The sequence below is a fragment of the Bizionia gelidisalsuginis genome (assembly GCF_008086185.1).
Taxonomy (GTDB): Bacteria; Bacteroidota; Bacteroidia; order Flavobacteriales; family Flavobacteriaceae; genus Bizionia; species Bizionia saleffrena.
The window spans coordinates 57,672-108,856 of record NZ_VSKN01000012.1 but is presented as its reverse complement, the minus strand read 5'-3'; the positions used below and the strand labels follow the sequence as shown (position 1 = coordinate 108,856).

The window sequence follows — 51,185 nt, the reverse complement described above, 5'->3', positions numbered from 1 at the left end:
GGGAAGTGTTTAAATACGTGTCTAAATAATGAATAACCCTTACGCTACCTAGTACTTTTTATAGTGCTTTAATTTAAAAAGGCGCCTTTTTAAGACTTTGGATTTGGTGAGCAGTGTGGTTTAAATCGTCGCTCACTTTATGTTGGCTACTGAATTTTGCCATGGATACTGCGATCTCTGCGTGAAGAGGTACTCCTTCCTTTCTGTTTTTTGAAGAGCGTTCGTCGCGATCTCAGCGGTCTGGATTACTCACTCCTTGTCTCATTCTAAATATAGGTCGTCGCGATCTCTGCGTTAAGGATTGAGGCTTTGTTGGAGCTCTCCCGATTTTTTATCGGGAAGCGACTGCCGAAAGCCTGACTGCATTGCAAAACAAAACAGTGTTTTGCAATGCGGTAACGCCCAAAATATAATATAAGTGGTAAATAAGCGTATTTCTGATTCGGTTATAGTAATCCTTTAATATGTTCCTAGAGTATATTGAGTATATTATTGAAATTTTTAAAATCGATAATCTCACTGCACTCCATTTTATCGGCTTTATTTATCCATCCCCCTAACCCTTGTATTGCATCGTCGTACAGTCCTAAATAATTTTGAGCCACAGTCTCTTTTTTCTAATCCCAGCTGGTTTGATATAAAATAATATCTCTTTTACTAAATTTGTTGTTTATAGCTTCAAAAAAAACAGCAACTATTTTGCATCTTATAACCCTATCGTTTAGTAAACCGCCCTATCTATATTATTACAGTTTAAGCGACCATTTTTTCTTTTGTAATTTTATTCACTACTATGGAAATAGCGCCATCTCCTGTAACGTTACAAGCGGTACCAAAACTATCCATAGCAATATATAAGGCAATCATTAAGCCTAGCATTTCTTCAGTAAAACCTAACATTGATTGTAAGATCCCGACCGCGGCCATAATAGCGCCTCCCGGAACCCCCGGTGCTGCAATCATAGCAATTCCTAACATAAAAATAAAACCTGCGAAGAGCGCAAAGCTAAACGGCATTCCTTCTAATATCATTAACGCCATAGCGCATGCTGTAATTTTCATAATACTACCAGACAAGTGAATGGTAGCACATAACGGAATAACAAACCCGGCAATTTTCTCTGAAACACCATTTTTCATAGACTGCTCTAAAGTAACTGGTATTGTTGCTGCCGAAGATTGTGTGCCCAGAGCCGTAAAATACGCAGGCATCATTGTTGCTAATAATTTTAAAGGATTCTTTTTTGTCAACACGCCCGCAATAGTATATTGAAGCAATAATAATAGAATATGTAAGGCAAAAATCACTCCTATAATACTAACAAACACAGATAATATAGAGAACACTTTTCCACTAAAAGACATACTTGCAAATATTCCTAAAATAAATAAGGGTAATAAAGGAACAATCACGTTTTCTATAAGTTGCATTATTATTTTCTGAAAGTCTTTAACCACGGATTTCAAACTTGATTTTTCTTGATACGACAACCCTAAACCAATAACAAACGCTAATACTAAAGACGTCATAACATCTAATGCCGGCGGGATGGTAATACTAAAATAGGGTGTTAATTCCCGGCCTGAATCTGCAATAAGCGATGCATCGTTAACGTGAGATTCTAAAAGTTGAGGAAATATGTTAGAGGTCGCAAAATACGTCATAAACCCCGAAAACAAAGTAGAACCATAAGCAATAGCTGCTGTAAGCAATAATAATTTACCCGCTCCTTTTCCCAAATCGGAAATGGCTGGCATTATTAATCCCATTATAATTAAAGGAATTGCAAAATTTAAAAACTGCCCGAAAAAGGAATTAAAGGTTGTAAAAATTCTATTGACAGACTCCGGTAAATACAGTCCGAAAACGATTCCTAAAACTATGGCAAGAAAAACCTTGAAGAGTAAGTTTGAAAATAAACGTTTCATAATATATGCTAATTAGTAAAAGACATTAAGCGTCTTGTATAAGATTATTTTTAAGTCCGCTAATATACAGCCATTGTTATGAAGGACTCTGTTATGTGTCTGGTATTTTTTCCTTATTTACACACTTTAGAGGACTCCTTATTGGCCGTTTACCAAACGAATGTTTATATTTAAGATCGCATTTTAGAAATGGTCGCCTCTTTTTTTAGTAATTTTGATGTTCCATAAACTTTAAAACATATCCTAAAACACAACTCTATGCCTATAGAAAATATCCCTGAGATATATTTTGATAACAAACACCAGCCACAAGACATATTTGTTTATGATTTTAAGATGTCTAGCGATGTGGTAAAAAGTAAGGTTAATTTAAGTATGAATATGTTCAGTTTTCTTCAAGTGGGAAAAAAGCAAGTCCATTTTGCGAACACTTCAATGGCGGTGAACAACAAACAATCGCTATTACTGAAGAAAGGAAATTGGTTATGGACAGAGTTATTAGATATAGATGCGACTTATTATTGTAAGCTTTTCTTTTTTTCGGAAAAGAAACTTATCGATTTTTTAAGTAAATACACCAATGATGTAAAACCTTATAGAGAGGATGTTCCTTATTTTGTGATAGAAAACGACGACTATCTCGCTGCGTTCATTACCTCTCTATCCTCTAACACCTTTACAAATCATAGTTTTAGCGACGCTTTATTAGTTTTAAAGTTTGAAGAAATTATGTTGTATTTACTCAATAAATACGGTTCTAGTTTCGAATATTACTTACATTCTTTAATATCTAAAGAGGTCTCTCCTTTTAAGAGTATTGTAGAAAGCAATGTGCACTCTAATTTAAAACTGGAGGAAATTGCCTTTTTATGTAATATGAGTTTATCAACATTTAAACGTCATTTTACTAACGAATATAACGAACCACCGGGAAAATGGCTTCAAGATAAGCGCTTACAAAAAGCGAAAGACTTATTACTAGGAGGTGACTTAAAAGCGTCTGATATTTACTTAGATATTGGCTATAACAACCTGTCTAACTTTAGTGTCGCCTTTAAAAACAAGTTCGGAATTAGTCCAACAGATATATAAAATTAAAATACAAACTACTTAAGTCGCTGTATTTAAGCTGTTTATTTAAACACTAGAAACTGATTTTTATACAAACCAACACATTGAACCAATTTCATAAGTTATTGAACCGTATCCATAAATAAGAAGGTAACAATCCATCGTACATTTGTACCATAATTAAAACGCTTGTTATAGCAAGCAGTATTTAAGAATCTAAATTTAAATTATATAATTATGGCAAATGTAACTAAACCTGTATTCAAAGAAAGATATGGGAATTTTATTGGCGGTAAATTCGTAGCCCCTGTTAAAGGTGAGTATTTCGATAACGTATCTCCAGTAGATGGTAAAGTATTTACTCAAGCGGCGCGTTCAACACAAGAAGATGTTGATCTTGCTCTTGATGCAGCACACGAAGCGTTTCCATCTTGGAGTACGTCTTCAGCAACAGATCGTAGCAATATGCTATTAAAGATTGCTCAAGTAATGGAGGATAACCTTGAATACTTAGCAACTTTAGAAACTATCGATAATGGGAAACCAATTCGTGAAGCTCGTGCAGCAGATATCCCTTACTGTATTGATCACTTTCGTTATTTCGCAGGTGTTATTCGTGCAGACGAAGGAAGCATCTCTGAACATGATAAAAATACATTAAGCATCGTTTTAAACGAACCTGTTGGTGTTGTTGGGGAAATCATTCCTTGGAACTTCCCTATGTTAATGTTAGCTTGGAAAATTGCTCCAGCTTTAGCAGCAGGGTGTACAGCGGTTGTAAAACCAGCAGAACAAACGCCGACTAGTGTTATTGCTTTAATGGAACTTATTGGTGACATTTTACCAGCAGGTGTATTAAACATCGTAACTGGTTTTGGTGCCGAAGCTGGTGCAGCTTTAGCAACGTCTAAACGTATTGCAAAACTTTCATTTACTGGTTCTACTGAAACAGGCCGTAAAGTTTTACACAATGCAGCCGAAAACATTATTCCTGTAACTATGGAATTAGGTGGGAAATCTCCCAACATCTTCTTCCCTTCAGTAGCAGATCAAGACGACGAATTCTTTAGTAAAGCTATTGAAGGCGCGTTAATGTTCGCACTTAATCAAGGGGAAATTTGTACCACTCCTTCACGTATTTTAGTTCACGAAGATATTGCTGATCTTTTTATAGAAAGAATGCAAGCACGACTAAAATTAGTTCAAAAAGGAAATCCGCTTGATCCAGAAACTATGATTGGTTCTCAAGTGTCTAAAGCACAATACGACAAAATCTTAGGTTATATTAACATCGGTAAAGAAGAAGGTGCAGAAGTATTAGCTGGTGGAGACGCTGGAAATTACGACGGTGAAATTTCTAACGGATACTACATACAACCTACAGTTTTAAAAGGTACGAACGATATGCGTGTCTTCCAAGAAGAAATTTTTGGTCCAGTTGTCGCTTTAACAACTTTCAGTTCTACTGAAGAAGCTATCGCTATCGCAAACGATACGCCTTACGGTTTAGGTGCCGGTGTCTGGTCTCGTGATGCACACGAATTATTCCAAGTTCCTCGTGCTATTAAAGCGGGTAGAGTTTGGGTAAACCAATACAATACGTACCCTGCTCACGCTCCGTTTGGTGGTGTTAAAGAATCAGGATTCGGTCGTGAAAACCATAAAATGGCTTTAGATCATTACCGTGTTGTAAAAAACATGTTAATCTCTTACGACAAGAAACCAGTTGGATTCTTTTAATTAAGACTTTTTACTAAAAGTTTATAATAAAAACCCCGGCCCTGCCGGGGTTTTTTGCTTTAAAAAACTAGAGAACAAAAGAATTATTTTTTAAAATTTAGCTATAGTAGTTAGTCGTATTAGGAATTTATTATATTTGTTATTCCAGCCTTAAAACAATTTATGAAATTAAAAAAAAGAACATTCGATTTACTTTTTATTATTATTTCAACCTCTCTTTTAATTACTTTTAACGCGTATAACGTGTTAGAGAACTACATCGCGTTTGCACTAATCCCTATATTAATGGCGTACTTCTTGGGCCAATACTCCGAGAAAACTTTTAAAAACAAATAGTAAATCGCCTGTTTTATTCTGTTTTTAATCTTCTGTTTCTCTTTTTGTAACTGGAAAAGCGTTTTCAACAATTACCAATCCTTTTCGTGTTAGCAATAAAATCCACATTGTAGCTACAAACGGAAACGTATAAGGTGGCACTCCTATTTTTATTAGATAGTCATCTATAATCACCGTAACTACAGTACTTAAAACTACCCAAAACCCATCTCTATGCCGGGTTCCAGCAAAGGCGAGAGCACAGAGCACCGCATTAAAACTAAACATCCCTGTATCTATTGACGATTCGGGACTATTAAGTAAATGGGATACTGAAATAGCCAAAATAGAAGCAAAAATGCCATACAATGCGGCAATAGGTTTGTTAACGTAAACTCCGAATAGAAATAACAATCCCGCGATTAAACTTCCTTGAAACATTACTTGTCCGAAACCGTGCGTGGAAAAAATAAGATCATCATCTATTCTATCATCGTCGTACTCGATTCCGACTTGCTCTAGCGCGTCTTCAAACATCTCAGCCGTAGGTTCTTGTAAAAAATCCTCTTCGGCAGTGGGATGTTGTACTAAAGGCATAAAATTTGTTGTATTCACAAGCGAGACAACCACCCACCCCATCACAACAAAAGGAAATGTAAAGACCTGAAGGTTTTTAATAATAGCGAAATGCATTATTAATGTCGCAATCACTGAAGCCACAATAATACTAAAAACAGACTCCCAGGATAAACCGTATTTATAGACAATAATTATTCCTATTAAAGCCGCATTAAAACCATAAAGCCCTTGATTAAGAGCTTTATAATTTTTTTTACTAAGTAAATAACCTGAAACGCTGCCGGTTATTGTTGCTATCACTAAACCAATTGCCATTAACCAAGAGTTGTATAATACACCCAAAAGAAAAAGTAATCCTGTAATAGCATTCTCTTGTAGCATTATTTGAGCAATACCTTTAAGATTAATTACACTAAATTGTTTAATTTTTTTAACCATCTGTTTATTTTAATATTATTACCAGCCCAAGAAAATCATTCCTACACCACATATTGCAATAGTTCCTCCCGCTATAGCTGTCATGTATTTCTCGAAGAAATCTGTTTTTATTAATTTAAAGCCATAGTGCCCCAGGACAACCATTATCACCATCATTACTAAGGTGAAAAACAAAAATACGCCGGTAATAAGGTAAATACCATAAGTAGAATTCATGATCGCCGGATAGGTTAACAACGGAATCATTGGTTCGCAAGGCCCTAATAAAAAGATAATAAACATTACCCAAGGCGTTACCTTCTTTCTTTCTGAAGGCATAACAGGACCTTGCTTATGCTGGTGTTGGTAAACATAAACATCGCCACTATCATACACATCAAAATGTTTATGCTTTTTATTACGATAGGCTTGATATAAGCCTACTAACATAAACACCACACCAAAAACAAATAAAGCCCAAGCCGCCAAACCGCCTCTTAAACCCTCAAACCACGATAATTTATTTAAAGAAAACCCAATAGCAACACCACCTAAGGCTAATACTACAGAACTCATTACGTGACCAATACCACAAACAATAGTCCAAAAAACGGTGCGTTTAAGGGTCCAACTTTTAGCTTTTCCTATTGCTATAAACGGGATGTAATGATCTGGCCCAGTTAGAGTATGAAGCACACTAATTGAGACTGCCGCTATTAACAATACATTTAACTCTGATTCCATATCTCTATTAACTTAATCTCTATTTCTTTTTTGCGAAGTGCATTCGCTTGATTATCTAATTGTATTCGTATTTTCTTTAAGGCTATAAAAAGCTGCTCTCCAGAATTACCCAAGACTCTTATAGCACAAGCATCTTCCGAAAGTTTTGAAACTCCAAAAATCATATCTTCTTCCTCTGCAAGCACTGTAGTCATTAATTCTATATGTTCTTTTACAGAATGAAAAGGATCGATAGATACAAAGTTTGCTTGATAAGTAAATTCCTCATATTGCCCAATCGATTTAAAATCTATCGCTGAAGGTTTCAGATATAAATTGTCTTTATAAAACAATTTACCTTCGCGATAAATTTCAGTAAGACTGTTGTATTTAATAAAGGCAAACGATTCACCATTCAACTTACGACCACAAGCCAAAATTTCACCCCAAACAAGAACACTATTTGCCGCGAGGTTTATGGTGTTTTTACTATTAAAAATAGCGCCTTTATGCGGCACGGAAGGATGTGGTAAATGACTAAAGTATGCGTTTTCCTCAATATTTACATTCATCTCCTGCCTAGCGCCATCAGGCGTGTCGTATACCCGTTGATACGATTGTGTTTGTATATTAAGCAAGGTTTCTTTTTTAACGTTTACATCTATTTTATAATGATCATGATTAAAAAAACCTGGGGAAGAACTCATAATCATAACTTCAAGTAACGGGTTACTTTTATCTTCTCGCACCTCAACCACATTAAATGGCGGGGTAAAAAAAGTATCTTTTAAAATAGTAACCTCTCTATACAGACTAGTTTCAACACTATATTGTCCCATATTTTAGTATTCTAGTGCTGGTTCAGATGCTTTCTCTTCTATTAAAGCATATTTTTTAATCCAATTGATAACATCTTCTAAACCGTCTCCTCTCATTAAATCGGTAAACACAAAAGGCGTTCCTTGGCGCATTTTACTGGAATCTGCACGCATCACCTCAAGATCGGCATTAACGTAAGGTGCTAGATCGATCTTATTAATAACTAAAAGGTCTGAACGCGTAATTCCGGGTCCCCCTTTGCGCGGTATTTTTTCGCCTTCAGCCACCGAAATCACAAAAATGGTTACATCGGCTAAATCTGGACTAAACGTTGCCGAAAGATTATCTCCGCCGCTTTCGATAAATACTATTTCAATTTCTGGATGACGGTCAACCATTTCGTCGATAGCCTCCAAATTCATACTAGCATCTTCACGAATGGCAGTATGCGGACAGCCCCCTGTTTCTACGCCAATAATGCGATCGGCTGGTAATAATGAGTTTTTTGTTAAGTACTCGGCATCTTCTTTCGTGTAGATATCGTTGGTGATAACACCAATACTGTACTCTTTTGCTATTTTATGTGAAAGCTTTTCAATTAAAGCTGTTTTTCCTGAACCTACTGGCCCCGCAACTCCTATTTTAATATAATTTCTCTCTTCCATTTTATATGTGATATTTTTTGATTGTTAATTATTTTTTAAGACATATATAGTCTTGAATACAAGGTTTCGTGTTGCATACATCTAATATCGAATGCGGGATTACAAAGTCCGCGCATATCTTCATCTAGTATTAATGTTTCGTCCACAACCTGCGCTATTAAATCGTGCATTTTATATAAAATATCCTGTCCGTCCATTTGCCCAAGCGGCACCAATTTAACACTGTTAGTCACCATATTTACAGCAGCGTTGTAATAAAAAGCGCTTAGCACAGGTTTGATTTCTGCCCCTAAAAGAGCCGTAATCATTCCAAATACAACGGCAAAATGACCTGGGGTTTCTTTATTTTTCACCTTATTGAAAAACACGTGCATCACTTCATAATCGTGTAATCTAACATAGATTTTAAGTAATCGTGTTCCTAATTTTAAACTACCGTCACGTACTTCCATTGGGGCTTTTAAAGCGTGCGCTTCGTTATCTAATTCTAAAAGAGCCTCTAAATTGTTTTCTAACCCATATCTAAAAGCGTCACGAACAAAAACACCGTCGTTATATTTAAAGTTATAAAGAAGCATATTTTGCACAAATTCGCGCGTACTTTCCACATCTCTAACCACGTTTTGCTGTATGTAGGTTTCCAATCCGTTGGAATGAGAATACCCTCCTATCGGCAAGGTGGGGTCTGAAATATGCAGTAACTCTAATAGTATTTTTTGTTTATTATTTGCCATACTATTTACTGTTTTGTTGTGAGGTCTAAAATTCTTGAGAATAGCGACGGACTATCATTTCCATTTCCGTGTGCATGCCCGATGTTTGCTTTTAGCATATTAAGTAACTGGCAATGTTTTTTTTCTACGATATATCCTGTAACTTCTAATAGACGTTCTAGCGGCTTTTCGTAAGGCACTAGAACTTTCTCGTCTTGAATGAAAATAGGCAAATGTTTATTACCAATTTCGTAGCAAACAGTCCCCATTTCTACGATATTTCTTGGGGTAACTTGTATACTATCACAGGGCAATACATCGACTATAACCAAAGTATTATCATCTTCTAACACAATGTCTCCTTGATGCAAGCGCTGACCTTCTTTTAAGAACTTAATAGCCACTTCACGACCTCCTTCTGTCTTTTTACGCATAATGCGCTTGGTCATTTCAAACCATTCCAAAGACAGTGTATCTATTGTTTTATTTCCTACAGAATAGGTTTTTATATTTCCTATAACTTCTTTACAAAGCATATTATCATTTCATTTTTAAAAAACGACTCGACAGTAATATAGGTGCCGAATCGTTTTAAATTAATACTAAAATAAAAAGTAACGTTGTGCTAATGGCACTGTGTCAATAGCCTCACAGGTTACTTTTACACCATCTACTTTTACTTCATAAGTTTCTGGATTAACATCTATAACTGGTGTTTTGTCGTTATGAATTAAATCTTTCTTAGAAATATTTCTACAGTTTGATACCGCAAATAATTGCTTTTTCAATCCGTATTTTTCTTTTACATTATTAGTCATTGCCGCTTTAGAAACGAAAGTTGCACAAGTTTTATGTACCGCTGAACCTAGACCTCCAAACATTGGACGCATCATAACGGGTTGTGGTGTTGGAATAGACCCGTTTGGATCTCCCATTTTACTTGCAATACACATACCTCCTTTAACAATCATCTCTGGTTTTGCACCAAATAAAGCCGGTTTCCAAAGTACAAGATCTGCCATTTTACCTGGTTCGATAGAACCTACATGATGAGAAACACCGTGAGCAATCGCAGGATTAATCGTGTATTTAGCTACATAACGTTTTGCACGGAAGTTATCAGCTTCCATTTCTTTATCTTCTTCTAAAAACCCTTGTTGAATCTTATTCTTATGCGCTGTTTGCCATGTTCTTGAGATGGTTTCTCCAACACGTCCCATAGCTTGCGAATCGGAACTCATAATACTAAAAACGCCCATATCTTGAAGAATATCTTCGGCTGCGATGGTTTCTGGTCTAATTCTAGAATCGGCAAAAGCAACATCTTCCGGGATGCTTTTACTTAAATGGTGACACACCATTAGCATATCTAAATGCTCATCGATGGTATTTTTAGTAAATGGACGCGTTGGGTTTGTAGAGGCTGGCAATACGTTTGGATACATTGCTGCTTTAATAATATCTGGCGCGTGTCCGCCTCCTGCACCTTCGGTATGGAAGGTGTGGATGGTTCTTCCGTTTATAGCATCGATAGTATCTTCTAAAAAACCAGCCTCATTTAAGGTGTCAGAGTGCAGGGCTACTTGAATATCATATTCATCGGCAACTGTTAATGACGCATCTATAACAGATGCGGTTGCTCCCCAATCTTCGTGTATTTTTAAACCTAATGCTCCAGCTTCAATTTGTTCTTTTAAAGGCGCTAAATGAGAGCAATTTCCTTTTCCGAAGAAGCCTATATTCATAGGAAGATTATCTGTTGCTTGCAGCATACGTTCAATATTCCAAGCTCCTGGCGTTACGGTTGTGGCATTGGTACCGTCGAAAGGTCCTGTTCCACCACCAATCATAGTCGTAATACCACTATAAAGAGCGTGCTCTATTTGTTGTGGTGATATAAAGTGAATATGTGAATCTATTCCTCCTGGCGTTGCGATAAGGTTTTCACCACTATGTACCTCGGTAGACGCACCTATAATCATATTTAGATCAACGTTCTCCATTGTATCAGGATTCCCGGCTTTTCCAACACCAACAATTTTACCGTCTTTGATACCGATATCCCCTTTTACAATACCCCAATGATCTAAAACAGTAGCGTTTAAGATTACTAAATCTAAAACACCACTATCGCGGGTTGCTGTACTAGATTGTGCCATTCCATCACGAACGGTTTTACCACCACCAAATTTATTTTCTTCACCATAATACGTGAAATCCTTTTCAATTTCAATAAATAGTTCAGTGTCTCCTAATCTTATTTTATCGCCAACTGTAGGACCGTACATATTGGCATACTTAATTCTATCTATTTTTAAACTCATGATTTTTTATTTTTAAAGGATTCGTGTTCTACATTTAACATGGCTCTTTTTAAATTTTGAGGATTCATCGTATCACCTACAGACAGATTGTTTAATCCGAATGAGTTGCGTTTACCTCCCAATCTTACGAGTTCAATTTTTGTAGATTCTCCGGGTTCAAAGCGAACAGCAGTTCCTGAAGGGATATTTAAACGGTGTCCATATGCCTTTTCGCGGTCGAACTCCATTTCTCTATTCACCTCAAAAAAGTGATAATGAGACCCTATTTGTACTGGTCTGTCTCCTTTATTAATAACTTTTAATTTTAGCACTTTTCGCCCCGAGTTGCACTCGATGGCTTCTTTTTTTAATAGGTATTCTCCTGGTATCATTGTATTATTATTAAAGGTTAGCGTATAGGATTGTGTACGGTAACCAATTTGGTTCCGTCTGGAAAAGTGGCTTCTATTTGCACATCGTGAATCATTTCTGGAATTCCTTCCATAACATCGTCTCTGGTTAAATAGGTAGCCCCTTCTTGCATTAAAGACGCAACTGTTTTACCATCTCGCGCAGCTTCTTGCAACCGGTTACCAATTAGTGCTATAGATTCTGGATAGTTTAATTTTAGGCCTCGAGCCTTTCGTTTTTCGGCGAGTTCACCTGCCATAAATATGAGAAGCTTCTCTGTCTCTCTAGCTGTTAAATGCATAAGTATTGTATTAAAGGTTAATATTGAATATGGAGAAAAGAGAAAGAAGTCTCTTTTAGAGCCGATAAAAACTAAAATTAAGGGTTTTAACGGTACTCTAAGAAACACCTCTTTTCTATTATCTTAAATTATAAACAGCACGATGTAAGTGATTTAATTACTGTATATTGAAGAATGTTCTTTATAAACTATTACACAAGTCGTCTCGAGACGAAAGTTCACTAAGGTGAAGATTTTCGTGCTGGATATTTAAGACAAAGGCGTGCCATTACTAGAATAGCAAGTAGGTTTAAAAACTTGGCTATTAGTTTAGAAAGTGTCTGAACACGTTACGAATTGAGTGTAAAGTGCTGCTACTGTATTAAAAGTAAACTATGAAATGTTGAAACAACATATATAGTTGGTGTTCTGATTGTAAATTAATTTAACTTCTAAGACCTGTTTTGTTTGAGGAACAAAATCCTTGTATAGGTAGTCTTGAAAAGTTGGGTAGTTCTTGTTGAGCTATCAATACGTGAAAATCGCATACCGATGTCTGTTGATAGTTAATGCCTTCTGCTTTTCGGCTTTTCTTACTTACGTAAGCAATTTTCCTGTCAATTTCTGACGAACCAAGATATGCAATTTCTTCAGCTCCAAAACCGAATGCACAAAATAATAATAGAAGTATTTTAATAAGCTTTTTCATAAACTCTCAACCGAAATCATTTAAAGTATCTAAAATGAATTCTCCGCAAATGTACAATTAAAATGAGGTGTTACGTTTTTTTACTGTTCTTTTTAACACTTTAAAAGGAATTTAAACACGCCGCTTAATCTGTTTTAAATACTATGACCCCGTTGTTTTAAATGCAAAATAAAGCCTATCTCTTTGTTAATAAGTGTTATAACTAGCTAAAGAACTCAAAACTAACCTACTAAATTAGGTTAGCCAGAGTTTTATGGCTATGTTTACCTTTTAGCACTAATAAATCCTTTTTATAACACTAAGATGTATCACTTAAAAACAATTCACTCACATAGCTTTTACGAGCCGCTAATCTTTAGAGTGTTTTGTTCTTTTTATTATTTTGCTTGGTCTAAAAAACGCAAACTTATCTTCCTGCATTAATCAGGCATAACGAGTGTGCCTGAAAAACTCTTTTACACTATTTATTTCAGAAGCTATTCAATTTAAAACATATTGAAGACCTTCACTCGCATTTAAAATTGTGTATTTAATTGTAGTTTAAGCGATGTTCTTTTTATAATAAATTTAAAATAATTATAGTATGGCTGTCTTAAGAAAAAAGCTAACAAAAGCAGAATTAAACGCGAAGAAACAAGAAAAAATTCTAAAAAAATTGGAAGACAAAAAGATGAAAAAACGCAATTCTAGAGTGTGATCTCATTAAAAAAGTAACTTTAACACCCAAAAAAGGCTGCAAATTAGTATTTACGGCCTTTTTTTTATTTACAAAATCGCCGTCTAATTACTGTATTTATAACAATTATTTTCCTTTTTAAAGAAAGGTGAACATAAAATAAGGTTAAACAAAGGATTTAGTATAATAGCTATTCAGAAAAAAAGTTATAACACCACATGCAAATTTACCAGAGGCGCCTAAGCATTAATACCGGCGTGAACAAACTTTTAGTATAAACTCCAAAATTTGTTATTAAAAAACGTTAAACGGCAGCGGCTGATTAGTACTTTTTAAAATTTTAAAATTAATATAACCTTATGCTTTTAAGGTTTAGAACAACAGTCACTTCTAGAGTAACTTATAAAACAGTTCTTTTATTTTGAGGACAGATTATTGCTTTTAAGTAATATAAAAATTATCTTCGAACGATTAGCTAAAACACCGTGGATAAAAAACTAATCTCGAAAAAAAAACCTGCTTTCCCTATCACGCCTTTATTGTCGGAGTACCTAACTGCGCAAGGTAGAAACATCAAAATCCCTATCTTTTATGATGATTTACTGCGCTTTCAAGGCGCTATTGACATTATGGATAAAAATGATAAAGATACACTTTGGATACGCACGTATTTTGCAGAGCATGAGCGAGACGAAATAGAATACAGTCTTAAACAAATGTATTCCATTTTACATTCCGATGGAAGCGATCGTATTATACCTTATTTAAGCATTGACAGTATTGATTTTTGCACCTTTGGAAACACTAAGCCGTTTCGAATTAAGGTAAGAAATGTATTAAACGACAATTATTTATATCTGTATGTAAAAAAAGCAGATGCCTCTAGAATTTACGGATTAGAATTGGAACACTTGCTATCGCCAAATCATATTACTTTTTTGGTTCATGAAGATACGTTAATAGAAGAACACATCTCTGGCATTGCTGGTGACACTTTTATTAGTGAGCATTTAGAAAAACTCCCTGACCAAGATAAACGAGCTCTTGCTAAGGAATTTGTTAAATTTAACGAGCGTTGTTTTGTGCGTCTTTTGGCCGATATGCGTTCTTATAATTATGTTATCGTTATTACGCAAGATTTCGATCGCGTTCAATACCGACTTCGTGCTGTAGATTTCGATCAGCAAAGCTATGAAGGCAACCCTAAAGTTTACAAACCACAATTTTTAAAAGAAAACAATGCACTTGTAAAATTAAGCTTGGAGGTTTTAGCGCCCGAATCTATAGATCAATACGAAATAGAAGAACGCTCTTTACTCGCCAAACGTGCTACTGTTGAGCATGAACGTTTGGAACATCTTTTAAGATGTATGAAACAAGATAATATATCGACACCTGCTAAAATAAAACAACTAAAAGCAGGATTATTTGATCTTGTTGGTGATGTTAACTTTAAAAAATCTAAAAATATGGGTGAATTGTTAGAAAATGCAATCGATTTTATTGTTAGAAATTACAAAAATGAAAACCCATATATCATTAAATAAAACTAATAAAAATGAAAATTAAAAAGGTATTAATTGCCAACCGAGGAGAAATTGCTATACGTATTTTACGCGCCTGCACCGAATTAAACCTAGATACGGTTGCAATTTACACCTATGAGGACCGGTATTCTCAACACCGAAATAAAGCGGACGAATCCTACCAAATAGGTGAAAACAACGACCCTTTAAAGCCCTATTTAGACAGCGACGAAATAATTGAACTTGCAAAATCTAAAAACGTTGATGCTATTCACCCAGGCTATGGCTTTCTTTCAGAGAATTCAGAGTTTGCTAGAAAATGTGCTCAAAACGGCATTATTTTTATTGGACCTACCCCTGAAGTTATGGACGCTTTGGGTGATAAAATTACCGCAAAAAAAATAGCTGTAAAGTGTAATGTTCCAGTTATAGAAAGTAATAAAAAGAAACTAACCTCCTTAAAAACAGCCCTCTCTGAAGCCAAAGAGATCGGGTTTCCCTTAATGCTAAAAGCGGCTTCTGGTGGCGGTGGTCGCGGTATGCGAATTATACATAAAACCGAAGATTTAGAACAACATTTCGAGTCTGCAAAAAACGAGGCTTTAAATGCTTTTGGTGATGACACTATGTTTCTTGAGAAATATGTAGAAGATCCAAAACACATCGAAGTGCAAATAGTTGCTGATAATCATGGAAATATTCGCCATTTGTTTGAGCGTGATTGCTCTGTACAACGACGTCATCAAAAGGTTGTTGAAATAGCGCCATCATTTAATGTTTCAGAAAAAGTAAAGCAATCGTTATACAAATATGCTATTAAAATTGCCGAAGAAGTAAACTATAACAATATTGGAACCGTCGAATTTTTAGTCGATAGAGAGGATAACGTTTATTTTATTGAAGTTAATCCAAGGATTCAAGTAGAACATACGGTTACTGAAATGGTAACGGGAATTGACTTGGTGAAAACTCAAATATTTGTTGCTGGTGGTTACAAGCTATCGGATCAACAAATTAAAATTTACGAACAAGACAAGCTTGCCACTTATGGTTTTGCTTTACAATGTCGATTAACAACAGAAGATCCATCAAATAATTTTACCCCAGATTACGGTACAATAACCACCTACAGGAGTGCTGCAGGAATGGGTATTAGGCTGGATGCCGGAAGTATTTACCAAGGCTATAGTGTGAGTCCGTTTTTCGATTCTATGCTAGTAAAAGTATCTGCTCAAGGTAGAACCTTAGATGGTGCTATCCGAAAAATGGTTCGTGCCTTAAAAGAATTCCGTGTTCGCGGCGTAAATACCAACATTCACTTTTTACAGAATGTTATACAACATGACACCTTTAAAGCGGGTGGTGTAACCGTTAATTTTATTCAGAATACACCTTCCCTATTCAAAATTAAATTACCACAAGATCGTACATCGAAAGTAACACAATTTTTAGGCGAAGTAATTGTTAACGGTAATTCTGATGTTAAATTTAAAGATGATAATAAAGTTTTTAGAAACCCAAAAGTTCCGCAATTCAATGTCAAAGATCCGTATCCAAAAGGTACAAAGGATCTACTAACGGAATTAGGACCAGAGAAATTCTGTGAATGGCTTAAAAACGATACTAAAATCCACTATACAGATACTACGATGCGCGATGCGCACCAATCGTTATTGGCTACCCGTATGCGAACCTTTGACATGATGAAAGTAGCAGAGAGTTATGCAAAAAACCATCCTAACACTTTTAGTATGGAAGTTTGGGGAGGTGCAACCTTCGATGTCTGTTTACGTTTTTTACATGAAAGTCCTTGGACGCGTTTACGCGAATTGCGAAAAGCGATGCCAAATATTCTATTCCAAATGCTACTTCGTGGTAGTAATGCGGTTGGATATAAAGCTTATCCAGATAATTTAATAGAGAAATTTGTAGAAAAATCGTGGGAAAATGGCGTCGATGTATTCCGAATTTTCGATTCTTTAAATTGGGTTAAGGCTATGGAACCAAGTATCAACTATGTTCGCGATAGAACGGGTGGTATTGCCCAAGCCGCTATTAGTTATACGGGTGATATTCTTGATGTAAAGCAAACTAAATACAACTTAAAATATTACACCCAATTAGCGAAAGATCTTGAAAATGCGGGCGCCCATATGATTGCTATTAAGGATATGGCAGGATTATTAAAACCGTATGCGGCTACAGAATTGGTTACCGCTTTAAAAAACACCGTTAATCTGCCTATTCATTTGCATACACATGATACGTCTTCATTGCAGTCGGCTACCTACTTAAAGGCTATTGAAGCTGGTGTAGATGCTGTAGATGTCGCTCTAGGGGGATTATCAGGTTTAACATCTCAGCCCAACTTTAACGCTATTGTTGAAATGATGAAATATGAAAAACGCGCCCATGTCTTTGATATGGACACGTTAAATCAATTTTCGAATTTCTGGGAAGATACCCGTGAAATGTATTACCCTTTTGAATCTGGTTTAAAAGCCGGGACAGCCGAAGTTTACAAACATGAAATTCCTGGCGGACAATATTCTAATTTACGACCGCAAGCAATTGCTTTGGGATTAGGCGATCGCTTTGAAGAGGTGAAAAAAATGTACGCTGAAGTGAATTTGATGTTTGGTAATTTAATAAAAGTGACGCCAAGTAGTAAAGTGGTTGGTGATATGGCGATTTTTATGGTAACCAACAATTTAAAACCTCAAGATGTTATGGAGCGCGGTGAGGAGTTATCATTTCCTGAATCGGTGATCAGTTTCTTTAAAGGCGATCTAGGTCAGCCAGCCGGTGGATTTCCTGAAAAGTTACAGAAAATAATTCTAAAAAATCACAAAGCGTATTCAGATAGACCAAATGCACATTTAGAACCCATAGATTTTGATATAGAATACAAAACCTTTAAAAAGAAATTTCAAAAAGGATTTACCCGCGCACTAGAAATCGAAGATTTTTTATCTTACACGTTATATCCAAAAGTATTTGAACAAGCTCACGAAAATTATAAGTTATACGGCAATTTAGCACTTGTTCCCACTAAGAATTTCTTCTATGGAATGAAACAGCGCGAAGAAACACTTATTGAGTTAGAACCGGGTAAAACAATTATTGTTAGATTACTTTCGGTTGGAATCCCTAATGAAGAAGGTATTCGTATTGTGTTTTTTAGTGTGAATGGTGAGAATAGATTTGTTGAAGTTTTAGACCGATCGTTAAACATTAAAAAAGAAGAACACGTTACAATAGATTCGGAAAATTCAAGTCAGATTGGTGCTCCCTTACAAGGCTCACTTTCCAAAGTATTAGTAAAAAAAGGGCAACACGTAAAAGAGAATGATCCCTTATTTATAATAGAAGCTATGAAAATGGAAACTACTGTTACCGCTTTTAAAACCGGAAAAGTAAAATCTATAACTTTAAAAGAAGGCACTATGGTTATGCAAGATGATTTAATTTTAACGGTGGAATAGTCTATACGGATTAAATGAGAAAATTGTAAGACGCCTATTAGGCCTCTTAAAAAAGGCTACAAATTTACGTTTGTAGCCTTTTTTTTCGAAAAATTTAGTTAAAACGCAGTTAGTTTAATATCCATTTTCTCATTGTCGTTTAATACAAATTTACAATCCTCATAAGATGGTGCGGAAAATTTAGGAATGATATTATTAGAAAATCCAAAAGCTTCTTTAGGTATCCCAAGAAAATTTTTATTGCATTTATCGTCTGAGTTCTTATCATGATACATAGAAATAGCATACTCTCCTTTAGGTAAGTCTTTTATAATAATAGTCTCGCTATTGTCTGTAACCACTATAGAATAGTTTTTATAAGCCGCACCTTCTTTTAAATAATTATCGTGCGTATTAAACACACCAATCTCAATAGTTCCTTTTACAGACTGTATATTGGTAATTGTTAATGCTAATTCTGGAGATTGAGCCTGCATGCTAAAACAGAGTAAGCCTAAAAGAGCAAGTATTTGTTTCATAATGTATTATTTGTTTTAAAACTATATTTTCAATATTTACGCTATCTAAACGCAGCTATTACAGAATATAGCACCCACTTTTTTTTAGGGATAAGATAGTGTTTTTACATTAAAATGTAAGATTTTTTTTATCCCCCTACCTATAACCAGTTAAATCGCTTCGTTATTATAGTACTACGCTAAAACTATGCCTTTTTTCGTTTTGAGAACAATTTTTTAGACAAAACCCTTTTATAGACATCTTTTATAGACAACATAAAACTTTTATAACCTCAGTTATAGCGCTCGAAAGACTAAGTTAAACAGTAAAGATGGTCTATTTGTAATTACACTCAAAAAACCGTACCTTATCGCCTCTTGAATTTATATACAAATTCTGGAATAAATCAACTTTTTAGCAGAGGCTTTTACTCCTTTAAAAGAGCAGTAAGGCCTTTCCTTTTTTTAGATCGAAAAAAGACCCATCATTAATTTATAGATTTTATGTTGTGAAACATACACTCTCAAATAACATTATATAACAACTTTATGAAGAATACACGTATTGGTATTATTGGAGCTGGACCTAGTGGTCTAGCACAGCTACGAGCTTTTGAAGCGGCAGAGAAAAAAGGGTTTGACGTTCCTGAAATTGTTTGTTTTGAAAAACAAGAAAATTGGGGTGGCATGTGGAATTACTCTTGGAGAACGGGTGTTGGAAAATACGGAGAACCTATTCATAGTAGTATGTACAAATACCTTTGGTCTAACGGACCAAAAGAGTGTTTAGAATTTTCTGATTATTCTTTCGATGAGCATTTTAAAAAACCAATCTCTTCGTATCCACCAAGACCAGTGCTTTTCGATTATATTCAAGGAAGAATAAATAAAAGTAACGCAAAAGATTTTATTCGTTTTAATACCACTGCACGCTGGGTAAGTTTTGATGAAGACACCAAGAAATTTACCATTATTTTAGACGATTTAAAAAATGATAAAACGTATTCTGAAGAATTTGATTATTTAATTATAGCTTCAGGTCATTTTTCAACACCAAATATGCCGCACTTTAAAGGGATAGAAAATTTCCCTGGGAATGTAATGCACGCTCACGATTTTAGAGGTGCCGATCAATTTAAAGATCAGAATATTTTACTAATAGGAAGTAGTTATTCGGCTGAAGATATCGGAATTCAATGTCATAAACACGGAGCCGAATCGGTAACTTTAAGTTACAGAAGCAGCCCTATTGGTGTAGACTGGCCAGAAGGGGTTAAAGAAGTACCTTTATTAACTCATTTTGATGGCGAAACAGCACATTTTAAGGACGGACATTCAGAGAATTTCGACGCTGTGATTTTATGTACGGGTTACCAACATAAATTCCCGTTTTTACCAGACGAATTACGTTTAAAAACAACAAATAATCTGTATCCAGACAATTTGTATAAAGGGATCTTTTTTAACGAAGTGCCTCAACTTATTTATTTAGGAATGCAAGATCAATATTACACGTTTAATATGTTCGATACGCAGGCTTGGTTAGCTAGAGATTATATGATGAACCGTTTCGAAATACCTAATAAAGAAGAGCGTAGAAAAGATATTGATTCTTGGTTAGAAAAAAACGATAAGTTAAAATCGTCTGTCGACCACGTCGATTTTCAAACAGATTACATTCAAGAACTGATTAACCTATCTGATTATCCTGATTTTGATCTCAATAAAGTGGCCGCTATGTTTAAAGAGTGGCTAAATGATAAGAGTGAAAACATCTTAACGTATCGCGATAAAACCTTTAAAAGTGTTGTTACAGGTACTGTTGCTGCAGAACACCACACTGAATGGATGGACGAATTAGACGATAGTAAGGAGCGTTATTTAATTAGAGAGGCAAAGGAAAAAGAACTTTCTTAGACTGAAACTTAGTAGAGCCGTTTTTTAATGTCTCTACACTATAAAAAAACGGCACCAGTAGTAAAATACTGATGCCGTTTTATTTTTAAAAGACTGTATCTAGCGTGTAAGCTCTACTACTGTTACCAAAAAGAATCCATGACTTAAATACTGGGTAGCATTTGGAAGGCGATATTGTAAACCAATCGCCTCAATATAGCTGCATAATTGCCAACCGAAAACACCAGATAGGCGTTCTTCAGATTCAGGCTTTTCAAATTTTAACCATCCTAATAAACTTTCCGTTTCAGCTTTAAAAGAAGACACGGTTTCATTTAAATAAAAAGCTATTCCTAATTCGTTTCGCCAACTGTATTTTGTTTCGCATTCTGTTTTTCAGGTTAAAACTCCTATATTTATTAGCCACGTGTAAAGCTGCATTAGCCTAAACTCATCTTTTTCAGTTTTCTTAAACGTTTTTTTAAATCTGTATTGTACACCAATACCTATACTATGTGCTTGTTAATACTCGTAATTCGAAGAATGGGCGATCTCTAATTGCCTTCCTTCAAAATTAAAGGTGTTATTTTTATAAATAAAGCTTCTGTTTTCCATATAAAAGCTTTGCGAATACTCCTCGCTTACACCTTAAGTAACACCTACTTCAGGCTCAAAAAAAAAAATCGTAAAAGTATCTCTGCGCAAACCCGTTCAGAATGCTCAATAGACTAAAAAGGTTTATAACGTGCTTTCTCATTTCAACAAAAAATAAGAAAGGGCTGGAATACCTTCCAACCCTTTACGTCTAATTTATAAGGGACCTTTAGTCATTCATTTCACTCACTACATTTCCTTTTGCATCAAAAACAACTGTTTTCTCTGTAAAGAAACCTTCTTCAATCTCTACTTTATAAGTGGTGTTTCCCGCACTCTCAATTTTTTCTATAGAATCTATAGAGTAGTCGGCGTATTTACTGCGTAATGTAGAAGCAACTGCTGTTGGTAATTGGGTCGCATTCATTTCACTCTCCATTCTTATAATATCTCCATTTGTGTTATACCAAATTTCATGCTCATTACTACCTTCATCAAATTCCACTTTATAATTCATTCCATCCATTTCCCACTCAATATCGGTCACCCCAGGATACACTTTTTGGAAATTATTAGTTAAATTTGCAGGCAAATCAGTCATTTTTAAATCTTGAGCACTTAGAGTCGCTGTTGCCAATAAGGCTAATACTACTATTACCGAATTTTTCATCTTTATCTGTTTTTAAATTAATTACTCGGCAAATGAATCACTTAATACTGTAACGAATTGGTAATTTCAGACCTTGGTACGTTAATAAAATCTAAATTTCAAAATACTATAATTCCCAAGTCTTTATAGATTTACAGTATATTGTTGTAGCAAAATTAATAATACAATGAAAATCCTCATTATCGAAGACGAACGCGAAATGCTAAATAATATGCGTGAAACTTTAGAGCGCGAAAAGTATATTGTAGAAGCGACCACTCACTTTAAAGAGGCTAGTTTAAAAATTGGGGTTTATAGTTACGATTGTATTTTACTCGATATTGGTCTACCAGATGGCAATGGCTTAGAGTTACTAAAACAGCTTAAAGCACAAGGTAAAAATGAGGGGGTAATAATTGTTTCTGCTAAAGATTCGTTAGACGATAGATTAGAAGGTTTAAACTTGGGTGCAGACGATTATTTGCCAAAACCATTCCATATGGCCGAGCTGCATGCCAGAGTAAAAGCGGTGTTACGCAGACGTAATTTTGATGGCAATAAAACGATTGATATTGGCAATGTTTCTATAAACCCCGAAAACCGATCGATTACAATAAACCAAAAAGATATTGTTTTAAACCGAAAAGAATACGATATTTTAATGTATTTAATTACTAATAAAACACGTTTAGTTACTAAATCGGCCTTAGCAGAGCACGTTTGGGGAGATTATATTGACCAGGCCGATAGCTTCGATTTTATATACTCCCAAATTAAAAATCTACGAAAAAAACTAAATCACGCGACTATTAACGTCGAAGCGGTGTATGGCGTAGGTTATAAATTAGATATTGAATAATGAAACTACTTAATAAAACCACGTACTACCTCTCTATATTATTGCTACCATTAATTACGGTTTGGGCATTTGTATTTTATTATGCGATGCTTGACGAAATTTACGACAGCCTAGATGACGGCTTAGAAAACCAGAAAGATATTTTAATAGGTCGTTTAAAAACAGAGCCAAATATAATAGAGCACCGCAATGTTAAAAAAAACAATCACGTTTTTACTCCCATAAACAAAAAAAAACATAAACACTTTAAGGAAAACTTTCGCGACACGCTAATATACGTGCAAAGTGAAGACGAACTCGAAGCCATGCGTATTTACAGCAGCGCTATTAAACACAATAATGCCTATTATAAGTTAGATATTATAACTTCGATGGTAGAGGAAGATGATTTGATTGAAAGCTTAATCACTTACCTCTTGGGATTGTATGTTATTTTAATTCTGAGTATTTTAATTTTAAATAATCTATTATTGAAACGCTTATGGAAACCATTTTATCATTTAATTGCCCAATTACAAACCTTTAAAATCGAGGACAATACACCTATAACGCTTCCTAAATCTAATATTGAAGAATTTAAGTTGCTAAATACAGCAGTGAACACTTTATTACAAAAATCTACCCATAGTTATAGTGCACAAAAACAATTTATTGAAAACGCCGCGCACGAATTACAAACACCATTGGCAATAACCATTAATAAATTGGAGTTATTTTTAGAAAACACCCCGCTAAACGATAAACAATTGAAAGACATAGGCACCGCCTTAGATAATTTAGGCCGATTAACACGACTTAATAAATCTCTTTTATTATTATCTAAAATCGAAAATCAACAATTTGTAAATGTAGAAACGATCCCTTTTAATACCCTTACTGAAAAGGTAATAGCCGATTTTGAAGATTTAGCAAATCATAAAAATATGCGGTTACAAATTAAGGCTTCAAACGATTTAAATTTTAAAATAAATCAAGATTTAGCCGTTATAATGCTCACGAACTTAGTGAAAAACGCATTGGTGCACGGTAAACGGAATAATACCATAACTATTACTATACAATCGCATATGTGGAGTATTATAAATTACGGTACGCCACATCAACTGGATCAAAATCTGTTATTTACGCGTTTTAAGAAAACGACTACTAACACAAAATCTACGGGATTAGGGCTATCCATAGCGAAAGCGATTGCTACTAAGTACGCTATAGAATTAAATTACGACTATAATGACGCACATATCTTTAAACTTACCTTCCCTAAAAAATAGTTAAACTTTAAATTATACTTTAAAATTCCATTTTGTTTTCAGTTTTTGCAAACATCTTCGGGACTTAAAATAAGAACAATGAAAAAATCAAGTTATCTATTCGTAGCACTTTTAACAATTGCCATTATTGGTTTAGGCGTTGCCTTCAATACGAGTATGCCCATAGTACCGACTAAAACAGTAAAGACGAATAAACTAACTAAAAACTCTAAACCCAAAAAAGACTACGTTGTAAACACCACATGGAATCTTCCTAAAGCGCTGAAGGAAGTTAGCGGTATTGCTTGGTTAAGCCCTGCTACATTTGCGTGCATTCAAGATGAAGACGGTAGTATATATGTTTACGATATAACCAGCAAAAGTATTATTAAAAGGATAGATTTTGCTGGCCCTGGCGATTATGAAGGTATTGCTATCGTAAATAAAGACGCGTACATAATGCGTAGCGATGGCATCCTGTTTGAAGTTACCGATTTTCAATCTCAAGACAAAAAAGTAACCACTTTCAGTACTGGGTTTTCTATTAAACATAATATGGAAACCTTAACCTATAACAACAACACAAACCGTTTAATTACAGCACCTAAAGACGAAGGTTTAAAAGATAAAAACTTTAAATCGCTTTATGAAATAGATTTAGAAACTAAAATTCGTGGAGTACAACCCTTTCTAAAAATAGACATGAACGCCGAAGCATTTAACACCTTTAGAAAGAAGAAAGCAGAAAAAACGTTCAATCCATCAGATGCAGCGATACATCCAGAGACCAAGGACATCTATATTTTAGAAGGAAAACACCCAAAATTAGTTATATTCACTCCCGAAGGTGACATAAAAAAAGTGATTCGATTAAACAAAGACGAATTTCCACAACCAGAAGGAATTACATTTAGTGAAGACGGGCTTCTTTATATCTCTAATGAAGCCCATAAAGGCCCCGCAACACTGCTGGAGGTTACTATTAAATAAAAAAACAACACTCTAATAGATAAAAAAACATATTGGGAGCGCTACTTTTACACCAAAAGCATAGCGATTTCCTTAAATGCGGGAAGGGATGATAGAAAGATATCAACAGAGTTATTAAAAATATATACGTACACTATTTGGTAATCAAATATATAATCGTAAATTTGCCAACTCTTTTAAAGAGAGGAATGTTTAATAAAAAATATTAATAACTGTGGACACATTAAGCTACAAAACGATTTCAGCCAATAAAGCAACTGTAGATAAACAGTGGGTTTTAGTTGACGCTGAAGGTCAAACATTAGGGCGTATGGCTTCTAAAGTTGCAAAACTTTTAAGAGGAAAGCACAAGCCTAGCTTCACACCACACGTTGATTGTGGTGATAACGTAATTGTTATCAATGCGGAAAAAATCAACTTATCAGGAAACAAGTGGAATGACAAAACGTACATTCGTCACACGGGTTACCCAGGTGGTCAAAGAAGTTTAACTGCTACTGAATTATTTGGAAAAGATCCATCAAGATTAGTAGAGAAATCTGTAAAAGGAATGTTACCTAAGAACAAGTTAGGAGCAAGTCTTTTTAGAAATTTAACTGTTGTTACTGGAACAAAGCATGCTCACGAAGCTCAGAAGCCAGCTACAATTAACTTAAACGAATTTAAGTAATGGAAGTATTACACAAAATTGGTCGTAGAAAAACGGCTGTTGCTCGTGTTTACCTATCTCAAGGAGAAGGTAAAATAACGATTAACAAAAAAGAATTAGCAAACTACTTCCCAACTGCAATTTTACAATACAAAGTAAAGCAACCGTTAGTATTAACGGAAAACGAAACTACTTTTGATATTAATGTAAATGTATTTGGTGGTGGTGTTACAGGACAAGCAGAAGCTATCCGTTTAGCCATTTCTCGCGCAATGTGTGAGTTAAATGACGAAAACAGAGGTCTTTTAAAACCTGAAGGTTTATTAACTAGAGATCCTAGAATGGTTGAACGTAAGAAATTCGGTCAGAAAAAAGCACGTAAGAAATTCCAATTCTCTAAACGTTAATATCCTCAATTCCTTTGGGGATATCGTTTATCGATTATTCTTAATTGGGTTCAAAACAAAAAATAACTAGTTATTGTTGTCCTAGTCCAAAAGACAGGATTTAGTTTAGCATCTAAATATTTAAGGCGATTTGTAAAAAGACCACTTAATTATTGCTAATTCAACAGAACGTAAACTATTACAAAATGGCAGTAGAAGTAAAAGAATTACTTGAAGCAGGTGTACATTTCGGTCACCTTACCCGTAAGTGGGATCCTAATATGGCTCCTTACGTATATATGGAGCGTAATGGCATCCACATTATAAACTTATACAAAACAGCAGCTAAGATTGAAGAAGCTGGAGAAGCTCTTGCTAAAATTGCAGCCTCTGGTCGTAAAATCTTATTTGTTGCTACAAAAAAACAAGCAAAAGACATCGTAGCTGAAAAAGCGGGTAACATTAATATGCCTTTCATCACAGAAAGATGGCCTGGCGGAATGTTAACGAACTTCATTACTATCCGTAAAGCGATCAAAAAGATGGCTACTATCGATAGAATGAAGAAAGATGGTACCTTTTTAACGTTATCTAAAAAAGAGCGTTTACAAGTAAACCGTCTTAGAGCTAAGTTAGAGAAAAACTTAGGTTCTATTACAGATATGACACGTCTTCCTGCAGCTTTGTTTGTTGTAGATATTAAACGTGAGCATATCGCGATTAAAGAAGCACAGAAATTAAACATTCCTATTTTTGCAATGGTAGATACTAACTCAGATCCACGTCAAGTAGATTACGTTATACCAGCAAATGATGATGCTTCTAAATCTATCGATAAAATTTTAACACACGTTACAGAAGCCGTTACTAACGGTTTAAATGCACGTAAAGTTGAAAAAGCTGATAAAGATGCCGCTAAAGCTGATGAAAAAGCAGTTGCTGAACAAGCTAAAGCAGCTAGTGAAGAAGAAGAATAAATAATAATTATACAATATCTATAAGTCGTTTAATGTTTTTCTTCATAGAATTAGATTGAACGACTTTTTTAAATTATATCATAAAAGTTATGACAAAAATATCAGCCGCAGAGGTTAACAAATTAAGAAAAGCTACAGGTGCAGGTATGATGGACTGCAAGAAAGCATTAGTTGAAGCTGAAGGAGATTTCGATAAAGCAATCGATGTTCTTAGAAAAAAAGGACAGAAAGTAGCAGAAAAAAGAGCAGACCGCGACTCTAGTGAGGGCGCTGCCGTTTCTAAATTAAATGATGATAACACAACAGGTGTTGCTATTGTTTTAGGTTGTGAAACTGATTTTGTTGGTAAAAACGAAACGTTCGTAAAATTAGCAACAGATTTAGCAGATAGTGCAATCAACTTCGATTCTAAAGACGATTTCTTAGCGTCAGATTTTGGAGGTTTTACGGTAACAGAAAAATTAGTTGAACAAACTGGTGTTGTTGGTGAAAAATTAGAGATTAATGCTTTCGCTAAACTTAATGCCCCTTACGTAGGTACTTACGTGCATATTAATAAAATTGCTGCCTTGGTTGGTTTATCGGCTAAAGTTGATAACGTTGAAACATTAGCTAAAGATGTAGCAATGCAAATCGCTTCTATGGGCGCAACAAAGTTATCTTACAAATTTTTCGATGCTACTTACGTAACATCAGAAACTGAAGCAAGAATAGCTGTAATAGAAAAAGATAACATCGAGTTAGGTCGTTTAGGTAAAACACTTAAAAACGTACCACAATATATCTCAATGTCTCAATTAACTCCTGAAGTTTTAGCGCAAGCTGAAGAAACTGCAAAAGCTGAATTGAAAGCTGAAGGAAAACCAGAACAAATCTGGGATAAAATTTTACCTGGTAAAATGGAGCGTTTCATCTCTGACAATACCACTTTAGATCAAGAACAATGTTTATTAGATCAAAAGTTTATTAAAGATGAAAAGATGACAGTTGCAGAATACGTTAAAACTTTTGGTGACGTAGAAGTAACATCATTCGAAAGAGTATATTTAGGATAATTATATAGAGAATAACGGTGTACAAACCGATTATAATAGTTTTAAAAACCACTACCTCACCGTAGTGGTTTTTTTATGGTGGCTTGCTAATACTATATTAAAACATTTTTGTAAAAATGATGCTTCGGCTTTAAAAAGATTTCAAAAGGGAAAAAATTTATGTAGCTTTGCTAAACTTTCAGAAACAAAAATGAAATACAAAAGAATTCTCTTAAAACTATCTGGTGAGGCCTTAATGGGCAATCGCCAATACGGTATAGATCCAGATCGTTTAGCCGAATACGCTGAAGATATAAAAGCTGTTACCGAAAAAGGAATTGAAGTTGCCATTGTTATTGGCGGCGGAAATATTTTTAGAGGAGTTGCCGGAGCGATGAACGGTATGGATCGTGTTCAAGGCGACCATATGGGAATGTTAGCTACTGTAATTAACGGTCTTGCTCTACAGAATGCTCTTGAAGACGCGGGTGTTAAAACTCGTTTGCAAACTGCTATAAAAATTAATGAAGTGGCCGAGCCCTTTATTAGAAGAAAAGCAATGAGCCATTTAAGAAAAGGACGTGTCGTTATTTTTGGTGGAGGTACTGGTAATCCCTATTTTACAACAGACTCGGCAGCTGTTTTACGTGCAATAGAAATAGAGGCCGATGTTATTTTAAAAGGAACTCGAGTAGACGGAATTTATAATACTGATCCAGAAAAAGATAGTACCGCTATAAAATTCGACCACATCACTTTCGACGATGTTTTAAAAAAGGGTTTAAAAGTGATGGACACCACAGCGTTTACCTTAAGTCAAGAAAACGAACTTCCTATTATTGTTTTCGATATGAATACAAGAGGGAATTTAATGAAAGTTATTTCTGGAGAAAAAATTGGAACTCAAGTCAGTTTATAGTAATTTTAAGGTATTCACTCTACTAATATTACGTTTAAAACAGGCTTAAATTTTACTTAAAAAAATAAAATATCTTAATATGAACGAAGACATTACATTTATAATTGATTCTACAAGAGAGTCTATGCAATCTGCTGTAAAGCATTTAGAAAAACAATTTGTAAACATCAGAGCAGGAAAAGCAAGCCCCGCAATGTTGGGTAGTGTTATGGTCGATTATTACGGTTCTCAAACCCCTTTAAGTCAAGTAGCGAATGTAAATACGCCAGACGGTAGAACAATCTCTGTGCAACCTTGGGAAAAAAATATGCTTCAAGCTATTGACAAAGCAATCCAAATTGCAAACCTTGGTTTTAACCCAATGAATAATGGTGATATTATTATTATTAACGTACCCCCATTAACAGAAGAACGTCGTTTACAATTAGCAAAACAGGCAAAATCTGAAGCCGAAGAGGCCAAAATTGGTATCCGTAATGCGCGTAAAGAGGCTAATAACGATATTAAAAAAAATGAGGACGTGTCTGAAGATATTCAGAAAAATGCAGAGCAAGACGTACAAAATCTAACCGATGCTTATGTTAAAAAAATCGATGAAATTTTTGTTATAAAGGAAAAAGAAATAATGACTGTTTAAATTAAATAGAGACTTTTTTAAGTCGCTTTTTTACTTTAACCCGCACTTACCGCTTCACCTTTAGAGCCTTTTAATTTTTTCTATATTCTAAATCCAGATAACCAAAGGAAGATTAAAAATAGGCGCAATTAAAAACAATATGTTAAAATAATCGTGATTTTTATTCTTATAAATCAGAATCAATTTTCGAATCGCCTAAAAGCTGTACTTTACATAGCCACAAACGATATATCACTATGCTAAGACACTGCTTTTTATTTTGTATATTTTTGTTCTCATTGTCTTTAAGTGCGCAAACACCTAAAGACAGTACCCGCGTTGCTCAAGACTCCACAAAATCTGATGTGCTTTTAAAACAAATTGGTAATGGTTTTTTTCCAACATCCTTTTGGAATTTCGATTTACGCTATCTCGTAAAGTTCAATCAATATGAAGGATTTAGAACTGGTTTGGGAGGCGTTACTAACGATGGCTTTTCAGAAAAATACCGTATAGATTCTTATGTTGTTTATGGGTTTAAAGACCATAGATTTAAATATAAAATTGGTGGAGGCGCTCGCTTAAACGAAGACACAAAAACGTGGTTTAACTTTTCGTATACCGATGATTTGTTAGAAAGTGGGAGCTCTAAATTTCTAACCGATAGCCGCTTTTTCTCTTTTTTCGAGCCACGACTTTTAAACATCGATTTGTTCCATAAACACATTACATCTGCCGTATCCTTAGAGCATCAAATTACACCGAATTTAACTACCGAGACACAACTTGCAATTAGTAATATTAGGCCAACGTACAGCTATAATTACGTACTAGACGATAAATCTTACGATGACTTCGAAACAACAACAGCTACCGTTTCTCTGCAATGGAGTCCATTTAACCAATACGAAACAAAAGACGACAAGCTTGTAGAAACTAAAAATGGTTTCCCAAAGTTTTCATTACAATACACCAAAAGTTTCCGAGAGGTCTTAGATGCCGATTTTAATTTTTCAAAATTAGACTTTAGAACCATTCATAAAATTACACACAAAAACAAGTCGTATACCACTGGCGTTTTAACTGCTGGTCTGGCCCACGGAGACACTCCATTAACGCATTTATATCACGCTTATCCTAACAATATTAATAAAGCGACGATACTAAGTCGCTTTTCGGTAGCAGGAATTAATAGTTTTGAAACGATGTTTTTTAACGAGTTTTTCTCTGATCGCTTTACTACTTTAGTTGCCAAACATTACTTTAAACCGTTTGCTATTAGCGAAAAATTCAATCCACAATTAGTGCTTATTTCACGTTTCGCGATTGGAAATATTAATAATATTGGGCGTCATCAAAACGTATCATTTGGAACACTTAAACACGGTTATACCGAGACTGGCTTAGAGATTAACAAACTTCTTCTCGGCTTTGGTTTAAGCTTAACGTATAGATACGGCGGCTACCATTTGCCTAAATTTAACGATAATATTGCTTTAAAATTCACATTTAATATTACGTTATAATTTTGAATTTAATAGATGAATTATCTCGGTTTTATATACCTTTGCGCTTCTTTTTAAATGACTATGTCGAAACTTAAAACATCACGCTTTTGGGATACTGTTGCGAGATTAATTCTTCGTAACAAAATTGGTATCCTTATTACCGTTGTATTAATTACTATTCTTTTTAGTACACAATGGAAGCACATGCGCTTTACCTATACCGAGGCCAATTTACTGCCAGATGACCACGAGGTAAATATAGAATATAACAAGTTTTTAAATATTTTTGGAGAAGAGGGCAACCTTATTGTTCTTGGCGTTAAAGATTCTACTTTATTTACGGTAGATAAACTAAATGCGTGGAACGCTCTTTCGGATACCTTTAGAAACGATGATGAAGTTATTACCGTTGCATCGATTAAAGATTTACAAAAACTTGTAAAAGATACCGAAAACCAGAAATTTAATTTAGTACCGTTTATAAAAAATTCTGTTCATTCTCAAACGCAAATCGACACGTTGCAGTATGAATTATTTACACAATACCCGTTTTACGATAACTTTTTATACAATAAAGAAACGAAGACTATTCGTTCCGCTATTTATCTCAAAAAAGATATAGTAAATACACCCGCCCGAAAAGATTTTGTTGTAGACAAGCTAATAGAACGTATTAAAGTCTTCGAGAAAGAAACAAATATAGATGTACGGATTTCGGGAATGCCCTATATCCGTACACTAAATTCACAAAATATAGTAGATGAAATAGGCTTATTTGTTGGAGGCGCTTTATTAGTCACCTCAATAATTTTCTTCTTATTCTTTAGGTCGTTTAGAGCCACGTTAATTTCTCTAGTTGTCGTGTGTATTGGTGTTATGTGGACTCTCGGAATTTTAGGATTCCTTAAATACGAAATTACGGTACTTACCGCTTTAATACCCCCATTAATTATTGTTATTGGTATCCCTAACTGTATCTTTTTAATTAATAAATACCAGCAAGAAGTAAAATCGCATGGTAATAAAGTAAAATCGTTACAGCGTGTAATTACCAAAGTGGGTAATGCGACGTTGATGACAAATATTACCACAGCTTCAGGTTTTGCTACCTTTATAATTACAGATAGCACTTTACTTAAAGAATTTGGTATCGTTGCCTCCTTAAGCATTATTGCTATTTTTATTTTGTGTTTGCTTATTATTCCCATCATATACACCTTTTTACCTTATCCTAAAGAGCGCCATTTAGAGCATTTAAATAAACGCTGGGTTGGTAGTTTTGTGGATTGGACGGAGCGTATGGTAAAAGAGAAACGCATTGCCATTTACATTACAGTATGCTGTTTAGTGATTACGTGTATTATTGGAATTTATAAAATAAAAATATCGGGAAGCCTTCTTGAAGACATGCCGAAAAACACTGAATTCTATAAAGACATTCGTTTTTTCGAAAAGGAGTTTAACGGTATTATGCCTTTGGAGATTATGATTAATACCAAGCGTGAAAAAGGTGTTATGAAATCGTCGACTCTTAAACGTATGGACGCGCTTGAAGATTTAATTATTGACACACCGGAGTTGTCCCGTCCCATTTCAATTGTAAGTCTTGTAAAATATTCTAAGCAGGCATTTTATAACGGAAATCCCAAATACTACCAATTACCAACAAAACAGGAAGAGGCTTTTATATTGCCTTATCTAAAAAATTCGACTTCCGGGGAGACCACAATATTAAATGATTTTGTTGATAGCACAGGGCAATATGCGCGTATCACTTCATTTATGAAAGATATTGGTACCGACAAAATGGAAGAGATTGAAAGTGATATCGAAGCCAAAATTAAAAAATTATTCCCAGCAGACAACTATGACGTTATTGTAACTGGTAAAGCTTTAGTATTCCAAAAAGGAACGACCTATTTAGTAAAAAACTTAGCCTTATCGTTATCGCTGGCTATTTTACTCATTGCGTTATTTATGGCCTATATGTTTCGTTCGTTTAGAATGATTATTGTATCGTTAATCCCAAACTTACTACCATTGGTGGTTACAGCAGGTTTAATGGGCTATTTAGGTGTCCCTATAAAACCGTCCACAATATTAGTATTTAGTATTGCTTTTGGTATATCGGTGGATGATACTATTCACTTTTTAGCAAAATATAGACAAGAATTACAGGCCAATAACTGGAAGATTAAAAAATCGGTTTACGGTGCTTTAAGAGAAACAGGCGTCAGCATGTTCTATACGTCTATTGTTTTATTCTTTGGTTTTTCAATATTTATGATCTCCAGTTTTGGAGGTACAGTAGCGCTAGGCGCTTTAGTATCGATTACCTTATTATTCGCTATGCTATCTAATTTACTTCTGTTGCCTTCATTATTACTATCTTTAGAGCGCAGTATTGCGAACAAACAAATTTTAAAAAAGCCCACTATTAATATTATCCCTGGAGAAAGCGAAGGTGATTTTAATACCGATGCTACAGACGACAAAAAATAAGATTTTAACTATAAAAACTAAAAACAGTTATAGTTGCATTTAAATACATTATAAAAAAATGACACAGTACACAATTGCACAATTATTAAAACAAACGGCGCCCCAAGACGTTGAAATTAAAGGCTGGGTAAGAACATTTAGAGCGAAACGTTTTATTGCCTTAAATGACGGCTCTACACTTAATAATATTCAATGTGTTGTCGATTTTGAAAACACACCAGAAGATGTGTTAAAACGCATTACTACCGGAGCCGCCGTACACATTAAAGGAGAATTAATAGAAAGCCAGGGACAAGGACAAACAGTAGAAATTGCTGTAACTTCAATTGTTATTTTAGGAGATTCAGATCCAGAAAAATACCCTATTCAGCCTAAAAAACACTCCTTCGAATTTTTAAGAGAAAACGCACACTTGCGCACAAGAACAAATACTTTTAGTGCTGTAATGCGCTTACGTTCTACCCTTTCGTTTGCCGTACACAAATATTTTAACGACAACGGATTTTACTATATGCACACCCCTATTGTAACAGGAAGTGATGCTGAAGGTGCTGGAGAAATGTTTAGAGTAAGTGCCTTAGACCCTAAAAATCCACCCTTAAAAGACGATGGCTCTGTCGATTATAGTAAAGATTTCTTTGGTAAAGAAACCAACCTTACCGTTTCTGGGCAATTAGAAGCAGAAACGTATGCTATGTCGTTAGGAAAAGTCTATACTTTCGGACCAACATTCAGGGCTGAAAACTCAAATACTTCTCGCCATTTGGCAGAATTCTGGATGATTGAACCAGAAGTGGCGTTTATGGATTTAGCTGGTAATATGGATTTGGCCGAAGACTTTATGAAATCAGTTATTACATACGTTTTAGAGCATAATAGTGAGGATTTAGAGTTTTTAGATCAGCGTTTATTTGATGAAGAAAAAACAAAACCTCAAACTGAAAGAAGCGAAATGCGCCTTATTGATAAATTAAAATTTGTTACCGAAAATAATTTTAAACGCGTAAGTTATACTGAAGCGATCGATATCTTAAAAAACAGTAAACCTAATAAGAAAAAGAAATTTAATTATATTATTGAAGAATGGGGAGTAGACTTACAATCGGAGCACGAGCGTTTCCTTGTAGAAAAGCACTTTAAATGTCCTGTAATTTTATTTGATTATCCTGCCGATATTAAAGCTTTTTATATGCGCTTAAATGAAGACGGAAAAACGGTAAGAGCAATGGATATATTATTCCCTGGCATTGGCGAAATTGTTGGAGGATCGCAACGTGAAGAACGATTGGATGTTCTAAAAGAGAAAATGGCAGCCTTAAATATTCCAGAAGAAGAGCTTTGGTGGTACCTAGACTTGCGTAAATATGGAACAGCAGTACACTCAGGTTTTGGTTTAGGTTTCGAACGTTTGGTAATGTTTGCCACAGGAATGGGTAATATTAAAGACGTCATTCCGTTTCCTAGAACCCCTCAAAATGCAGAGTTCTAGTTAAAAATTTACCTACAATAGTAAAAATAAACAATCTAGTAAACTCATAAATCTAGATTGTTTTTTTTATTTTAGTACATATTCTAAAATATAGCATGCTTAAACAATATTTACAGTTTAAATTATCTCAGAAGTTGTCTCCGCAACAAATTCAATTGATGAAATTGATACAACTTCCTACGCAAGCTTTTGAACAACGTTTAAAGCAAGAGTTAGAAGAAAACCCTGCTTTAGATAGCGGTAAAGAAGAGGTTGAGAATGAGTACGATGATTTAGATAATTCGCAAGACGAATACGACGATACTGAAACAATTAATACCGACGATATTAATGTTGATGATTATTTAAGTGACGACGAAACACCAGATTACCGCACGAGCGTAAATAATTATAGCGCCGATGAAGATGAAAAAAGCATTCCGTATGCTTCAGGAACATCATTTAGACAACATTTAGTGAGTCAATTAAACACGTATCGTTTGGATGATGAAGAACGTGAAATTGCCGAATTCCTTGTCGGAAGTGTAGACGAAAGTGGCTATATCCGTCGTGAACTTAGTGATATAATGGACGATTTAGCGTTTACACAAAACGTCTATACCACCGAAGATAAAATAAACCGCGTTTTAAAAATTGTGCACCAATTAGATCCTTCAGGGGTTGGCGCTCGTAACCTTCAAGAGTGTTTAAGTATTCAATTAGAACGTAAAGAACAAAAGCCCGATGTCGCTCTGGCTTTAGATATTATAAATAATGCATTCGATCAGTTTACAAAAAAGCATTATCAAAAACTGATGCAGAAATTCGATATTACTGAAATTCAGCTAAAAGATGCTATTCACGAAATCGAAAGATTAAACCCTAAACCTGGTGGCTCTTACGCGGGAAACAGCCGTGTTGTGCAACATGTTGTCCCTGATTTTGCAATAAAAATTGTAAATAGCGAATTAGAATTGACTTTAAATGGCAGAAATGCTCCCGAGCTTCATGTCTCTCGCGAGTACAACAATATGCTTAAAGGTTACAAAGAAACTAAAGAGCGTACCAAAGCACAGAAAGATGCCGTACAGTTTATTAAACAAAAGCTCGACGCCGCAAAATGGTTTATAGAAGCTATTAAACAGCGCCAACAGACGTTATTCGTTACAATGAGTGCTATTATGCATTACCAAAAAGAATTCTTCTTAACAGGCGATGAGCGCAAATTAAGACCAATGATTTTAAAAGATATTGCAGACGAAATTGAAATGGACGTTTCTACGGTGTCTCGCGTTGCTAATAGTAAATACGTAGACACCCCTTATGGCACCAAATTGATTAAAGAATTTTTCTCTGAATCGATGACTAACGATCAAGGCGAAGAGGTTTCGACCCGTGAAATAAAAACCATTCTAGAAACGGTTATTGATGAGGAAAATAAGAAAAAGCCGTTAACAGATGAAGCTTTAGCGAAAATCTTAAAGGAAAAGGGGTACCCCATAGCTAGACGTACCGTAGCTAAATACAGAGAACAGTTAGATATCCCCGTAGCACGTTTAAGAAAAAAGATATAATGAATTTCCTTCTTAAAAGCGTCTCTTTTGTATTTCACCCAATTATAATGCCCTTGTTGGCTGTTATTTTCTATTTTTCAAAATCACCAAGATATTTGTCCTTTGACGTCATTAGTGCAAAAATTACGTCACTTTTTATATTAACTATTCTCTTACCTATTCTTACCTATTTTTTACTTAAAACTTTAGGAAAAACACAAACGATTTATTTAAAAACGACGAAAGAACGCGTAATACCTTTACTAATTAACGCGGTTATAATTCTCTTAATTTTGAAACGCGTATTGCCAATTAATCAAATTGTAGAATTGTATTTCTTTTTTATTGGCACCTTAATATCTACCATAACTTGTTTAGCGCTAGCATTAGCTAATTTTAAAGCCAGTATTCATATGATTGCGATCTCTGGTGTGTTTATGTTTGCCATTGCATTCTCCATTCATTTTAGTATTAATATAAATGGGTCCTTAGCTTTAATGGCTATTATTACTGGAGCCATTGCCACCTCGCGCTTACATTTAAAAGCACACACTCCCACCGAGTTAATATTTGGCTTTTTTATTGGCTTTATTCCACAAATTATTCTAATGAATTACTGGATTTAAGTGCTTAATAAAAACAATTTTCAATCGCTTTAAACGTTTAATGCAAATTAATACATTATTTTGCTTAAAATTATCTGTAACTATAAACGTAACTTAAAAGCTATAAAATGATCGTAAACACCTCTAAAACTCAAAACACCTTTAGGATTTTAATGGGCTTGGCTATGCTTTTTGCAGGTATTGCTCATCTCACCTTTAAACGCATAGAGTTTCAAGCGCAAGTGCCAACATGGTTATCTACCGAAGAAGGGTTTGTCGATTTTATTGTTTTAGCCTCTGGGGTAGTAGAAATTATTTTTGGAGCTCTGATGGTTTGGGGAGGAAAGATAAAAGTGTTCACTGGTATTGCTTTAGCCCTCTTTTATGTTTTAGTTTTTCCTGGAAATATTAGTCAGTACACTAACGGTTTCGATTCTTTTGGTTTAAATACCGACGCTAAACGACTAACGCGTCTATTTTTTCAGCCGGTACTTATTCTTTGGTCATTGTGGGCTTCTGGCGGATTAAAATACATAATGAGCAGAAGAAGTAATCATTAACTATTGTAATTAGTCACTTTATCTCAATTGCTAATAGTTTTAAAATCACTGTTCATATTTCTGGTACTTAACTTCCCTCGGCGCAATACAGAAATACTCTAGACTTAAAATATTTTCGGTATACGTAAAACGATAAGTATACTCAGATTTTTTTCAAAGTAAAGACATAAAAACCGATTAGTTCTATGATTATGTTACTGTATAACCACTGTTTGTAGTTATAGACATACCGCCTACCATTCCATTTAGAGACAACTTGCCGTTGCTATTAAAGTAATAATCTTATAGCTAAATACAATGGAAACGTCAGCCATATCGGTTAGAAATTCGATTAATTTCCTATCTCCAACTAATGCAGGTTCTATAGGCGGCTATTCGTCATTATTATTGCAAACAAAAACCATTACGCATAAGAAGATTAAAAAAAATGACTGTTTAATACTGTGCTTACCCTAAAATACGATTTTGTATAAAGCCTTAAATAGATACTTTATAAAATTAACCGATTTAAATAGTAAATAAGTCTAATTACTACTCATTGGTCCCTATAAAATGCTGTGAGGTGTTTCTATTTTCTCTATGAAGTGTTCGATATTATCGTGACGGCACCACGCTGTACGATCTAAATTTATATCGTGTACTATTGAACCATTATTGTAAATATGTATCACTCTTTGTTTACCGAAAAGGGATCTTGTTTTTTAGAAAACCAACAAGTAATGTTTTTATAATGGTAGGTAATAGTCTTTTCGTTATTATTCGCTAGATTTATTGTTTTAATCACTAAACACTGGGTAGAATCGACAAAGGTAATTTCGAAAACTTCGCCTTTACTATATTTTTTAATAGTCGATGAATAAACCAAGTAATTATACCTCCTGCCATTAAAACGGAAAAAATGACGGTATTTTCGAAGAGAAATACTAAAATGGTGTTTACTCGTGTCGCTCTTCCAGCTACTATAAATAAAAGTATAGCAATCCAACTAGATAAAAACAGGACGATAAACAGCACGCTGTACTTTATAAAAATAGTAAAATAATTAAGATGTGATGTTGTTTTTTCTACTTGATACCTGTGGTCCATAATTATACTACTAAATTTCTAATAAAGTATAAATCTAATAAAAAATTAATAGTTGGTCTCTGCAATAAAGCATTGTGTAAAAAAGAGGCCTATTATATTATACCTTGATGCTTTTATAACACGCTTTAACTAACTCTTGGCCGTAGAGGCGTTCTTGTTTTCTCACTATAAAATGACCTTTTGCCATATCTTGAAAATGATCCATAAATACCGTATTAATTATAGCACCACCTGCAGCACCAATAAACGGAATAGCTTGCCCGGCCATTTTCTCTGATATTTGTATTGAAAAGCGTTCTGCCACTTTCGTTACTAAACGCAATATTAAGGGAGCGCCTTCATCAACCACTCCTTTTTCTAAAATAAATTTTGAGGTTTCCGATACCGATTGACCCAATAATGCCCGAATTGTAAAATATCCTGTTTCGGTACCATCATCGGAAGTAGAAGTTCCTCCTAATGCAAAAACTTCTAAGCACGCCATTTTTGTTTCGATACTGTTAACCGATTCCCCGTATTCCCTAGAAATATCAGCAATAGAACGTAACATAATAGTCGTCGAAATTGGCAACTCAATAGCCAATGCGGCAAGTCCGAAAAAACCACCTACACCACCACTTACGGCAACAGCTGTTTTATGAATTCTATTAGAAGACTTTTTTGCCGATTTGTTTTTCATAGTAAAAATAGCAGCATCGGCAGCCTTCAATAACGAGTTTGTGGTAATGTCGCCTAATTTATCAGTCCACTTTTTTGGAAGACTATCTATTCCTTTTTCTATAGGAGAGCCAATAAAATTGGTAATTTTTGCCGCTAAACCTGGGTTTTCAAGGAGCCGTTTTGCCACCATTAACTCCGTAATATCTACTTCCGAAATACTAAGTTTTGCTTCCATAATTATCTTTTGGTGTTTATTTGATGCCTATCTACTACAAGATATAAAAGATCAAACCAATTTTAATAGCATTCATGTCTATAGTGTCTCCTTTAAGTTTTGCTGAAGCATTAAAAATAGGGTTTAAAGCGTAGTAGATATAGAAATTCCAAGTATTGTAACCGGCGCTCATCGTTAATCCGTATTGAAACTCATTGAATACATCCTTATTATTTAGTGATATATTAGTGGGTTCCCCTTTAAATTTTGTTTGATTGGCAAATACATACCCGAATTTCACTCCGGTATACACCCGCCAGAACTTATACTCTCTGGATGTTGATGTACGCCAACGGTACTCTAAAGGCAGTTCTAACATATAACTCGAGAACTTATTCTTAGTATAACTAGTTTCTGAGCGATCTAAGACTGAGAACATTGTGCCTCTTGTTGTCTCGGTAATTAAAAGGTTTTGGTTAAAAGAATTAATAGAAACACCCAAACCAACACCAATGGCACTGTTGCGTCTTTTGTTGATAGGGATATCTTTTATAAATCCGAAATGATATCCGCTAGAAAAGCCACTCTGAGAGATTCCTGAGGGCTGCTTACCTAATAGATTATAGGTTACCCCAATATAAAATTGATCTTCCTTATATAAAGAATCCGCGATTTGTTCTCTTAAAAAAACATCTTCTTGAGCGTACACTTGTATTCCGAACAGAAGGCATAGCGCTAAGGGGAAAAAATATCTCATAAACCTAAAAGTACAAAAGTAAATAAAAAGAAAAGGCGTTTTGATTACATCAAAACGCCTTTTACTATAAAATTAAGATTGTTTTAATTTTGTGCATTTGCAACGGCATCACCCTTACGAGTGGTATAGTTAATTTTTAATGCATTTACTTTACGCAATTCTTGTTTAACATCAGAAACTAAACCCATATTAGCTTCTCTATCTACTTTTAAAGCAATAGTTAACTTAGGTAATAATTCTTCTCTTAATGCGGCGCGCTCAGCAGCTATAAAAGGTGCTATATCCTCTATCCCTGCATACTTATCATTTAACTGTATTCTTGCTTCAGATCCATATTTATCGATATAGTTTGCACTAGGCTTTCCAATATAAATATAGCTAACTGGATTCTTTTTATCCAATTTTTCTACTTGATCGGCTGAAGGTAATTTATTTTCAATCAATAAATTATCTTCTTTAATAACCGTAGCTACCATAAAGAAAAACAAAAGCATAAATACAATATCTGGTAACGATGCTGTTGAAATTGGAGGTAACCCTCCATCTTGTTTCTTTTTAAATTTAGACATAATTACTTTTTATCTAATTAGACTTTGTTTCTGCTTCAGAGAACTTTTGTGGAATTAGTATTTTGATCGTTTCTAACTGATCTTTTAACCTATCCTGTTCCGCTTGCGGCGTTTGAGGATCTAAATAACGATCGTTTGCTTCAACATAAGACATTTGTAAAGCAGGGAATTCCCTTTTAAACTCTCTGTCCCTTAAAGTGTTATAGGCGGCGATTATTTCATTTTGTACGGCTATATACGTTTTGTATTTAGTAAGCCTATCATTACTTAATGATATAATTGCTTTATCGAAATTATCTGATGATTTTGGGTTCTGTCCTCCTTGACAGCGCTTACAAGCATCGTCCCCAGTTCCTCCTCCATTATCTAAAAACTTAACAGCTGCTGCTCTTAAATCTCCAAGATTGATAAGTCGTTCTTCACCATCAGACTTTAAAAAGATCTGATTAGTTCTATTAACGTTTATCTGAAAGATGTTTCTCTCTTTAATTTTTGGTGGATCCGTTATATCAACTATAGGAGGTAACTTTCTATTTAACCCCGAATCGGTTGCTATATCTGTTGTCACCAAAAAGAAAATTAATAATAAGAAGGCAATGTCAGCCATAGAGCCGGCATTAACTTCTGGTGCTGATCTTTTTGCCATAATTATTTAATCATTTTATTGATTCCTGTTATCAACATAGTACCTGCTGCAATTACAGCTAAAAAGTAGAACATATACAAACCAGTATCTACCCATTTAGCGCCAGATGCCGATAACATTTTTCCGTCTTGCATTGGTGTTTCTACTCCCGAAGCAGTAAAGTAGGCGATTAATCCTACAACTAGAAAAGCACCTACTCCTATTAACGCGTTTTTTAAGGTTGCAGTATTAGCAAATAAATTAACTACGACAAACAACAGTACTAAAGCTAAGGTTATCCCTAATATTATGTAGGCTATCCAAGTCATTGGTTCTAATAAAGAGGTATCTCCATTGGCAGCCAATTCTTTTACTTCTTCATCTCCTGCTCCTACAATTCTTGCTAAAAAAACCATAGATAAAACACCTATAATTAATAAAACTATTTTTAAAATCTTATGCATAGTATTCGTTTTTAAAATTAGTTAATATTACTTTTTATATCTCACAAGCATATCCATTAATGTAATAGAAGAATCTTCCATATCATTAACAATACTATCTACTTTTGCAATAATATAATTGTAAAATACTTGTAGAATAATAGCTACAATTAAACCAAATACGGTTGTTAAAAGTGCAACTTTGATACCTCCTGCAACTAAAGCGGCATCCATACCACCTGCAGATTGAATTTTATCGAAGGCTTGAATCATACCAATTACCGTACCCATAAATCCAAGCATTGGAGCTAGGGCGATAAATAAAGAGATCCAAGAAATGTTCTTTTCTAATTGTCCCATTTGCACACCACCGTAAGCAATTACTGCTTTCTCTGCAGATTCGAGACTTTCGTCTGCGCGATCTAACCCTTGGTAATAGATGGAGGCAATAGGCCCTTTAGTGTTACGACAAACTTCCTTAGCAGCTTCAATTCCACCAGATTGTAATGCGTCTTCTACATTTTTAGCTAATTTCTTAGAGTTTGTTGTAGAAAGGTTTAAAAATACAATTCTTTCGATAGCGATTGCTAAACCTAGAATTAAACACAATAATACAATTCCCATAAACTGAGGTCCACCTTCGATAAAACGTTTTTTAAGCTCTTGGTGAAAACCTAACGACTCTTCTGCCGCGCCATCTGTCGATGCTTCTTGTGTTGTTGAGACTACTGTTGTTGCTATTGTGGCAGCAGTTGTAGTTGCGTTAGCTGTTCCAAATGCCATTATTAAAGTTATGGCTAGGATTGAAAATAATCTTTTCATTGTCGTGATCTTAATTTTAATTAGTTAAAGTGTTAAAGATATAAAAAAAATGTAATTAAAAAATAAAAAAACCAATTACAACCGTGTAATCGGGCTTATTTCGCAGAGAGAAAGGGATTCGAACCCTCGATACGCTATAAACGCATACACGCTTTCCAAGCGTGCGCCTTAAGCCACTCGGCCACCTCTCTAAAGTTTACCGATAATTACAAGGCACCAAAATAAGAGAAAAATAATTAAAGACTAAAATTTTGAGAGTTAATTTTACGTCAATTCTCCTCTTAATGCTGTTTGATATATGGTTTTGAACAAGTTAGGCGACACATTTTGCCCTAACAAATACATTAATTTACATATTGCGGCCTCCGTAGTAATGTCTTTTCCCGAAATTAAACCTATTCTTTTTAGCTTTTCGCTAGTTTCGTACTGCCCCATCATCACACTTCCTCCAGAACATTGCGTTACATTTATAATATGTATACCTTTATTTACAGCGTCTCTTAATAAGCTAACAAACCAATCTTCAGTAGAGCAATTTCCTGCACCGTACGTTTCTAAAACGACACCTTTTAGACCTGGCGTATCAAATATAGAACGTAATAATACTTCAGATATTCCTGGAAATAATTTTATTAAAGCAATATTTGAGTCTAATTTTTTATGAACGATAAGGTCTTTTCTGGCATTCGGTTTAAATAAATATTCCTGATTTACTTTTAAATGCACCCCAGATTCGGCTAAATCAGGGTAATTTAAAGAGGCAAACGCTTCAAAATGCTCGGCGTTAATTTTCGTCGTTCTGTTGGCGCGATATAATTTGTATTCAAAATACAAGCACACTTCTTTTATCACTGGTTTATTGTAATGCTTAAGTGCCGCCACTTGAATAGAGGTGATTAAATTCTCTTTAGCATCGGTACGTAAATCACCAATGGGCAACTGTGATCCCGTAAAAATAACTGGTTTGGCTAAATGCTCTAACATAAAACTCAATGCTGAAGCCGTGTAACTCATTGTATCGCTACCGTGAAGCACCACAAATCCATCAAAAGACTCGTATTGCTCTTCTATAACCTCAGCGATTTCTACCCAATATTCGGGTTTCATATTACTAGAATCTATGGGCTGGTCAAACGACGTGGTTTCAATGTTACACTCTAATAATTTCAATTCTGGAATACGCACTAATAAATTATCGAAATCGAAAGCGCGTAAGGCACCAGTTTCCGGATCTTTCATCATACCAATGGTACCACCGGTATATATAAGAAGTATATTAGGTATTGCTTTTGTCATAATTAAATGCCGAAAATGGCTTTTGAGTTTGCAGTTGTTATTGCTGCGATGTCTTCTTGAGATATATTGTAAATCTCCGATAATTTTTCGAGAACTTTTACAATATAACTACTTTCATTTCTTTTTCCTCGGAAAGGATGCGGTGCCAAATACGGCGCATCGGTTTCTAAAACAATATGTTGCAAATCGATTGTACTTAAAAACTGATCGATTTTACCATTTTTGAAGGTTGCCACTCCCCCTATTCCTAATTTAAGGTTATAAGAAATCGCTAGTTTTGCGTGTTCTATTGTCCCCGTAAAACAATGAAATATTCCAAACAAGTCGTCGCTTTTCTCTTCTTCTAACACTTCGAAAACGGCATCGAAAGCCTCACGGCAATGTATTACGATGGGCAATTTATGCTTTTTAGCCAATTGAATTTGATATTTAAACGCTTCTTTTTGAATCGCCAACGTGTCTTTGTCCCAATACAAATCTATGCCAATTTCTCCAACTGCATAAAATTTATGATTGTCGAGCATCTCTTCAACGTGGGCTAATTCTTCATTATAGTTATCTTTTACGTGTGTTGGGTGTAAGCCCGACATTAAAAACACGTGTTCCGGATAGTCTTTTTCAAGTCGAAGCATCGCTGCTGTATACGTAGAATCGATAGCAGGAATAAATAAACGTGTTACATTAGCATCCAGTGTGCGCTGCATCATTTCGTCTCTATCTTCATCGAAAGCTTCACTATATAAATGGGTGTGTGTATCTGTAATTATCATTTTGTAAAAATAAAAAAGTCAGGGATTAAACACTGACTTTTTCTAGGGTATTTTAAGTTAAACTTACTCTAATTTATTTAGTAATTTCTGAGCTTGCTCGTAATCGTCGGCCTCTTCATTAATTTGTTTTAATAAACTTTGGGTGACCTCTGTCTTACCTTGTTTTAAGTTGCTTAAAGCGTGATACCACAGGGCCCTGTTTTTATAAACCGATTCGCTTTTTGAAATAGCTATCAGCAGTGCATCGGCAGTTTCAAAACGATTTAATTCGATATTAGTAATAGCATAATACAATTGTAATTGCCTGTTTTCGCTATCGGTTTTTAAAAGACGCTCTAAAATGGTATTGGCTTTAGAAAACTCGCGATTATTAAAAGCTTTGGTAACCTCAACAAGATCGCGAACACTTCCTCCACGAACAGTTAAATCTATTGTTTCGTGCGTATTAAAATCTTTGTACGTTGGCGTTTTTAACTGCTTAAACAAAAACAGTCCTATTAACACAACAACACTTGCCGCTATAGCCAATCGAGCAATATTGAAACGTTTACGAGAGGCTTTCGGTTGTTCCGTTTGTATCGTATTAAAATGCGCTTCTGAGATGTGCATTAAGTTGCGTTTAAAGTCAGAACTTTCTTCATCTAAAGTTTGTTCCAAATATCCTGAAAGCTCTTTATATGTTATAAAACTATGTTTAAAAGCAGTATCGATTGCTAAGCGGTTTTCAAAAGCGAGCACATCACTAGCAGACAGGTCTCTTTGTAAGTAGTTTTCGAATAAAATATAGTCTTTTTCTTCCATTTTAATAGTTGTTAAGCTGATTAAATTTAGGCGACTCTTGTACTAACTTGGTAAGTTTACCAATGCACAGCGATTTCTTTTTCCGAGCGTAGGCATAAGTAATTTTTAAACTTTTTGCCACCTCTTCCATCGATTTAATTTTAAAAGTTGCTTTTAGTAAATCTTTACAAGCATCGCCCAACTTTTGAAACATTGCGTTAAACAATTCTTGTTTTTCACCAAATACTGTAGTTTCGAAAGCTAGCGTGAAAGCGTCGTCATCTTTAGATAAGACTTCTTCATTAATTGTTACCTCCTTATTAGTCTTCTTTTTTAATTCATTTAACCATTTACGTTTACATAAGAGAAAGAAATAGGCATCGAAAGGACAAGTTAATTCCAACCCTTTCTGTTTTGCTTGATTATAAATGGTAACCAATACTTCTTGAACGACATCTTTTGCTTGGGTAGCGTTACCGCTATTCTGTTTGATGTAATTTATCACTTTAGGCACAAACGTATCGTAAATAGCTTGTATAATAAAACTATTATTTTGAAGTAATCCGTGAATATACTTCTGGTCTTCGTGTATTTTTTTATCACCCATTAACCCCTATATATTGGTTGGTTTCTAACGAATTTAAAAAAACTTTTAAATAAATGGGTAACAAATTCAAAATGCTTTTGATATAAGGTTGTAAAAGCCAAAATGGCAAAACTATTAAATCAATTATTAACTCTTTAATATTTAGAAATCATGAGAAAATCAATTTTAATTATCGCAGCCCTAGTTTTTGGATTATTAACAGCAAACGCTACAACACCAAATTCAACGCCTACAACTTTTAACAATTCAGACCTTATAAAGGACGACATCGTAAAAATTTATAACTGGTCGGTTACAACAACAGTAGGCCAATTTTCTGGAACCGCTTCAACTTTAACCTCAGCAGAACGCCGAGTGCAATTAGCAAGTAACGGCCTAATCGTTTTAGAACATATAATTACTAGCTATTTCGTAGTAGGAAGCGATATAAACAAACCAGAAAACAGATTGTATTTCTGGGAAGTACAAAGTGAAAACGGTCGTGCGAAAGGATTTTCGACTAGCGAAGCATCAGCCCATAGAATGATCAACTTAGTATCAAGCGGAGATGTTGTTTACTATAAAATAGTTGCTAGCTCAGAAATAAAATAATAAGACATTCTGGATGCTTCTCACCAGGTATCCAGTTTATAATTCCATAAAAACAGATTACTCATTTTAAACCTTAGAAATTATGAAACAATTTAAACACCTATTTACAACGTTATCAATTACGGCGTTAACACTTATTACCAGTTGCACAAGTAAAGATGATAACCCCGATTATTTTGCAGGAATCCCCGCTCCAACCTCAGCAGAGTTTGATGCCATTAGACAGAGCGCTATGGAAGATAATACGCAACATTTTCAGTTTGATGCCAGCGACGGATTCGTGACTTTAACCTCTAGCAATGGTGTAGAAATCTCACTAAATACGTCATGCCTATCTCAAAACGGAAACCCCGTTACCGGCCCAATCGATTTAGAGTATGTAGAAATTTTTGAAAAAGCAAATATGCTTGTTACCAACAAACCTACGATGGGAAGATTACCAAATGGCGACAAAACTCTAATTATTACTGGTGGAGAATTCTTTCTAGAAGCGACTAATAACGGACTTCCATTGGACGCAAACTGTGGGTTAAGCCTATTAGTGCCGTCTGCTTTAACTGGCGGCTTTGATCCAGCAATGACACTTTGGAATGGCGAAATTGATACCGATGGCAACTTAACTTGGGATCAAATAGAACCTGGCACAAACGATGGTGTTTTTGATGAGATGGGTGAATACTACGCCGTTTTGCAAGGTTTTGGATGGAGCAATATTGATCGCTTTTATAGCGACCCAAGACCAAAGACTCAAATACTAGTAAAAGCGCCACAAGGTTTTAATTTTGGTAATAGCGCGGTATATTTATCTTACGATGGCGAAGATTCTGGTTTAGCTAGTTTGGATACTTACGACAATACTTTTCAAGCATTTAGCGAACATTACGGACAAATCCCTATTGGTTTAGAGTGCCATATTATTTTTATTACCACGGAAGATGGCCTTTGGAAATATGCTATAAAACCTGTTACAATTGCTAACGACGATATCATCACTTTCACACTAGATGATCTTGTTATTGGAGATGACAACGCTTTACAAGGAGATATTAATGTGCTACCATGATTAAATTCCTACTTAAAAAAAGTCAGAAACTTCGGTTTTTGGCTTTTTTGTTTTTAGCAGTTTTGCTTTCAGGATAAGAGACTTACTTTCAGTAAGGTTATAAAACCCTCTTTTAAAGTGATTGCGCTTTGCTTTTTTCATCCTAAAAAAGATTCATAAACTATTTAAATAATCACTCTCATAGTTTTTGCTATATTTATAAAGCTATTAATATCAGAAAATTATGAAAACGCTCTCTTTTACCGTCGCTTTTTTTATGTCGTTAGTTACACTTGCCCAAACAGCAGATACACCTTTAGATACCACTCGAGGCCTATCTGAAATTAATTACAGTAAAATAAATAATACGGTACAATTTAGTCCCAAAGCACCACAATTAATACAAACAGCAGGCGCACCGAAAGCCTTTTACACGCATTTCTGGGAATTTGGGGACGGACAATATAGTAAGGAAGAACTACCAAAACACACCTATAAAAACGCTAAAGAATACAACGTTCACTTATGGACAACCAATATGTATTCCTCGGGAAAACCACCCACTGCACGTCCTAAAAAAATAAGAATTGACACAGCAACAGATAGCTCCACAGACAACAGCAGCGCTACTTTAGACACAAGTTTAGATTTAGTACGCAATCGCGAACCTATGCCAGAGGAAGATATTGTTGTCGTAATGCGTTATAAAAACACCAAAGATTACGAAACAAACGGCACACTTTATTTGTATTATAATGAAACAGCGTTTACAGCAGATAATTTTGAAGTATTGGATGCTCGTTTTTACAACAACGAGGAAGACGTCAGCGACACAGAATTAGTTATGGTAAATAGTATTACTACAAACGACTATTTTTACGCGAGCAACACACAAGAACCTCTAGAATTTAAAACGATAGCTCAAGATTCTACCGAAAAATTAAACCTGCCGTTAACGTTAGCAGAATCTGAAACTAAATACCGCGCTTCAAAAACGATTGCTTTTAAAAATATGAAACCTAATGAAGAGCGCAATTTGTTTTACACCCTAAAAACAACGCCCGAAATGATAAAGGACACGAGCGCAATTGTAACCATTCGCGGGGTGTATGTTCCAGACGATAATTACCAAAACCACAAAGTAAAGGAAATGGAAATGGAGATTGTAACGTCTCACGATCCCAATAAAATGTCATCTAACGCTACCTTTTTAAATTACCGACTGGTGCGTTATAAAACACCAAAATTCAAAATAAAATTTCAAAATAATGGCGAAGGTCCGGCCACAACAATTAGGTTAGAAACCGATATCCCAGAGATGTTAGATAAATCTAGTATTACCGTAGAAGATATGTACCCCAAGTGTAAAATTTGCCCAAAAGAGGAAGTTCAGTACAGTTGTTTAGACACCACTTACACCGCCACGCAAGCCATTTTTACGTTTAAAAACATTTATTTACCAGGAAGCGAACAAAAAAATGTAAAAGATTACGATTCTACAAAAGGTTTTGTAAAGTATAACATAAAGTTTAGCGACGATTTTCATAAGAAAAAAACCAAGTCTAGAACGGCGATTATTTTCGATAAAAACGACCCGATTATCACCAATTATTCTACCACGCGTTTTTTACCGGGCATTTCTATTGGAGCAAAAGCGGGTTATAACTCATTCAGCGATTTAAAAAACTCTAAAAGTTATTTTATTGGCGCCACGGTTTCCCCTTACAAATCGTACCGATGGTATTGGCAGGTGGAATTATTAAACAGTTTTCATTCTTACAATGGCACTAAAACAATACGCGAAGAATTTGTAGATTCTCCCGCCGGTTTTATAGCGCTTGAACGCACCACAACAGAAAGCTCTTACGATAATATCGATTGGGAAATTCCAGTTTTAGCCCGTTACAATGTTAATAATTATATTGGTTTGGGCGCTGGACTGCAAGGCACTTTTTCGGTTAGCCAGCAAAAAACAGAACGCATTACCATCCAGCAATACGAAGGTGAGCAGACGGATTCAAACCTTCTTATCAATCAATCGGTCACGGAAAATGATACAAAAAATAATTTTGCAAATTTTAGAACGGGCTTTTTAATTGAAGCTACTGCCGGATTTGCGCGCATTGGTCCCACAGCTGGCGTGCGTTATGTATTTAACTTTAAAGACGCTTATGATTACTTACAATTTTACGCCTTATGGAAATTTTAATATTAGAATCCATTCTCCTGCCTAAATAAAATACCAAAACCCTTTTGCTGATGAAGTCCCTCTTACTTGTTTTCTATTTTATCATTAGCGGAAGTCTCTATTCTCAGACGATAGAAGATCGCATTTATAGCGCTACTGCAGTTTTTAACACGCAACAAACTACGGAAGCCTTAGCAACTTTAAACGTTGAAATTAGTGCTTTTGAAGCTGAATTACAGTCTAAAGACGATTATCTAGCCTTTGTTAACCTTCTCATTAATAAAGCCTATTACCTAGAACAAAACCAAAGTTATCAATCGGCTATTTCTACTTACGAAGACGCTTGGAGCTTGTATAAAAAGGAAAAAATAAATACTATTTTTCAATACGATATCATCGAGAATTGCTTAATTAATTTGGGCGTATTATATCACAAAACAAATAATTACACCAATGCTGAAAACACGATTAAATATTATATCGCATTAGCCAAAAAGCAAAATAATACACAGCAACAAGCTATTGGCGCGGTAAATTTGGCCAACTTATATCAAAAACTAGGTAAACACACTTTAGCCATAGAAGTCGCTAATAACGGATTGAAAATCGCGGCACCAAACTCACGAGAATATCAAAGGCTTAAACAAATTAAAGCGAATAGCAGTATAACTTTAAAAGGAAACAAAATAGCTATTGGCACCTCTAAAAACAAAGCCTCTAATATAGGTTTCCATTTTAAAAATGAGCAACTAGCCTATACCACTGCTATGCAGCACAAAGATTACGAAACGGCACTATACCTCTTTAAATCTTTAATGCACTATTGGCAGAACGATTTAACTTCAGCTCGAGAACTAGCGAA

The 51,185-nt window shown here is 34.9% G+C and carries 49 protein-coding genes and 1 tRNA gene (1 of these 50 only partly in view); 25 read left to right on the top strand and 25 right to left on the bottom strand.

The window, feature by feature from the left end:
- Positions 1–470 precede the first annotated feature (470 nt).
- Complete coding sequence (locus ES677_RS15800; RefSeq protein WP_262712719.1) at positions 471–605, bottom strand: hypothetical protein; 135 nt, start codon at positions 603–605, stop codon at positions 471–473.
- A gap of 148 nt (positions 606–753) precedes the next feature.
- Positions 754–1,929 (bottom strand): dicarboxylate/amino acid:cation symporter, encoded by a 1,176-nt coding sequence (locus ES677_RS10230; protein ID WP_148369570.1) that lies wholly within the window; start codon positions 1,927–1,929, stop codon positions 754–756.
- 258 nt (positions 1,930–2,187) lie between these two features.
- Here ES677_RS10230 and ES677_RS10225 point away from each other — a divergent pair, with 258 nt between their 5' ends.
- The 3 genes from ES677_RS10225 to ES677_RS15310 all read left to right on the top strand — a co-directional run bounded on the left by ES677_RS10225 (position 2,188) and on the right by ES677_RS15310 (position 5,076).
- The gene (locus ES677_RS10225; RefSeq protein WP_148369569.1) at positions 2,188–3,021 is read left to right on the top strand and encodes a helix-turn-helix domain-containing protein; all 834 of its coding nucleotides are present in this window, start codon (positions 2,188–2,190) and stop codon (positions 3,019–3,021) included.
- Positions 3,022–3,237: 216 nt separating this feature from the next.
- On the top strand, positions 3,238–4,740 hold the full coding sequence (locus tag ES677_RS10220) for an aldehyde dehydrogenase family protein (protein WP_148369568.1): 1,503 nt from the start codon (positions 3,238–3,240) through the stop codon (positions 4,738–4,740).
- Positions 4,741–4,902: 162 nt separating this feature from the next.
- On the top strand, positions 4,903–5,076 hold the full coding sequence (locus ES677_RS15310; protein ID WP_170234432.1) for a hypothetical protein: 174 nt from the start codon (positions 4,903–4,905) through the stop codon (positions 5,074–5,076).
- Between the two features lie 24 nt (positions 5,077–5,100).
- Here ES677_RS15310 and ES677_RS10215 read toward each other — a convergent pair whose 3' ends face one another.
- The 9 genes from ES677_RS10215 to ureA form a co-directional block, all read right to left on the bottom strand.
- A complete protein-coding gene (locus tag ES677_RS10215; protein ID WP_148369563.1) occupies positions 5,101–6,072 on the bottom strand; it encodes an urea transporter in 972 nt (323 codons plus the stop codon).
- Positions 6,073–6,090: 18 nt separating this feature from the next.
- Positions 6,091–6,795: a hypothetical protein gene (locus ES677_RS10210; RefSeq protein ID WP_148381184.1), complete on the bottom strand. Its 705-nt coding sequence runs from the start codon at positions 6,793–6,795 to the stop codon at positions 6,091–6,093.
- Complete coding sequence (locus ES677_RS10205; RefSeq protein WP_148381183.1) at positions 6,780–7,613, bottom strand: urease accessory protein UreD; 834 nt, start codon at positions 7,611–7,613, stop codon at positions 6,780–6,782. The genes ES677_RS10210 and ES677_RS10205 overlap by 16 nt, the downstream gene beginning before the upstream one ends.
- A 3-nt stretch (positions 7,614–7,616) precedes the next feature.
- A complete protein-coding gene (gene ureG / locus ES677_RS10200; protein ID WP_147113370.1) occupies positions 7,617–8,258 on the bottom strand; it encodes an urease accessory protein UreG in 642 nt (213 codons plus the stop codon).
- 35 nt (positions 8,259–8,293) lie between these two features.
- Positions 8,294–8,992: an urease accessory protein UreF gene (locus ES677_RS10195; RefSeq protein WP_148381182.1), complete on the bottom strand. Its 699-nt coding sequence runs from the start codon at positions 8,990–8,992 to the stop codon at positions 8,294–8,296.
- 5 nt (positions 8,993–8,997) lie between these two features.
- Complete coding sequence (gene ureE / locus ES677_RS10190) at positions 8,998–9,507, bottom strand: urease accessory protein UreE (protein WP_147113376.1); 510 nt, start codon at positions 9,505–9,507, stop codon at positions 8,998–9,000.
- Between the two features lie 66 nt (positions 9,508–9,573).
- Entirely contained in the window at positions 9,574–11,295 is a 1,722-nt protein-coding gene (gene ureC / locus ES677_RS10185; protein WP_148381181.1) for an urease subunit alpha, read from the bottom strand.
- Positions 11,292–11,666, bottom strand: a complete 375-nt coding sequence (locus ES677_RS10180) for an urease subunit beta (RefSeq protein ID WP_147113382.1) — start codon at positions 11,664–11,666, stop codon at positions 11,292–11,294. The genes ureC and ES677_RS10180 overlap by 4 nt, the downstream gene beginning before the upstream one ends.
- A gap of 17 nt (positions 11,667–11,683) precedes the next feature.
- Positions 11,684–11,986, bottom strand: a complete 303-nt coding sequence (ureA, locus tag ES677_RS10175) for an urease subunit gamma (protein ID WP_148369558.1) — start codon at positions 11,984–11,986, stop codon at positions 11,684–11,686.
- A gap of 1,849 nt (positions 11,987–13,835) precedes the next feature.
- Between ureA and ES677_RS10170 the strand changes: the two genes are divergently transcribed.
- Both ES677_RS10170 and ES677_RS10165 read left to right on the top strand, forming a co-directional pair.
- Positions 13,836–14,897 carry a hypothetical protein gene (locus ES677_RS10170; RefSeq protein WP_148381180.1) on the top strand — a complete coding sequence of 354 codons (1,062 nt, stop codon included), beginning with the start codon at positions 13,836–13,838 and terminating at the stop codon, positions 14,895–14,897.
- Between the two features lie 11 nt (positions 14,898–14,908).
- Positions 14,909–18,361 (top strand): pyruvate carboxylase, encoded by a 3,453-nt coding sequence (locus tag ES677_RS10165; protein WP_148381179.1) that lies wholly within the window; start codon positions 14,909–14,911, stop codon positions 18,359–18,361.
- A gap of 98 nt (positions 18,362–18,459) precedes the next feature.
- Here ES677_RS10165 and ES677_RS10160 read toward each other — a convergent pair whose 3' ends face one another.
- Positions 18,460–18,879, bottom strand: a complete 420-nt coding sequence (locus ES677_RS10160; protein ID WP_148381178.1) for a DUF2141 domain-containing protein — start codon at positions 18,877–18,879, stop codon at positions 18,460–18,462.
- 528 nt (positions 18,880–19,407) lie between these two features.
- Here ES677_RS10160 and ES677_RS10155 point away from each other — a divergent pair.
- Positions 19,408–20,775 carry an NAD(P)-binding domain-containing protein gene (locus tag ES677_RS10155; protein WP_148369554.1) on the top strand — a complete coding sequence of 456 codons (1,368 nt, stop codon included), beginning with the start codon at positions 19,408–19,410 and terminating at the stop codon, positions 20,773–20,775.
- 99 nt (positions 20,776–20,874) lie between these two features.
- Here the strand turns inward: ES677_RS10155 and ES677_RS10150 are convergent, their stop codons facing one another.
- A complete protein-coding gene (locus tag ES677_RS10150) occupies positions 20,875–21,081 on the bottom strand; it encodes a hypothetical protein (RefSeq protein ID WP_148381177.1) in 207 nt (68 codons plus the stop codon).
- Positions 21,082–21,577: 496 nt separating this feature from the next.
- Positions 21,578–22,018, bottom strand: a complete 441-nt coding sequence (locus ES677_RS10145; RefSeq protein ID WP_148381176.1) for a PepSY-like domain-containing protein — start codon at positions 22,016–22,018, stop codon at positions 21,578–21,580.
- A gap of 166 nt (positions 22,019–22,184) precedes the next feature.
- Here ES677_RS10145 and ES677_RS10140 point away from each other — a divergent pair, with 166 nt between their 5' ends.
- From ES677_RS10140 to ES677_RS10070, 15 genes are all read left to right on the top strand, one after another.
- Entirely contained in the window at positions 22,185–22,856 is a 672-nt protein-coding gene (locus ES677_RS10140) for a response regulator transcription factor (protein WP_148369551.1), read from the top strand.
- Positions 22,856–24,127 carry a sensor histidine kinase gene (locus ES677_RS10135; protein WP_148381175.1) on the top strand — a complete coding sequence of 424 codons (1,272 nt, stop codon included), beginning with the start codon at positions 22,856–22,858 and terminating at the stop codon, positions 24,125–24,127. Before ES677_RS10140 ends, ES677_RS10135 begins: the two co-directional genes overlap by 1 nt.
- 78 nt (positions 24,128–24,205) lie before the next feature.
- A complete protein-coding gene (locus tag ES677_RS10130; RefSeq protein WP_148369549.1) occupies positions 24,206–25,096 on the top strand; it encodes an SdiA-regulated domain-containing protein in 891 nt (296 codons plus the stop codon).
- Between the two features lie 214 nt (positions 25,097–25,310).
- Complete coding sequence (gene rplM, locus ES677_RS10125) at positions 25,311–25,766, top strand: 50S ribosomal protein L13 (protein WP_148369548.1); 456 nt, start codon at positions 25,311–25,313, stop codon at positions 25,764–25,766.
- Complete coding sequence (gene rpsI, locus ES677_RS10120) at positions 25,766–26,152, top strand: 30S ribosomal protein S9 (protein WP_148369547.1); 387 nt, start codon at positions 25,766–25,768, stop codon at positions 26,150–26,152. Before rplM ends, rpsI begins: the two co-directional genes overlap by 1 nt.
- A 185-nt stretch (positions 26,153–26,337) precedes the next feature.
- Positions 26,338–27,108 (top strand): 30S ribosomal protein S2, encoded by a 771-nt coding sequence (gene rpsB, locus ES677_RS10115; RefSeq protein ID WP_148381174.1) that lies wholly within the window; start codon positions 26,338–26,340, stop codon positions 27,106–27,108.
- Between the two features lie 89 nt (positions 27,109–27,197).
- Positions 27,198–28,163: a translation elongation factor Ts gene (tsf, locus tag ES677_RS10110; protein WP_148381173.1), complete on the top strand. Its 966-nt coding sequence runs from the start codon at positions 27,198–27,200 to the stop codon at positions 28,161–28,163.
- Between the two features lie 190 nt (positions 28,164–28,353).
- Positions 28,354–29,061: a UMP kinase gene (gene pyrH, locus ES677_RS10105; RefSeq protein WP_148381172.1), complete on the top strand. Its 708-nt coding sequence runs from the start codon at positions 28,354–28,356 to the stop codon at positions 29,059–29,061.
- A gap of 79 nt (positions 29,062–29,140) precedes the next feature.
- The gene (gene frr / locus ES677_RS10100; protein ID WP_148381171.1) at positions 29,141–29,698 is read left to right on the top strand and encodes a ribosome recycling factor; all 558 of its coding nucleotides are present in this window, start codon (positions 29,141–29,143) and stop codon (positions 29,696–29,698) included.
- 278 nt (positions 29,699–29,976) lie between these two features.
- On the top strand, positions 29,977–31,203 hold the full coding sequence (locus ES677_RS10095; protein ID WP_246124467.1) for a DUF5686 family protein: 1,227 nt from the start codon (positions 29,977–29,979) through the stop codon (positions 31,201–31,203).
- A 63-nt stretch (positions 31,204–31,266) separates the two neighbouring features.
- Positions 31,267–33,687, top strand: coding sequence for an efflux RND transporter permease subunit (locus ES677_RS10090; protein WP_148381169.1), 2,421 nt, complete (start codon positions 31,267–31,269; stop codon positions 33,685–33,687).
- A 58-nt stretch (positions 33,688–33,745) separates the two neighbouring features.
- Entirely contained in the window at positions 33,746–35,176 is a 1,431-nt protein-coding gene (gene asnS / locus ES677_RS10085) for an asparagine--tRNA ligase (protein ID WP_148381168.1), read from the top strand.
- Between the two features lie 95 nt (positions 35,177–35,271).
- A complete protein-coding gene (gene rpoN / locus ES677_RS10080; RefSeq protein ID WP_148381167.1) occupies positions 35,272–36,729 on the top strand; it encodes an RNA polymerase factor sigma-54 in 1,458 nt (485 codons plus the stop codon).
- On the top strand, positions 36,729–37,334 hold the full coding sequence (locus tag ES677_RS10075) for a hypothetical protein (RefSeq protein ID WP_148381166.1): 606 nt from the start codon (positions 36,729–36,731) through the stop codon (positions 37,332–37,334). The genes rpoN and ES677_RS10075 overlap by 1 nt, the downstream gene beginning before the upstream one ends.
- Positions 37,335–37,441: 107 nt before the next feature.
- A complete protein-coding gene (locus ES677_RS10070; RefSeq protein WP_148369537.1) occupies positions 37,442–37,873 on the top strand; it encodes a DoxX family protein in 432 nt (143 codons plus the stop codon).
- Between the two features lie 1,183 nt (positions 37,874–39,056).
- Here ES677_RS10070 and ES677_RS10065 read toward each other — a convergent pair.
- The 11 genes from ES677_RS10065 to ES677_RS10015 form a co-directional block, all read right to left on the bottom strand.
- On the bottom strand, positions 39,057–39,854 hold the full coding sequence (locus tag ES677_RS10065; protein ID WP_148381165.1) for an EcsC family protein: 798 nt from the start codon (positions 39,852–39,854) through the stop codon (positions 39,057–39,059).
- 34 nt (positions 39,855–39,888) lie between these two features.
- On the bottom strand, positions 39,889–40,590 hold the full coding sequence (locus ES677_RS10060; RefSeq protein WP_148381164.1) for a porin family protein: 702 nt from the start codon (positions 40,588–40,590) through the stop codon (positions 39,889–39,891).
- Positions 40,591–40,673: 83 nt separating this feature from the next.
- Positions 40,674–41,159 carry an ExbD/TolR family protein gene (locus ES677_RS10055; RefSeq protein WP_148381163.1) on the bottom strand — a complete coding sequence of 162 codons (486 nt, stop codon included), beginning with the start codon at positions 41,157–41,159 and terminating at the stop codon, positions 40,674–40,676.
- A 13-nt stretch (positions 41,160–41,172) separates the two neighbouring features.
- Positions 41,173–41,805 (bottom strand): ExbD/TolR family protein, encoded by a 633-nt coding sequence (locus ES677_RS10050; RefSeq protein ID WP_148369533.1) that lies wholly within the window; start codon positions 41,803–41,805, stop codon positions 41,173–41,175.
- Positions 41,806–41,807: 2 nt separating this feature from the next.
- Positions 41,808–42,248, bottom strand: a complete 441-nt coding sequence (locus tag ES677_RS10045) for a hypothetical protein (RefSeq protein WP_148369532.1) — start codon at positions 42,246–42,248, stop codon at positions 41,808–41,810.
- 27 nt (positions 42,249–42,275) lie between these two features.
- Entirely contained in the window at positions 42,276–43,049 is a 774-nt protein-coding gene (locus ES677_RS10040) for a MotA/TolQ/ExbB proton channel family protein (protein WP_148369531.1), read from the bottom strand.
- Positions 43,050–43,152: 103 nt separating this feature from the next.
- A tRNA-Ser gene (locus ES677_RS10035) sits at positions 43,153–43,240 on the bottom strand.
- Positions 43,241–43,313: 73 nt separating this feature from the next.
- Positions 43,314–44,345, bottom strand: coding sequence for an asparaginase (locus ES677_RS10030; RefSeq protein WP_148381162.1), 1,032 nt, complete (start codon positions 44,343–44,345; stop codon positions 43,314–43,316).
- Between the two features lie 2 nt (positions 44,346–44,347).
- Positions 44,348–45,115: a TatD family hydrolase gene (locus ES677_RS10025; RefSeq protein ID WP_148369529.1), complete on the bottom strand. Its 768-nt coding sequence runs from the start codon at positions 45,113–45,115 to the stop codon at positions 44,348–44,350.
- A 63-nt stretch (positions 45,116–45,178) separates the two neighbouring features.
- The gene (locus tag ES677_RS10020) at positions 45,179–45,916 is read right to left on the bottom strand and encodes a hypothetical protein (RefSeq protein WP_148381161.1); all 738 of its coding nucleotides are present in this window, start codon (positions 45,914–45,916) and stop codon (positions 45,179–45,181) included.
- Position 45,917: 1 nt separating this feature from the next.
- Positions 45,918–46,502 (bottom strand): RNA polymerase sigma factor, encoded by a 585-nt coding sequence (locus tag ES677_RS10015; protein ID WP_148369527.1) that lies wholly within the window; start codon positions 46,500–46,502, stop codon positions 45,918–45,920.
- A gap of 150 nt (positions 46,503–46,652) precedes the next feature.
- Between ES677_RS10015 and ES677_RS10010 the strand changes: the two genes are divergently transcribed.
- The 4 genes from ES677_RS10010 to ES677_RS09995 all read left to right on the top strand — a co-directional run.
- Positions 46,653–47,093 (top strand): hypothetical protein, encoded by a 441-nt coding sequence (locus ES677_RS10010; RefSeq protein ID WP_148369526.1) that lies wholly within the window; start codon positions 46,653–46,655, stop codon positions 47,091–47,093.
- A gap of 82 nt (positions 47,094–47,175) precedes the next feature.
- Positions 47,176–48,156, top strand: coding sequence for a hypothetical protein (locus ES677_RS10005; protein ID WP_148381160.1), 981 nt, complete (start codon positions 47,176–47,178; stop codon positions 48,154–48,156).
- A 223-nt stretch (positions 48,157–48,379) separates the two neighbouring features.
- Positions 48,380–50,344: a DUF7849 domain-containing protein gene (locus ES677_RS10000; RefSeq protein ID WP_148381159.1), complete on the top strand. Its 1,965-nt coding sequence runs from the start codon at positions 48,380–48,382 to the stop codon at positions 50,342–50,344.
- Positions 50,345–50,394: 50 nt separating this feature from the next.
- A protein-coding gene (locus ES677_RS09995; protein WP_148381158.1) for a CHAT domain-containing protein crosses the window boundary here: on the top strand, positions 50,395–51,185 show its 5' portion. 1,810 nt of this gene lie beyond the right edge of the window; only the first 791 of its 2,601 coding nucleotides appear in the window; it begins with the start codon at positions 50,395–50,397; the stop codon falls past the right edge of the window.

Coding starts and splice junctions, on each gene's coding strand:
- ES677_RS10005 (WP_148381160.1), top strand. CDS start 47,176: ATGAAACAATTTAAACACCTATTTACAACGTTATCAATTACGGCGTTA.
- ES677_RS10015 (WP_148369527.1), bottom strand. CDS start 46,502: ATGGGTGATAAAAAAATACACGAAGACCAGAAGTATATTCACGGATTA.
- ES677_RS10230 (WP_148369570.1), bottom strand. CDS start 1,929: ATGAAACGTTTATTTTCAAACTTACTCTTCAAGGTTTTTCTTGCCATA.
- ES677_RS10140 (WP_148369551.1), top strand. CDS start 22,185: ATGAAAATCCTCATTATCGAAGACGAACGCGAAATGCTAAATAATATG.
- ES677_RS10000 (WP_148381159.1), top strand. CDS start 48,380: ATGAAAACGCTCTCTTTTACCGTCGCTTTTTTTATGTCGTTAGTTACA.
- ES677_RS10025 (WP_148369529.1), bottom strand. CDS start 45,115: ATGATAATTACAGATACACACACCCATTTATATAGTGAAGCTTTCGAT.
- ES677_RS10060 (WP_148381164.1), bottom strand. CDS start 40,590: ATGAGATATTTTTTCCCCTTAGCGCTATGCCTTCTGTTCGGAATACAA.
- ES677_RS10155 (WP_148369554.1), top strand. CDS start 19,408: ATGAAGAATACACGTATTGGTATTATTGGAGCTGGACCTAGTGGTCTA.
- rpsI (WP_148369547.1), top strand. CDS start 25,766: ATGGAAGTATTACACAAAATTGGTCGTAGAAAAACGGCTGTTGCTCGT.
- frr (WP_148381171.1), top strand. CDS start 29,141: ATGAACGAAGACATTACATTTATAATTGATTCTACAAGAGAGTCTATG.
- ES677_RS10075 (WP_148381166.1), top strand. CDS start 36,729: ATGAATTTCCTTCTTAAAAGCGTCTCTTTTGTATTTCACCCAATTATA.
- rpsB (WP_148381174.1), top strand. CDS start 26,338: ATGGCAGTAGAAGTAAAAGAATTACTTGAAGCAGGTGTACATTTCGGT.
- pyrH (WP_148381172.1), top strand. CDS start 28,354: ATGAAATACAAAAGAATTCTCTTAAAACTATCTGGTGAGGCCTTAATG.
- ES677_RS10195 (WP_148381182.1), bottom strand. CDS start 8,992: ATGGCAAATAATAAACAAAAAATACTATTAGAGTTACTGCATATTTCA.
- ES677_RS10165 (WP_148381179.1), top strand. CDS start 14,909: ATGAAAATTAAAAAGGTATTAATTGCCAACCGAGGAGAAATTGCTATA.
- ureG (WP_147113370.1), bottom strand. CDS start 8,258: ATGGAAGAGAGAAATTATATTAAAATAGGAGTTGCGGGGCCAGTAGGT.
- ES677_RS10040 (WP_148369531.1), bottom strand. CDS start 43,049: ATGAAAAGATTATTTTCAATCCTAGCCATAACTTTAATAATGGCATTT.
- ES677_RS10020 (WP_148381161.1), bottom strand. CDS start 45,916: ATGGAAGAAAAAGACTATATTTTATTCGAAAACTACTTACAAAGAGAC.
- ES677_RS10220 (WP_148369568.1), top strand. CDS start 3,238: ATGGCAAATGTAACTAAACCTGTATTCAAAGAAAGATATGGGAATTTT.
- ES677_RS10135 (WP_148381175.1), top strand. CDS start 22,856: ATGAAACTACTTAATAAAACCACGTACTACCTCTCTATATTATTGCTA.
- rpoN (WP_148381167.1), top strand. CDS start 35,272: ATGCTTAAACAATATTTACAGTTTAAATTATCTCAGAAGTTGTCTCCG.
- ES677_RS10225 (WP_148369569.1), top strand. CDS start 2,188: ATGCCTATAGAAAATATCCCTGAGATATATTTTGATAACAAACACCAG.
- ES677_RS10030 (WP_148381162.1), bottom strand. CDS start 44,345: ATGACAAAAGCAATACCTAATATACTTCTTATATATACCGGTGGTACC.
- ES677_RS10130 (WP_148369549.1), top strand. CDS start 24,206: ATGAAAAAATCAAGTTATCTATTCGTAGCACTTTTAACAATTGCCATT.
- ES677_RS10045 (WP_148369532.1), bottom strand. CDS start 42,248: ATGCATAAGATTTTAAAAATAGTTTTATTAATTATAGGTGTTTTATCT.
- ES677_RS10010 (WP_148369526.1), top strand. CDS start 46,653: ATGAGAAAATCAATTTTAATTATCGCAGCCCTAGTTTTTGGATTATTA.
- ES677_RS10180 (WP_147113382.1), bottom strand. CDS start 11,666: ATGATACCAGGAGAATACCTATTAAAAAAAGAAGCCATCGAGTGCAAC.
- ES677_RS10055 (WP_148381163.1), bottom strand. CDS start 41,159: ATGTCTAAATTTAAAAAGAAACAAGATGGAGGGTTACCTCCAATTTCA.
- ureE (WP_147113376.1), bottom strand. CDS start 9,507: ATGCTTTGTAAAGAAGTTATAGGAAATATAAAAACCTATTCTGTAGGA.
- ES677_RS10205 (WP_148381183.1), bottom strand. CDS start 7,613: ATGGGACAATATAGTGTTGAAACTAGTCTGTATAGAGAGGTTACTATT.
- tsf (WP_148381173.1), top strand. CDS start 27,198: ATGACAAAAATATCAGCCGCAGAGGTTAACAAATTAAGAAAAGCTACA.
- ES677_RS10160 (WP_148381178.1), bottom strand. CDS start 18,879: ATGAAACAAATACTTGCTCTTTTAGGCTTACTCTGTTTTAGCATGCAG.
- ES677_RS10145 (WP_148381176.1), bottom strand. CDS start 22,018: ATGAAAAATTCGGTAATAGTAGTATTAGCCTTATTGGCAACAGCGACT.
- ES677_RS10215 (WP_148369563.1), bottom strand. CDS start 6,072: ATGGTTAAAAAAATTAAACAATTTAGTGTAATTAATCTTAAAGGTATT.
- ES677_RS10210 (WP_148381184.1), bottom strand. CDS start 6,795: ATGGAATCAGAGTTAAATGTATTGTTAATAGCGGCAGTCTCAATTAGT.
- ES677_RS10050 (WP_148369533.1), bottom strand. CDS start 41,805: ATGGCAAAAAGATCAGCACCAGAAGTTAATGCCGGCTCTATGGCTGAC.
- ureC (WP_148381181.1), bottom strand. CDS start 11,295: ATGAGTTTAAAAATAGATAGAATTAAGTATGCCAATATGTACGGTCCT.
- ES677_RS10090 (WP_148381169.1), top strand. CDS start 31,267: ATGTCGAAACTTAAAACATCACGCTTTTGGGATACTGTTGCGAGATTA.
- ureA (WP_148369558.1), bottom strand. CDS start 11,986: ATGCATTTAACAGCTAGAGAGACAGAGAAGCTTCTCATATTTATGGCA.
- ES677_RS10065 (WP_148381165.1), bottom strand. CDS start 39,854: ATGGAAGCAAAACTTAGTATTTCGGAAGTAGATATTACGGAGTTAATG.
- ES677_RS10070 (WP_148369537.1), top strand. CDS start 37,442: ATGATCGTAAACACCTCTAAAACTCAAAACACCTTTAGGATTTTAATG.
- ES677_RS15310 (WP_170234432.1), top strand. CDS start 4,903: ATGAAATTAAAAAAAAGAACATTCGATTTACTTTTTATTATTATTTCA.
- asnS (WP_148381168.1), top strand. CDS start 33,746: ATGACACAGTACACAATTGCACAATTATTAAAACAAACGGCGCCCCAA.